The following is a 57,671-nucleotide window of genomic DNA, read 5'->3' as shown; positions in this document are numbered from 1 at the left end:
GGTCGTGGGCGTGATCGTGCAGCTCGGCGGCCAGACGCCGCTCGGCCTGGCGCAGGCGCTGAAGGACGCGGGCGTGCCCGTGGTCGGCACCTCGCCCGAGTCGATCCACCTGGCCGAGGAGCGCGGCGCGTTCGGGCGGGTGCTGGCCGAGGCCGGGCTGCCCGCGCCCAAGCACGGCACCGCGCTGACGGTGCCCGAGGCGCTGGAGATCGCCGGGGAGATCGGCTACCCGGTGCTCGTCCGGCCCTCGTACGTGCTCGGCGGGGCAGGCATGGCCATCGTCTACGACGACGAGACGCTGACGACGTACATGGCGGCCCAGGAGGGCGGCCACCCGGTCCTGGTGGACAAGTTCCTCGACGAGGCCATCGAGATCGACGTCGACGCGCTCTACGACGGCCAGGAGCTGTTCCTCGGCGGCGTCATGGAGCACATCGAGGAGGCCGGCATCCACTCCGGCGACTCGGCCTGCGCGCTGCCGCCGCTCACGCTCGGCAGCCACGACGTCAAGCGCATCCGCGCCGCCACCGAGGCCATCGCCGCCGGGGTGGGCGTGCGCGGGCTGCTGAACGTCCAGTACGCCATGTCGGCCGGCGTCCTGTACGTCCTGGAGGCCAACCCGCGGGCCAGCCGTACCGTGCCGTTCGTGTCCAAGGCGACGGCCACGCCGCTGGCCAAGGCGGCGGCCCGGGTGATGCTCGGCTCCTCGATCGCCTCGCTGCGCGCGGAGGGCATGCTGCCGGCCACCGGCGACGGCGGCACGCTGCCGCTGGAGGCGTCCATCGCGGTCAAGGAGGCCGTGCTGCCCTTCAACCGCTTCCGGGGCGTCGACACCGTGCTCGGGCCCGAGATGCGCTCCACGGGCGAGGTCATGGGCATCGACGCGTTCTTCGGCGTGGCGTTCGCCAAGTCCCAGGCCGGGGCCTACGGCGAACTTCCGACCAAGGGACGCGCGTTCGTGTCCGTGGCCAACAGGGACAAGCGTGCGATGATCTTCCCTGTGAAGGCACTGGCCGACCTCGGCTTCGAGATCCTCGCCACCGAGGGCACGGCCGAGGTGCTGCGCCGCAACGGTGTCCATGCCAAGATCGTGCGAAAGCACAGCGAGGGGACCGGGCCCGGAGGTGAGCCTACGAGCGTGCAGGCGATTCTCGACGGCGAGGTGGACCTGATCGTCAACACGCCGTTCGGCAGCCCCGGTCAGTCCGGGCCGCGCCTGGACGGCTACGAGATCCGCACCGCGGCGGTGCTGCGCGGCATCCCGTGCATCACCACCGTCGCGGGGCTGGCCGCGGCGGCGGCCGGGATCCAGGCGATCGTCCGCGGCGACGTCGGCGTGCGGTCACTCCAGGAGCACGCACAGGCACTACGCGGCTGACCCGCGCGGGAGGTGAAGACGACTGGCCGGCACACCTGTGCAGGTGACGGGCACGGTGCTGACGACGCGCCGGGTCGACGCCTACCATGCGCTGACGGTGGTGGCGCCCGGCATCGCCGAGCGTTACCGTCCCGGCCACTTCGTCTCCGTGGCGGTCGGCGGGGCCCACACGTCGATGGTGACGCGCCGCGCGCTGTCCATCCATGACGTCAAGTCCGACTACGGCGGCACGGTCGAGCTCGTCTTCACCGCCGCCGGGCCGGGCACGTCCTGGCTGGCCGAGCGGCGCGCCCGCGACACGCTCGACCTGGTCGGGCCGCTCGGCCGGCCCTTCCCGCTGCCGCGCGACCCGGTCAACTGCGTGCTGGTCGGCGCCGAGTACGGCTCTGCCGTGCTGTTCCCGCTGGCCGACGCGCTGCTGGCGCGCGGCTGCCGGGTCGACTTCGTGCTCGGCGGCGCCGGGGCCGACCGCGTCTTCGGCGCCATGCGGGCCCGCCGCATCGCCGAGACCACGACCCTGACCACCGAGGACGGCTCGCTCGGCCTGCGCGGCAAGGTCACCGACGCGCTGCCCTCGGTGATCGCCGACACCCGGGCCGACGCCGTCTACGCCTGCGCGCCCATGCCGGCGCTGCGGGCGGTGACGGCGGTGGCGATGGAGTTCGACATCCCGGTGCAGGTGGCCGTCGAGGAGCAGATGGCCTGCGGCATCGGGGTGTGCATGACGTGCGTCATCCCCGTCATCGGCGACGACGGCGCGACCAGGATGGTCCGCGCGTGCGCGGAGGGACCGGTGTTCCGGGGGGAGCGGGTGCGCTTCGAGGACGTGGGAACGATCCCGTTCGACGCGCTCGGCGCCCCCGGAGGCGGTGCACGACATGTCAGTTGATATGCGTACGTTTCTGGCGCACGTCGAGCTGGCGAACCCCGTCACCACGGCCGCCGGCTGCGCGGGCTCCGGACGCGAGCTCGCCCAGTTCTTCGACCTCCACCGGCTCGGCGCGCTGACCACCCGGTCCATCACCATGGCGCCCAGGGCGGGCCGGCCGACCCCGCGCATGGCCGAGACGCCCTCCGGCATGCTCAACGCCGTCGGGCTCCAGGGGCCGGGCATCGAGGCGTTCCTGGAGCGCGAGCTGCCCTGGCTGGCCCAGCGCGGCATCAAGACCATCGTCTCGATCGGCGGCGGCACCGTCGCCGAGTACTCCGAGCTGGCCCGCAGGCTCGCCGACGCGCCCGGGGTGACCGCGCTGGAGGTCAACCTTTCTTGCCCGAACATGGAGGACAGAGGGCGTGTCTTCGCGCGCGAGGGCAGCGCCGCGGCCGAGGTGATCGCCTCGGTGCGCTCCATCATGCGCTACGACGTCCCCGTGGTGGCCAAGCTCGCGCCCGACGTGGCCGACATCGTCTCGGTCGCCCGAGCCTGCGTGGACGCCGGCGCGGACGCCCTGTCCATGATCAACAATCCGCTCGGCATGGCCATCGACACCGAGGCGCTGCGCCCGTCGCTGGCCGCCGTCACCGGAGGGCTGTCGGGGCCCGCCATCCTGCCCCTGGCCGTCCGGTGCGTGTGGCAGGTGCACGCGGCCCTGCCCGGGGTGCCGCTGATCGGCATGGGCGGCGTGATGACCGGCAGGGACGCCTTCCAGCTCATCCTGGCGGGCGCCTGCCTGGTCGGGGTGGGCACCGCGCTGTTCCACGACCCCTACGCGTGCCTGCGCATCGAGCGCGAGCTGGAGGACCTGCTGCGGGCACGCGGCTTCCAACGCCTCGCCGACGCCGTCGGCCTGGCCCACCGGCCGCCGGGGAGCGCTCCCCGGCACCTTCCAGTCGACTCCGAGGAGATCTCCCCTTGACGCCCGCACCCATCGCCGTCGCCCTCGACGCCCCCGACCTGGAGACCGCCGCCAGGTGGGCGAGCCTGGTGACGCCGCACGTCAGCACCATCAAGGTGGGCCTGGAGCTGTACCTGCGCTACGGCCCCGACGTGATCGCCTCCGTGCGCGGCGCCAGCGGCGTCCAGATCTTCCTCGACCTCAAGCTGCACGACATCCCCAACACCGTCGCGGGCGCCGCCAAGGCCGTCGCCCGCCTGCGTCCGGCCATCCTGACCGTGCACGCGGCCGGCGGCGCGGCGATGATCCGGGCCGCGGTCGAGTCCGCCCCGCAGACCAAGATCGCCGCTGTGACGATCCTCACCTCGCTGGACGAGTCCGACCTTGACCGCATGGGCCTGGCCGGACCGGCCGACGAGGCCGTGCGCCGCCTGGCGGCCCTGTCGGTCGAGGCCGGGGCCACGGCGCTGGTGTGCTCGCCCAACGAGGTCGCGGCGGTGCGGGCCGAGGTGGGGCCCGGCATCACCCTCATCACGCCGGGCGTGCGCCCTCAGGGGGCCGACGTCCAGGACCAGGTGCGCGTGGCGACGCCCGAGCAGGCGCTGGCCGACGGCGCCGACCTGCTGGTCATCGGGCGTCCGATCACGGGCGCGGCGGACCCGGGAGCGGCCGCCGCCGCCATCGCCGCCTCACTGCGCCGCACGACCGCCTCCTGAACCCAGGCCCGGGGCCGCGGCCCCGGGCGCCCGCCCGCGGCCCGCCGCGCGCGGGTCTCCGTGCGGGCGGAGGCGCGCTTCCAGACGTGCCGCGAGGTGTGCTCGTCCCCGGGGCGGGGGCACGAGCTTCGCGTGCGCGGAGGGGGTCTTCTCCGTGCGGGCGCGGGGCATGGCGGCAGGTGTCGCCGGACCGTTCGCGCAGCCCCCGCTTCACAAGATCGTAATGCATCCGCGCGGCGTTCGCGCACCCTTCCCGATTCTGGTTTCGGTCCTGGTCCGGCCCTGGTTTCGGACATCGTCCGGTGCCGCGCGGGCGATCTTCGCCCAGTTCCGGGACGCCCTCCGGAGCGGACGCGCGAAGCGGGAAGTGAGGGCGATTTGATCAGCAGTGTGTAATTTTACGCTCACGGACAGTGATGAAGTGGATTTTGTGAGGAGAGAAACCGCTCTTGACGTTGCTTAGGGGGCGATGACCAGCTAGTTTCCCTTCCCGTCCGAGTACATCGACAGAAATTCGAGGTGACCCGGCGTGGCTCTTCCTCCCCTGACCCCTGAGCAGCGCGCCGCAGCCCTTGAGAAGGCTGCCAAGGCCCGTAAAGAGCGTGCCGAGGTCAAGAACCGGCTCAAGCATGGCGCGGTTTCTCTGGCTGAGGTGCTCAAGGATGGGCAGACCGACGACGTCATCGGCAAGATGAAGGTGTCGGCCCTGTTGGAATCGCTCCCCGGCGTGGGCAAGGTCCGCGCCAAGCAGCTCATGGAGCGGCTTGCCATCGCCGAGTCCCGCCGCGTGCGGGGTCTCGGCGCGAACCAGAGGGCTTCCCTCGAGCGCGAGTTCGGTGGCAACGAGAGCTAATCTCTGTTCCACAAGAAAGCGCAGGTTCAACGGGGGGTAGGAAGTGACCGACAGGTCCTGGTCCGGCGAAGCAAGGGCCCACGAGGCAGTCGGATCGGGAGCGAAGGTCGGCTTCCTCCCCCTGAGCAGGAGGCGTCTGACGGTCCTGTCAGGGCCGTCGGGCGTCGGCAAGTCCACGGTCGTCGCCGAGCTCCGGCGGGCACACCCCGAGGTGTGGCTGTCGGTCTCGGTGACCACCAGGAGGCCCCGTCCCGGCGAGGTCAACGGGGTCCACTACTTCTTCGTCGACGGCGCGGAGTTCGACCGGCTCGTCGAGGCCGGCGAGCTGCTGGAGTGGGCCGAGTTCGCGGGCAACCGCTACGGCACCCCGCGTGAGCCGGTGCTGGACAAGCTCGCCCAGGGCGTGCCGACCGTCCTGGAGATCGACCTGGAAGGCGCCAGGCAGGTGCGCACCACCATGCCCGACGCCCTGCTGGTCTTCCTGGCCCCCCCGACGTGGGAGGAGCTGGAGAAGCGGCTGCGCGGCCGCGGCACCGAGCCGGAGGACGTCATCGAGCGCCGGCTCCAGGCCGGGCGGGTCGAGATGGCGGCCGAGTCGGAGTTCGACCTCACGCTGGTGAACACGAGTGTCCAAGAAGTGTGCCACCGGCTGATAGCCTTGATGACTGACCCTCAGGGGGTCACCACCACCATCAACCGAGAGGTCTGACAATCGTGGCAGGCACCACCCCGGCCGCGGAGGGCATCACCAACCCGCCGATCGACGCGCTGCTCGACATCGTCGACAGCAAGTACTCCCTGGTGATCATGGGTGCCAAGCGCGCCCGCCAGATCAACGCCTACTACTCCCAGCTCGGCGAGGGCCTGCTGGAATACGTCGGGCCGCTGGTCGAGACGCATGCTCAGGAGAAGCCGCTGTCCATCGCGCTGCGCGAGGTCTCCGAAGGCCTGCTCAACGCCGAGCCCATCGAAGGCGCGGTCTGACCCCTTCGATGAAGGTCGTCCTCGGCGTCAGCGGCGGCATCGCCGCGTACAAGGCATGTGAGCTGCTGCGGCTGTTCACCGAGTCAGGTCACGAGGTGCGGGTCGTCCCGACCCGCGAGGTCCTGCGTTTCGTGGGCGAGCCCACGTGGGCCGCCCTGTCGGGCAACCCCGTGTCCGCCGACGTCTGGGACGACGTTCACGAGGTGCCCCACGTCCGCATCGGCCAGCGCGCCGATCTCGTCGTGGTGGCGCCGGCGACCGCCAACACCCTGGCCAAGGCGGCCCACGGGCTCGCCGACGACCTGCTGACCAACACGCTGCTGACGGCGCGCTGCCCGGTCGTGTTCGCCCCGGCCATGCACACCGAGATGTGGCAACATCCGGCCACTCGCGCCAACGTCGCGACCCTGCGCGAACGCGGGGCCGTCGTCATCGACCCGGCCGTGGGGCGCCTCACCGGCGCCGACACCGGCCCCGGCCGCCTGCCCGACCCCGCCGAGATCTTCCAGGTCTGCCTGCGCGTGCTGCGCGGCAGGCCGCGCGACCTGGCCGGGCGCAAGGTGGTGATCTCCGCCGGGGGCACCCGCGAGGCGATCGACCCGGTCCGCTACATCGGCAACCGTTCGTCCGGCCTGCAGGGGTACGCCCTGGCCCGCACGGCGGTCGCGCGCGGCGCCGAGGTGACCCTCGTGGCGGCCAACGTCGCCCTCCCCGATCCCGCGGGGGCCGCGGTGGTGCGGGTGGGGTCCACGGCCGAGCTACGTGAAGCGGTGCTGGCCGCCACCGAGAAGGCTGACGCCGTCGTCATGGCCGCCGCGGTGGCCGACTTCCGCCCGGCGTCCCGGCACGACACCAAGATCAAGAAGACCGACGGCGAGCCCGACCCCATCCACCTGACGAAGAACCCCGACATCCTGGCCGAGCTGGGCCGGCTGCGGCGCGAGGGCGCCGCCGCTCCCCGGGTGATCGTCGGGTTCGCGGCCGAGACCGACGACGTGCTCGCCAACGGGCAGGCCAAGCTGGCCAGGAAGGGCTGCGACCTGCTGGTCGTCAACCAGGTGGGGGAGGGGCTGGCGTTCGGCACGCCCGACAACGCCGCCACCGTCCTCGTCGCCGGCGGCGCGCCGGTCGAGGTGCCGCGCGGCCCCAAGGACGACGTCGCCGACGCCGTCTGGGACCTGGTCGCCCCCCGTCTGTCCTGACGCGCGTTCTTCGCGCAAGAACGATTACCTGATCGCCAGTTGCGGCACCCCGGACACCTACCGATACTTGGGGGCAAAGGGGGACGGAATGCCGGTGGGTTCCGCTGTCAGGGATCGTTGCAGGAGATTGCTGGAAGACCAGGGAGGTATCCGTTACGTCTTCCCCGCGTTGTCCGTGGGGCCGACGGGAACGGGCCACTTCCTCATCGTCGTCACCGATTCGTCCGTCTCGGTGCTCACCACCAGGACCCTCAGGAGCGACCGGCCGGTGGCGGTGTTCGCCACGTACCCGCGGCACACCAGGCTCGGCCCGATCCTGCCCGGCCCGTTCATCGAGCTCGGCAACACCGTGTTCGAGTTCGACGAGGAGTACGCGGCGGTGGTGTCCGCCGCCGACGCCGAGGTCTTCGCGCCGGAGACGCTGCCGCCGGATCCCCTTCCCGACCTGTGACCGGACACATGCCGGACCTGTGCGCCGACACGTGACCGGACACGGACACGGGACGGTTTCGCGACCGGACGCCGGGTGGGGCTAGACTTCGGCGAGGCCCTGGCGTGTTCTTCCGTCCCGGGCCCCACATCCGTCAGCAGCCGCTGCATGAGGAGCCACTGAGTTGTCACGTCGCCTGTTCACCTCCGAGTCGGTCACCGAAGGCCACCCGGACAAGATCGCCGACCAGATCAGTGACGCGATTCTCGACGCCATGCTCAAGGACGACCCCAAGAGCCGGGTCGCCGTCGAGACGCTGATCACTACCGGCCAGGTCCATGTCGCAGGCGAGGTCACGACCGAGACCTACGTCGACATCCCCGGCGTCATCCGGGAGAAGATCCTGGAGATCGGCTACGACGCTTCCCACAAGGGCTTCGACGGCGCCTCCTGCGGCGTGTCGGTGTCCATCGGCGCGCAGTCGCCCGACATCGCCCAGGGTGTCGACGACGCCTACGAGCACCGCGTGGGCGGCGACGCCGACGAGCTCGACCGTCAGGGCGCCGGCGACCAGGGCCTGATGTTCGGCTACGCCTGCCGCGAGACGCCGGAGCTGATGCCGCTGCCGATCACGCTCGCGCACCGGCTCGCCCAGCGCCTGTCCGAGGTCCGCAAGACCGGCAAGGTTCCCTACCTGCGCCCCGACGGCAAGACCCAGGTCACCATCGAGTACGACGGCGACAAGCCCGTCCGCCTCGACACCGTGGTCGTCTCCACCCAGCACGCGGCCGAGATCGACCTCAAGGAGATGCTCGCCCCCGACATCAAGGAGCACGTGGTCGACCCCGTGCTCGACGGCCTGGAGATCGAGACCGAGGGCTACCGGCTGCTGGTCAACCCGACCGGCCGCTTCGAGATCGGCGGCCCGATGGGCGACGCCGGCCTGACCGGCCGCAAGATCATCATCGACACCTACGGCGGCATGGCCCGCCACGGCGGCGGCGCGTTCTCGGGCAAGGACCCGTCCAAGGTCGACCGTTCGGCGGCCTACGCGATGCGCTGGGTGGCCAAGAACGTCGTCGCGGCCGGGCTGGCCGACCGGTGCGAGGTGCAGGTCGCGTACGCGATCGGCAAGGCGCAGCCGGTGGGCCTGTTCGTGGAGTGCTTCGGCACCGAGAAGCTGCCGGTGGAGCAGATCCAGGCCGCCGTGCTGCGCGTCTTCGACCTGCGTCCGGCCGCGATCATCCGCGACCTCGACCTGCTGCGCCCGATCTACTCCGAGACCGCCGCGTACGGGCACTTCGGCCGTGAGGGCTTCTCCTGGGAGTCCACCGACCGCGCCGAGGCGCTTCGGACGGCTGCCGGTCTCTGACCTACCCGGTCTCTGGTTTCTGCGCAGGTGCCGCATCCGGCCCTTTTGAGGGTGGGGTGCGGCACTTGTCGTCGGCCGGGGTGGTTCGGTGCGGGCGTTCGCTTGGTCTCTTGAGGGCGTCGGGCTCGCCGGTGACTGCTGATCTCTTGGGGCTGCCGGCCCGCTGGTGACTGCTGGACTGATGCTCTGCCGCGCCTGCGGCCCAGTGACGATCTCGGTTTGGTTGCTCGGGCGTCGGCGGTGGGCGTGGTTCTGCGTGCTTGTCGTGTCCTGTGTGCTTCTCTTGCGCTGTTCGGGCTGGTGGGGGAGCGGGTGGTCGGCGGGGGCGGTGCGGGGGGTGCGCCGGTGGTGTGGGGATGGCGGGGCGCGGGGTCTGGTAGACGTTAGTGCGTGACCCACTCCGACGACGCCCTCCTGCCGCTCGACGCCGTGCGGCCTCCTGCGTCGTCCAAGGACACCAAGGGGGCGGTGGTCGCGGCGCCCGAGCGGCCCGTGGCGCGGGTGGTCGTGGACAGCCCGCTGCCGCACCTCGACCGGCCCTTCGACTACCTGGTGCCCGCCGCCATGCACGAGGCGGCCCGGCCGGGGGTGCGGGTGCGGGTGCGGTTCGCGGGCAAGCTGATCGACGCGTTCCTGCTGGAGCGGGTCGACGAGAGCGACCATGAGGGCAGGCTGACGCCGCTCGAACGGGTGGTCTCGCCCGAGCAGGTGCTCACGCCGGAGATCGCCGGCCTGGCCCGCGCGGTGGCCGACCGTTACGCGGGCACCCTCACCGACGTTCTGCGCCTGGCCGTTCCGCCGCGCCACGCCAAGGCCGAGGCCGAGGTCCCGCCCCCCGCCACTTCGGCCCCCGCCAACCCAACCCCCGCCGCCCTGGCCCCGGTCGGCCCCGCCGAGCTGTCCGCCGCCGACTCGGGCCCGGTGCCCGCGCCCTCCGGCGAGGCGGTGCAGGGTGCTTCCCGTACCGTGACCCAGGCTGCCGGGAGCGCGTCTCTCGTCGCGGCACAGGCGGCCGGTAGCGGGGTTCCCGGCATCGTCCGAACCGCTGGGAGCGGAGCTGTCGCGGTCGAGCAGATCGCTTCGGGGGCGCCCGTCGCCTCCGGTGCGCCTGCGGAGGCCGGGCGAGCGCGAGGCGCGGAGGGCACGTCCTTCTCGGGACGGGGACTGGAACCGGCGGCCGGCACCCGGCGCGTGAACGGGACGGACGCCCCCGAGCGGCCGGCAGACGGTCGCAAGAGCGCCTGGGACGCCTACCCGACCGGCCCCTCCTTCCTGGACGCGCTGCGCCACGGCCGCGCCCCCCGGGCCGTGTGGTCGGCGCTGCCCGGCGCCACGGGATGGGCCGCGGCCATGGCGGAGGCGGTGCTCGCCACCCTCGACGGCGGCCGGGGAGCGGTCCTCGTGGTGCCCGACGGCAAGGACGTCGCGCTCGCGGACGCCGAGTTCGAGCGGCTGCTCGGCCCCGGCAGGCATGTGGCGCTCACGGCCGACCTCGGGCCCGCCGAGCGGTACAGGCGATGGCTGAAGGTCCTCAGAGGCCAGGTGCGCGCCGTCGTGGGCACCCGGGCCGCCATGTTCGCCCCCGTCGCCGAGCTCGGCCTGGTGGCCATCTGGGACGACGGCGACGACCTGCACGCCGAACGCCTGGCCCCCTACCCCCACGCCAGGGAGGTCCTCGGCCTGCGCGCCCACCGGACGGGCGCGGCCATGCTGATCGGCGGCTACGCGCGTACGGCCGAGGCCACCCAGCTCATCGCCGCGCGCTGGGCCAGGCCGATCGTGGCCGCCCGCACGACGATCAGGAGCCTGGCCCCGCGGGTGCGTCCCGCCGGCGAGGACGCCGAGCTGGCCAAGGACCAGGCGGCCCGGCAGGCGAGGCTGCCCAGCCTGGCCTGGCGGGCGCTGCGCCAGGGGCTGGAGAGCGGGCCGGTGCTGGTGCAGGTGCCCAGGCGCGGTTACCTGCCGGCGCTGGCCTGCCGCCACTGCCGCGCCCCGGCGCGCTGCGTCCTGCCGCCGACCAGGATCGCCCCGCACCTGGCCGCGCCGGTCGCCGGCGGCCGGCAGACCGCGGCTCTCGGCGAGGCCGAGCCGGACGCCGCAGTTCTGACCACCGCCACGGACGCGACGGGCGGGACGCCGGAAGGTCTCGGGAGCGGCGAGTCGCTGTGTCACGGGCCGCTCGCGCTCAGGGCCGGGCACGCCGCCCCCTACTGCCGCTGGTGCGGCCGGGTCGACGCGGACTGGCGGTGCCCGTCCTGCGGCAGCCCCCGGCTGCGGGCGGTCGTGACCGGCGCCCGCCGCACCGCCGAAGAGCTGGGGCGGGCCTTCCCGTCGGTGCCGGTGCGCACCTCGGGCCGCGACGGGGTGCTGGCCAGTGTGCCCGCCGCGCGCGCCCTGGTGGTCGCCACGCCCGGCGCCGAGCCGGTGGCCGAGGGCGGCTACGCGGCGGCCGTGCTGCTCGACGGGTGGGCGCTGCTCGGCCGGGCCGACCTGCGGGCGGGGGAGGAGACGCTGCGCCGGTGGATGAACGCCGCCGCGCTGCTGCGGCCGTCCGCCGAGCTGGTGGTGCTCGGGGACGCCGGGCTGCCGTCCGTGCAGGCGCTGCTGCGGTGGGATCCGATCACGCACGCCGAGCGCGAACTGGGTGACCGGGCCGAGCTGGGGTTCCCGCCCGCCGTGCGGATGGCGACGCTGACGGGTTCGGCGAGCGCGGTCCGGCAGATGCTCGACGAGGTGCGCCTCCCGCCGGACGCCGAGGTGCTCGGTCCCGTGCCGGTGGACGAGTCGGGGCTGGAACGGGCCATGATCCGGGTACGGCGCGGCGGCGGGGCGGCGTTGTCGGCCGCGCTCAAGGGGGCCAGTGGGGTGCGTGCGGCGCGTAAGACACCAGATGTCGTGAGGGTGAGTGTCGACCCACTCGACCTGATTTAGACCGTTTCCCCGATTCGCTCATCTGTTGGTCAGCCGTTAGCGTGCCCCTGTGTCGATCGAATGGGTGAACCAGGCCATCGACGACCTGCGCGCATGGGGGCGCGCGCGGGAAGTCGAGGTGGACGCGGACGAGGTCCGCCTGCTCTGCGACTACGCCAGCGACTATCTCAACGTCAACGAACTGCGCGACTTCACGCCGGAGACCTTCGACGAGCTGCTGCTGTCCATCTACCCGCGCAAGGTGATCGCGCCGCCCGAGAGCGCGCCCGAGACCGTGGCGGCCGCCCGCACGCTGGTGGACTACCTCGGCGAGGCCGGTCACGCCAGCCCGGCCACCGTGGCCGGCATGCGCGCGCGGCTCGACGACATCGGCCCCCGCATGCCCGAGGCGCTGGCCGACCCGGCCAACTTCGGCATGGCCAAGAGCCTGTTCAGCTCGATCGGGCCGGAATCGCTCGAACAGGCGGTGCCGATCCCGTCTGGGGAGCTGCCCGACCTGGGCGAGGCGCCGTGCGACTGTCCGGGCTGCACGCCGCTGCCCGCCGTCCGGCTGGCCTCGGAGGCGGAGCTGGTCGAGGCGCTGCGGACCGTTCCGAAGCTGGCCGGCGGCCCCCCGCCGGGCGACGGCGAGCCGCTGCGCGCCTGGGCCGACACCGTGGCCCGCCTGCTGGAGGACGACACCGGCGGCGAGATCACCGGCCACGCCGAGCTCGACGACGGCCTCTACGACCTGTTCGACATGCTCTACCGCCTCCAGGCGCCGGTGCCGCTCCAGGTCGTCGCCGACTACCTGGAGGAGGTCTCCGGCGAGGGCGGCATCGACGTGGCCGGGGCGCTCGACCGGCTGGCCGGATGGGGCATGGTCCGACTCGACGGCGAGGCGGCCCAGCTGACGCCCCTGGCGGTCTGGGGGCTGCGCGAACACTACCTCTCGCTCGGCCTCGACGCCCCGATCGCCCCCGACCTGGGCGAGGCCGACGCGCGCGGTCTCATCGAGGGGCTGCTCGAAGGGCTGCCCGCCGAGCTGGCCGAGCAGGACATCTCCCGCTGGTTGTCCGGCCGCGCGCCGGGCGAGGCCGCGGCCGAGCTGCTGAGCGCCGCCTCCGGCGCGCCCGCCGTGGCCCGCGGCATCGCGATCACCATCGTCGACCGGCTGGGCGCCGAGGCCGAGCCGCAGGTGCGCGACCACCTCGACGACCAGGAGTTGCGCCCGCACGTCATACACTGGCTGGCCGCACGTGGTCTCGGCGCGCCGCCGCTCACCCAGGACGAACTGCTCTGGGTCAGCGTCGACATGCTCGCCCTGGCGATGCCCGCCGCGCGGGAGGATCCGGAGATCTTCGCCGAGAACATGGCGGCGTCCGGTCCGCCGGCCCATCTGATCGAGGAGATGTGGCGGGTCGACCACCCCGACGTCGTCGAGGTTCTGGAGCTGCTCGGACGCTCCATCCCCGACGACACGGTGGCCAAGGCGGCGCGCAAGGCGGCGTTCAAGGCGCGCTCCCGGGCCATCCGTTGAGTACGCCCTTGTGACTGCTGTGCAGTAAGTTTCCTGGGTGGCAAACAATGTCTTCGACCTCGCCGAGCTGCGCAAGCTGATCGATGAGCAGGCCGCCGTGCCTCCACGGCCACCTGAGGAGACCTCCGTGGAGCACGAGGCGCTGACCTTCCCGCCCGTCCTGCTGGCGAGCGACGCCGAGCTGGCCCGCGCGGTGCCCGCGGTGCCGCTCGTCGCCGACGCCATCCGGCTGACCGCCTGGACGGGCAGCCGCGAGGTGGGCGCCGACGGCATGCTCAGCGAGTCCGACGCCAGGGCCGCCGCCGAAGAGCTGGGGCTTCAGGAGTCCCGGCTGCGGCTGATCTGGATCGTCGCGGTCAACACCGGCCTGCTGCGCATCCTGGGCGGCCGGGCCTCGCGCGGCCCGCTGTCGATGCAGCTCACGGTCGAGGCCACGCTGGAGTTCTGGGACGGCGTGGTGATGGACGTCCTCGACCGCGCCGACGAGGGCCTGACCGGCTCCTCCGTGGTCGACGACCACCTGGCCGAGATGCTGGCCACCATCTACTCGGTGCGCTCCGGCGTCGCCGTGGGCAACCTGGCCAGGGGCATCCTGCAGTCGCACGAGGTCGCCTGCGCGCCTGGTCCGGTCGAGATGCGCAGGCTGGCCGCCGCGCTGCCGGCCGAGCTGCTGGAGGCGCTCTCGCTGCTGACGTACTGCGGGCTGGTGGAGCAGACCGAGGCCGGGCGCACGGCGCTCACCCCGCTCGGGGTCTGGGCCGTCCGGCGCGACCTGCTGCGCGAGGGCCACGACGCGCCCACCGCCGCCGAGGTGCAGGTCTTCGCCGACCTGTCGGCCGCCGAGCTGGTCGAGGCGCTGGTGAAGGGCACCGCCACGCAGAGCGCCGTGGCGGGCTGGCTGGAGCGGCGGCCCCCCGAGGCGGCCGCCCGCGAGCTGATCGAGATCGCCGCCTCCGGCACCGCCGGGCAGCGCGGCGCGGTCGGCGCGATCCTGGAGGAGCTGGGCCCCGAGGCCGAGCAGCCCGTCCGGCAGGCGCTCGACCACCCGCTCATGCGCCGCTACGCCGCCTCCTGGCTGCACATCCGCGACCTGGAGGCCCCGCCGCTCAGCCCCGAGGACCACACCTGGATCGCGGTGGACAACCTCGCCGCGCTCATGCACCTGTCCGGCCCGGCCGCGGGCCGCCTCGACATGCCCGAGCCGGGCGAAGACCTGATCAAGCTCGTCGGCGAGATGCCCGCGGTCGGCCACCCCGACACGCTGGCCGTGCTCGACATGCTCGCCGGCTCCCACGACGACCGGGCGGTGGCCAAGGCGGCGCGCAAGGCCGCGATGAAGGCCCGCTCCCTGCGCCACGACCGGCCGCCGGCCCATCGCCGGTAAACTGGGCTGATCCACGTTCGAGAACAGGAGTGAGCCCCTTGGCGATCCAGTCGATCCGGCTGTTCGGAGATCCGGTGCTGCGCACCGCGGCGGCCCCGGTCGTCGACTTCGACAAGGAGCTCCGCAAGCTGGTCAAGGACCTCACCGACACGATGATGGACGCCCCGGGCGCGGGCCTGGCGGCTCCGCAGATCGGCGTCGGCCTGCGGGTGTTCACCTACTACGTCGACGACCAGCTCGGCCACCTCGTCAACCCCGACCTCGACCTGTCCGCCGACCTCGACGAGGACGGCGAGGAGGGCTGCCTGTCCTTCCCCGGCCTGTCCTACCCGACGCCGCGCGCCGTCCGCGCCGTGGCCAAGGGCTTCGACATGCACGGCGAGCCGGTCACGCTGGAGGGCACCGACCTGATGGCCCGCTGCTTCCAGCACGAGACCGACCACCTCGACGGCATCCTGTTCATCGACCGCATGGACCCCAAGCAGCGCAAGCTGGCCATGAAGGCGATCCGCGAGGCCGAGTGGAGCGGCCTGTCCGCCCCCGTGATCAAGATGTCGCCGCACGCCACCGGCGGAAGGGCGCTCTGACGATGCGGCTGGTCTTCGCGGGCACACCCCAGACGGCGCTGCCGTCGCTGCGCATGCTGATCGACTCGCCCCGGCACGAGGTCGTGGCCGTCATCACCCGTCCCGACGCCCAGTCAGGGCGGGGGCGCAAGGTCCACCCCTCGCCGGTGGCCGAGCTCGCGGAGGAGGCCGGCATCGAGGTGCTGCGCCCGGCCAAGGTCGGCGACCCCGCCTTCCTCGACACGCTGCGCGCGCTGGAGCCCGACTGCTGCCCGGTGGTGGCCTACGGCGCGCTGTTGCCGCAGTCGGCCCTCGACGTGCCCCGCCACGGCTGGATCAACCTGCACTTCTCGGTCCTGCCCGCCTGGCGCGGCGCGGCGCCCGTCCAGCACGCGGTGCTGCACGGCGACGAGATCACCGGCGCGACGACGTTCCAGATCGTCAAGGAGCTCGACGCGGGCCCGGTCTACGGGGTCGTCACCGAGGAGATCCTGACCCACGACACCAGCGGCTCCCTGCTCGAACGCCTGTCGGTCTCCGGCGCCGGCCTGCTGGCCGCCACGCTCGACGGCGTCGAGGACGGCGCGCTGGAGGCCCGTCCCCAGCCGCTCGACGGCGTGACGATGGCACCCAAGATCAACGTCGCCGACGCGCGGGTCGACTGGTCCAAGCCCGCCATGCGGGTCGACCGCCTGATCCGCGCCTGCACCCCCGGCCCGGGGGCGTGGAGCGAGTTCAGGGGCCAGCGGGTGAAGCTCGGGCCGGCCAAGGTCGCCGTCCAGGCCGACCGGCTCGCGCCCGGCCGGATCCTGGCCACGAAGAGCCACGTGCTCGTCGGCACCGCCACCGACCCGGTCGAGCTGGGCGAGGTGCAGCCGCAGGGCAAGCGGGCGATGGGCGCGGTCGAGTGGGCGCGCGGCGTCCGGCTTGCGGGTGACGATGCCTTCGCGTGAGCCCCGCCGGTCGGCGGGCGGCCCCACGGGCACCAAGCCCCGTCCGCGCCGCCCTGCCCGCGACCACGCCCGCAACGCCGCCTTCGACCTCCTGCGGGCCGTCGACGAGCGCGACGCCTACGCCAACCTGCTCCTGCCGCGGCTGCTGCGCGAGCGCGACATCCGGGGGCGCGACGCGGCGCTGGCCACCGAGCTGGCCTACGGCACGCTGCGCGGCCTCGGCACCTACGACGCGATCATCGAGATGTGCAGCGACCGCGCGCCCGACCCGGCCGTGCGCGACGCCCTGCGGCTGGGGGCCCACCAGCTCCTGCGCATGCGCGTCCCGCCGCACGCCGCCGTCGGCACCACCGTCGATCTCGTACGGCTGCGCGTCGGCCAGGGGGCGGCCAAGTTCGTCAACGCGGTGCTGCGCAAGATCGGCTCGCGCGAGCTGGAGGACTGGATCCCCATCGTCGCGCCCGACTCCGACCACGACCCGGTCGGCCATCTGGCCGTCGCCTACGGGCATCCCCGGTGGATCGTCTCGGCCTTCCGCGACGCGCTGGGCGGCGGCGGGGAGCTGGCCGACCTGCTCGACGCCGACAACGTCCGGCCGCTGGTGACGCTGGTCGCCCGGCCGGGGCGCAGTTCGGTGGCCGAGCTGGCCGAGTCCGGCGCCGCGCCCGGCCGCTACTCGCCGTACGCGGCCTACCTGCGCGAGGGCGACCCCGGGCAGATCGAAGCCGTGGCCGAGACCCGCGCGGCCGTCCAGGACGAAGCCAGCCAGCTCGTGGCGCTGGCCCTGACCCGCGTGCCGCTCGACGGCGAGGACGAGCTCTGGCTCGACATGTGCGCCGGGCCGGGCGGCAAGGCGGGCCTGCTCGACGCCGTCGCCACGTATGGCGACCTGGCGGGGCTCGACGGCGAGCGCCGTCCGGGCGACGGTGAGCGCCGTCCGGGCGACGGCGGTGCGGCGGCCGACGGCGCCGCGGTGAGCGTCGGCGGTGCGGCGGGCGGCGGTCCCGTGGCGTTCCCCGGTGGGGCGCGCGTGCTGGCCGCCGACGTGCAGTACCACCGGGCGCGGCTGGTCTGGCAGACCACCAGGACCGCCTCGGTCGTCACCGCCGACGGCACCGAACCCGCCTGGCGGCCCGGGGTGTTCGACCGGGTCATGCTCGACGCCCCCTGCACGGGGCTGGGCGCGCTGCGGCGGCGTCCGGAGGCCCGGTGGCGGCGCGACCCGGCCAGCATCGCCGAACTGGGCGCGTTGCAGCGGCGGCTGCTCGGCACGGCCCTCGACGCCGTGCGCCCGGGTGGGGTGGTGGCGTACGTGACCTGCTCGCCGCACCTGGCCGAGACGCGCGTCGTGGTCGGCGACGTCCTGGGGCGCAGGGGCGACGTGGAGCAGCTCGACGCGCGCGACTACCTGCCGGAGGTCGACGGGCTCGGCGACGGGCCGCACGCGCAGTTCTGGCCCCACCGCCACGGCACGGACGCCATGTTCCTGGCCCTCCTCCGCAAACGCCCCTGACCCCGCCCGCCCTCGCCCACGTGCCGGGCACACCCGCCCCTCGCCCGCGTGCCGGGCGCCTGCGTCCCGGGCGCACCCGGCCCTCATACGCGTGCGGGGCGTCCGTGTGCCGGGCGCCCGCCCGCTCTCGCCCGTGTGCCCGCGTGGTGGCGGGGTTGGGGTGGTGGGAGGGGGTGTCGAGGCGGGAGCGGGCGGTTCAATAGACTGGCGCATCATGGCCGTACAGATCTCGCCCAGCATCCTCGCCGCCGACTTCGCGCGGCTGGCCGACGAGGCCGCCGCCGTGCCGAACGCCGACTGGCTGCACGTGGATGTCATGGACTACCACTTCGTGCCCAATCTCACCCTTGGGCTGCCCGTGGTGGAGTCCCTGCGCAAAGCCACCCAGACACCCCTCGACTGCCACCTCATGATCGCCGACCCCGACCGCTGGGCCCCCCAGTACGCCGAGGCCGGGGCGGGCAGTGTGACCATCCACGCGGAGGCGTCCAAGGCGCCGGTGCGGACGTTGCGCGAGATCCGGTCGCTCGGCGCCAGGGCGGGGCTCGCGCTCAACCCGGCCACGGCGGTGGAGCCGTTCGAGGGGCTGTTCGGTGAGATCGACATGCTGCTGCTGATGACGGTCGAGCCCGGGTTCGGGGGGCAGAAGTTCCTGGACATGGTGCTGCCGAAGGTGCGGGCGGCGCGGGCTCTGATCGAGCGGCACGGCGGGTCGATCTGGCTGCAGGTCGACGGCGGTGTGACGGCCGAGACGATCGAGCGCTGCGCGGAGGCGGGCGCCGACGTGTTCGTGGCCGGCAGCGCCGTCTACGGGGCCGCCGACCCGGTGGCTGCCATCGACGCCCTCCGCGCCGCCGCCACCCGCTGACCCTTCCCCGTTCACCGCTGCCCTTGCCCGCCGCCACGGGCGTGCCCCGCGCGCTCCCGTGGCCCCTCCACCCCTCCGTGAGGCGTGCTCCGCGCAGGTCCGTGGCTCCTTCGCCTCTCCAGGAGGCGTACGCCGCCCCTGGGCCGGAACCCTCGCCAGGTGTCCCAGGCAATCCCACGGGCTTTCCGCAAGGAGCGCACCACACTCCTGCCGTCGCGCCTCGGGCCGCTGGGGTGCGGCCAACTCGGAGGCGTAGGCCCACTGGGAGGCGCGGGCTCACCGAAGGTGCGGGCCCAGAGGAGTCGCATGCCCCAGGGGCGTGCAAACCCGCTCGGGGTGCGGGCCCAGCCGCTGGCGGTGCGCGGGGGGCGCTGAGGGGGGCTGCAGGGAGTGTGAGGACCGCTGGGGCGCGGGGGCGGGGGCAGGGCCGGTCTTGAGCCGAGGGTCCGGCGGGGCTGGGGTGGTGAGCGGAGCGTGAGCGTGGGGGGAGCGTCCCGGGGACGTCTTCGGGGCGGGCGGCAGCGTGCCCGCGGACCGGCCCGTCCCGGCCACCCGCCTGAGATCAAAAGCCGCGACGTCGCAAAATACGAATCCTCAGTCTATTGATCAGTATGACCTGCGTCACTTAGAGATTGGGTTATTTTTTGTCAGGATTCTGTGACATACGCTGATCCGATAGCGCCGGTTACCGATCTTGGTAACGCACGTTTCCCCAGCTCAACCCCCCTGTAGAGCCATGATCGACGGCAGGCCGCCACCATGCTTAGTGACCTTACCGTTATGTCGAACTATTGCTGACTGTGATGTTTGGCTAGATATCCTGCGTTTTGATCGCCGTTCCGCGTCATGACTTTTCGCGGCGTAAGACGGTCTTTTTCCATTGCGGGGGTCTTCTCCTACCGGGGTTTCCGGGCCCTCGTTCAGTGCGAACGGAGGGTAATGGGCAAGTACCTGCTCCGCAGGTTGGCGATCAATCTGATCTTGGTCGCGATCGCGGCCAGCTTGGCTTACATGCTCGCCGCGACGACCATGAACCCTCGCGGCGCGTATGAAGGCCGCCAGCCTCCTGTCGCCGAGGAAGTCATCGACGCCACCCTCGACAGCTACAACCTCAACGACAAGACGCCCGTCCTGGAGCGCTACGCGACCTGGGCCAAGGGCGTCGTCACGGGTGACTTCGGCAAGACCTGGAACGGCGGTTCGGTCAACGACGAGATGGGCCGGCGGATCTTCGTCAGCCTCCGGCTGCTGCTGGTGGGCACGATCCTGGGGTTCGTCCTCGGAGTGGCGCTCGGCGCCCTGTCGGCGGTCAAGCAGTATCGGATATCCGACCGGGCGATCGGGGTCGGCTCGTTCGTGATCATGGCGGTGCCGGTGTTCGTGCTGGCCACGCTGCTCGCGATCGCCGCCTACAACCTCAACCGCGGGCTCGGCTTCTCGCTGATCGAGTTCACCGGCGAGTACAACCCCAAGCTGTCCGGCTGGGAGCAGTTCACCAACCGGCTGAACCACCTGATCCTGCCGACCATCTCGCTCAGCCTGGGCTCGATCGCCTTCTACAGCCGCATCCAGCGCAACATGATGCTGGACGTGCTCGGCCAGGACTTCGTCCGCACCGCGATGGCCAAGGGCCTGCGGCGCAGGACGGCCCTGGTCAAGCACGCGCTGCGCACCGCGCTGATCCCCGCGGCCACGTACTTCGCCTTCGCCTTCGGCACGATGCTCACCGGCGCCACCTTCACCGAGAAGATCTTCGCCTGGAACGGCATGGGCGCCTGGCTGGTCGACTCGATCAACCAGAACGACGTGAACTCGGTGGCCGCGGTCAGCATGTTCGCCTCCGTCTGCGTCCTGTTCGCCGGCTTCCTGTCGGACCTGCTGGTGGCGGCCCTCGACCCTCGAGTGCGGGTGAGCTAAGTGCGTTCCAAGGTTGTTCTCGGGCGGATGCTGCGCAACCGGCAGGCCCGCTACGGCTTCATCGCCCTCGTGCTGCTGGTGGCGCTGGCCTACCTCGGCCCCTACTTCGGGGCCTACGACTGGAAGGACAAGGACTTCCTCGCCTTCCTGTCGGCTCCCTCGTCCGACCACTGGTGGGGCACCACCTCGATCGGCCAGGACATGTACGCCGTCACCCTGCGCGGCATGCAGAAGTCGATCATCATCGGCCTGCTCGTGGCGCTCATCTCGACCGGCCTGGCCGCGATGGTCGGCGCCTTCGCCGGGTACTTCGGCGGCTGGGTGGACCGCGTCCTCATGTGGGGCGTGGACCTGCTCCTCGTCCTGCCCAGCTTCCTGATCATCGCGATCGCCTCGCCGCGCCTGCGCGGCGCCTCCTGGCTCTGGTTCGTGGTCCTGCTGGCGGCGTTCGCCTGGATGATCACCTCCAGGGTGGTGCGCAGCATGACGCTCTCGCTCCGTGAGCGCGAGTACGTGCAGGCGGCCGTCTACATGGGCATCCCCCGCTGGAAGATCATTTTCCGGCACATCGTGCCGAACCTGTCCTCCTTGCTGATCATCGACGCCACCCTCAACGTGAGTGGCGCGGTCATCGGCGAGGCCGCGCTGTCCTTCTTCGGCTTCGGCATCCAGCCGCCCGACGTCTCGCTCGGCACGCTGATCGCCGAGGGCTCCCGCAACGCCACCGGCTACCCCTGGCTGTTCGCCTTCCCCGCCGGGCTCCTGGTGCTGCTGGTCCTGAGCATCAACCTCATCGGAGACGGCCTGCGCGACGCACTCGACCCGGGGAGCAACTCATGAGCATCCTGGAGGTTCAAGACCTCACCGTGACGTTCCCCGGCGGCATCGAGGCCGTGCGCGGCGTCAGCTACGAGGTCGCCCGCGGCGAGGTCCTGGGCATCGTGGGCGAGTCCGGTTCGGGCAAGTCCGTGACGTCCCTGGCGATCATGGGCCTGCTGCCGCGCAACGCCCAGATCAGCGGCTCGGTCAAGCTCCACGGCCAGGAGCTGATCGGGATGAAGGAAGACGACCTGGTCAAGGTCCGCGGCAAGTCGATGAGCATGATCTTCCAGGATCCGCTGTCGGCCTTCACGCCCGTCTACACGATCGGCGACCAGATCTCCGAGGCGCTGCGCGTCCACCAGAAGCTGGGCAAGGACAAGGCCGCCAAGCGCGCCGTCGAACTGCTCGACCTGGTCGGCATCCCGCACCCGGACGTGCGGGCCAAGGCGTTCCCGCACGAGTTCTCCGGCGGCATGCGCCAGCGCGCGATGATCGCGATGGCCATCGCCAACGACCCCGACCTGCTGATCTGCGACGAGCCCACCACCGCGCTCGACGTGACCATCCAGGCCCAGGTGCTGGAGGTGCTCAAGACCGCCCAGCGCGAGACGGGCGCCGGCATCGTCATGATCACGCACGACCTGGGCGTCGTCGCGGGCATGGCCGACCGGGTGCTGGTCATGTACGCCGGCAAGCCGGTCGAGCAGGGCAACGTCGACGACATCTACTACCGGCCGCGGATGCCGTACACGATGGGACTGCTCGCCTCGATCCCCAGGATCGACGGCGAGGAGGGGCCGCTGGTGCCGATCGAGGGCAACCCGCCCTCCCCGGCGGCGCTGCCGCCGGGCTGCCCGTTCGCGCCGCGCTGCCCGATGAAGATCGACTCGTGCGACGACGAGGAGCCCCCGCTCACCGACGTCGGCGGCGGCAGGCACGTCGCCTGCATCCGCTCCCGCGAGATCGAGTACAAGGGCCTGACCGGCACGGACGTGTTCCCGGTCCCGGTCATCCCGGTCAGCGAGGTGGTCCGCGTGCCGCGCGAGCAGCGCGCGACCGTGCTGGAGCTGGACAACCTCATCCGGCACTACCCGCTGATGAAGGGCGCGGTGTTCAAGCGCCGCGTCGGCACCGTGCACGCCGTGGACGGCATCAGCTTCGACATCGCCGAGGGCGAGACGCTGGCCCTGGTCGGCGAGTCGGGCTGCGGCAAGACCACGACCCTGCAGCAGATCATGCAGCTCGCCCCGCCGCAGAGCGGCCGGATCGTCGTGCTCGGCCAGGACAGCGCCAAGCTCGGCCCGTCCGGGCGCAAGGCGCTCAGGGGCGACCTGCAGATCGTCTTCCAGGACCCGATGGCGGCGCTCGACCCGCGCATGCCGGTCGGCGACATCATCGCCGAGCCGCTGCGCGCCCACGGGCGCAAGAACGTCAAGCAGCGGGTCGCCGAGCTGCTCGAACTGGTGGGGCTGGCGCCCGAGTACGCCGAGCGCTACCCGCAGAGCTTCTCCGGCGGCCAGCGCCAGCGCATCGGCATCGCCCGCGCCCTGGCCCTGGAGCCCAAGCTGCTCGTCCTGGACGAGCCGGTCTCGGCACTGGACGTGTCCATCCAGGCCGGCGTGATCAACCTGCTGGACGAGCTGAAGAACACCCTGGGGCTGTCGTACCTGTTCGTGGCGCACGACCTGGCCGTGGTCCGGCATCTGGCCGACCGCGTCGCGGTCATGTACCTCGGCAGGATCGCCGAGATCGGCACGGTCGAGGAGGTCTACGACCGCCCCGCGCACCCCTACACGCAGGCGCTGCTGTCAGCGATCCCGCTGCCCGACCCCGAGATGGAGCGCACGCGCAAGCGGATCCTGCTCGAAGGCGACCTGCCCAGCCCGGCCGACCCGCCATCGGGTTGCCGGTTCCGCACGCGCTGCCCCAAGTTCGCCCTCCTCACCGAGGCCGAACGCCGGCGCTGCGTGGACGAAGAGCCCTCGGTTGCCCGGCTCGCGACCGCCGTGGACCACGGCGCCGCCTGCCACTACGCGGAGGAAGTCGAGGTCATCACGGCCTCGGACGATCAGGAGGAAAAGTGAAGGTTCGTTACCGGGCGGCGGCGGGAATCGCCGTCCTCGCCATGGCCGCGGCGGCTTGTGGCGGTGGTGGCGGCGAGGCCAAGAAGCCGAGCGCCGAGCAGTCGCAGCAGGCTCAGAAGCAGATGTCGGAGCTGCCGGGCATCTCGATCAACCCCGTCCCGTACGAGCAGGTCAAGGACGGCGGCACGCTCACCCTGGCGGTCGGCCAGTGGCCGAGCCAGTGGAACGGCAACCACGTCGACGGCAACCAGCTGGACACGGCGGACATGCTGGACTCCCTGATGCCGATGTTGATGGTCGCCGACTCCCAGGCCAACTTCAAGGCGAACCCCGACTACCTCACCGACGTCAAGATGGACCTGTCGTCGGGCAAGCAGGTCGTCACCTACACGCTGAACGAGAAGGCCCAGTGGTCGGACGGCACGCCGATCACCTGGAAGGACCTCGAGGCGGCGTGGAAGGCCAACAACGGCAAGAACAAGAAGTTCAAGCCGGCCTCCACCGACGGCTGGGACCGCATCGAGTCGATCACCAAGGGTGACTCCGACAAGGTCGCCATCGTGACCTACGGCAAGAACTACCCCGAGTGGCAGGGCCAGTTCTCCCGTTCGCCGCACCTCTACCCGGCCTCCCACATGGAGACCCCGGAGAAGTACGAGAAGGACTACCTGCAGAAGATCCCGGTCACCGCCGGGCCCTTCAAGGTCGAGAGCATCAACGAGGGCACCAAGACCCTCACCGTGGTGCGCGACGACAAGTGGTGGGGCCGTAAGCCCAAGCTCGACAAGGTCATCTACCGGACCATCGAGACGCCCGCCGCGCAGGTGAACGCCTTCGCCAACGACGAGCTGGACGCGGTGGAGATCCCGCCGGGCAGCCCGGCCGACCTCAAGCGGGCCAAGGAAGTCCCGAACGTGGACATCCGCAAGTCGCTCAGCCCGAACTGGCGGCACATCACCGTCAACAACCAGAGCGAGTTCCTGAAGGACAAGTCGGTCCGCCAGGCCGTCGCGTACGCGATCAACCGTGACGTGATCACGCAGTCCGACCTCAAGGACATGGACTGGCCGCTGCAGACGCTGGGCAACCACGTCTTCATGAACAACCACAAGGCGTACGTCGACAACTCCGGCGAGCTGGGCAAGTACAACCTGCCCAAGGCCAAGGAGCTGCTCGACGCGGCCGGCTGGAAGCAGGAGGGCGACGTCCGCAAGAAGGACGGCAAGGAGTTCTCGCTGAACTTCGTCGTCCCGGCGGGCGTGCCGTACGCCAAGACGGAGGGCGAGCTCACCCAGGCCATGCTCAAGGAGGCCGGGATCAAGCTGACGATCCGCCCGGTCCCCGATGACAAGTTCTTCACCGACTACATCATCAAGGGCGACTTCGACCTGGTGCCGTTCTCCTGGATCGGCACGCCGCTGCCCCTCGGCGGCCTGCCGCAGATCTACAAGACCGGCTCCGAGTCGAACTTCCCCAAGGGCAGCGACCCGGCGCTGGACGCCGCGATCGACGCCGCTGTCGGTGAGATGGACCAGACCAAGGCCTACCAGCTGGCCAACGCCGCCGACAAGCTGATCTGGGACCAGGTGCACACCATCCCGCTGTACCAGCGTCCGGCCATCCAGGCGACCAAGAAGACGCTGGCCAACTTCGGCACCTTCGGGTACCAGGCCCGTGACTACACGGCGATCGGCTTCACCGGCTGATCTCCGTAGCCTCGACGAAAGCCCCCGGCCGGTTCCCGGCCGGGGGTTTTCTGCATGCTTCACCACCTATCGGGGTAACTGTTCACTTATGGACGACGACTATGGGATCTTCGGCCCCGAGTCGGTGACCTGGCGGGTGATGGGGGAGCCGATCCAGCTCGTCGGCGGCTTCCGCGCGCTGCTGATGCAGGGGCTGCACCCCCGGGCGATGCGCGGCGTGCTGCAGAACTCGGCGCTGCTCGACCCGGCCGAGGCGTGGTCGCGCTTCCTGCGGACCAGCGAGTTCGTCCGGGTGCGCACGTACGGCACGCGCGCGGAGGTGGAGCGGGCCGGCCGCCGGGTGCGCAGGATCCACGCCACGCTGACCGCCCGCGACCCCGACACCGGCGAGACCTACCACCTCGACGACCCCGAGGCGCTGCGCTGGGTGCACGTCGGCGAGGTCGACTCCTACCTGACGGTGGCCCGCCGCGCCGGCGTGCGGCTGTCCGACGCCGACGCCGACCGGTTCGTCGCCGAGTGGCGGCGCGCCGCCGAGGTCGTGGGCCTGGACGGGGACGACGTGCCGGGCTCGGTGGCCGAGCTGCGCGCCTACATCGACGGCCGGCGTCCGGGGCTGCGGCTCGTGCCCGAGGCGGCCCACCCGCTGCGGCTGTCGCTGCACACGCCGCTGCCCGGCGCGCTGTCCGCGCTGCGGCCCGCCGTGCCCGCGCTGACCGTGCTGGCCCTGGCCACGCTGCCGCGCTGGGCCCGCCGCCTGTACGGCCTTCCCGCCACGCCCGTCGGCGACCTGTGGGCCTCGGCCACGCTGCGCGCCCTGCACACCGGCATCGGCCTGGTCCCCGAGCAGGTCCGCTACGCGCCCTCGGCCCGGCGGGCGCGCAAGTTGATGGCTGCCTGAGCGAGCGCTTGTTCAAATAGCACGGGGGCGGTCGCGCTTTCCGTAATCGGCATGGCAAACTGGTACAAGAAGAGAGCTAGCGTGCTCCGGGGTCGGTGAAAGTCCGAACCGGCGGTTACAGTCCGCGACCCGGCCGATGCCATCGGCCGGTTGACCCGGTGAAATTCCGGGACCGACGGTTAAAGTCCGGATGGGAGGAAGCGCGCGAGGTGTCCGGCGTCCCAGCCGGGCGCCTGACGTGGTGCCGTGCCGGCACCCGAAAACCCCCCGGGGCCCGCCGTGGCTTGAAGCTACTGGCGAGTAGGAGACCCGGGTGGACATCTCAGCCGCCGACGCCGCGCACATGGCGCGCGCCGTCGAGCTGGCCGCGCGCGGACACGGCGGCACCAGCCCCAACCCCGTCGTCGGCTGCGTCGTGCTGTCGGCCGCCGGGCAGGTCGTCGGCGAGGGCTTCCACGCCTACGCGGGCGGGCCGCACGCCGAGGTCGTGGCGCTGGCGCAGGCGGGCGAGCAGGCGCGGGGCGGCACGGCGTACGTGACGCTGGAGCCCTGCGACCACACCGGCCGCACCGGGCCGTGCAGCCGGGCGCTGCTGGCCGCGGGCGTGGCCCGCGTGGTCGTCGCCGTGGCCGACCCCAACCCGAAGGCCGCCGGCGGCGCGGCGCGGCTGCGCGCGGCCGGGGTGAGCGTGACGCAGGGCGTGCTGGCCGGGGCGGCCGAGCGGGTCAACGAGGAATGGCTCACCTACGCCCGGCTCGGCAGGCCGCACGTGACCTGGAAGTTCGCCGCGACCCTCGACGGCAGGTCGGCCGCCGCCGACGGCACCAGCCAGTGGATCACCTCGCCGCAGGCGCGGGCCGACGTGCACCGGCTGCGCGCCGCCTCCGACGCGATCGTGGCCGGGATCGGCACCGTGCTGGCCGACGACCCCCACCTCACCGTCCGCCTCCCGGAGAACGCCGGGGCGGACACGCGGGAGGGCGACGCGGGGGCGCTGCTGGCCGGCAGCCCGCCGCTGGCCGGCCGGCCCCTGGGCGCCCGCCCGCCGCTGCGGGTCGTCGTGGACACCGAGGGCAGGACGCCGCCCGCGGCCCGCGTCCTCGACGACGAGGCCCCCACGCTGGTCGCCGTCGCCGACGACGCCGTGACGGAACTCAAGGCCGGCCTGCTGCGCCTGCCCCGGCACCCGGAGGGCGGCCTCGACCTGCACGCCCTCCTGCGCGAGCTGGCCGCCCGCGAGGTGGTCGGCGTGTTCCTGGAAGGCGGCCCCACCCTCGCCGGCGCGTTCCTGCGGCAGGGCCTCATCGACCGAGTGATCGCCTACCTCGCCCCCGCCCTCCTCGGCGAGGGCAGGGCCGCGCTCGGCCCCGCGGGCGTCGGCACGATCAGCGGCGCCCACCGCCTCACCTTCGACGAGTTTTCCCCCATCGGGCCGGATCTGCGGCTGACCGCGCGGCCCGCTCCGCATCAAGGCAGGGAGAAGTGATGTTCACCGGAATCATCGAGGAGAAGGGCGAAGTCGTCGCCATCGAGCCGGCCGGCGGGGGCGCTCTGCTGTCCGTACGCGGCCCGCTCGTCACCTCCGACGCCGCCCACGGGGACTCGATCGCCGTCAACGGCGTCTGCCTGACGGTCGTCGAGGTCGAGGACGACGTGTTCACCGTCGACGTCATCAGGGAGTCGCTGGACCGCAGCTCGCTCGGCGGCCTCACGGCGGGCTCGGCGGTCAACCTCGAACGGTCCGTACGCGCCGACCAGCGCCTCGGCGGCCACATCGTCCAGGGCCACGTCGACGGCACCGCCCGCCTGCTGTCCCGCGCCCCCGGCGAGAACTGGGACGACCTGCGCTTCTCCCTGCCCGGCCCGCTCAGCCGGTACGTGGCCGAGAAGGGCTCGATCGCCATCGACGGAATCAGCCTGACCGTCACGACGGTTGACGACGACAGCTTCGGCGTGAGCCTCATCCCGACCACGCTGAAGCTGACCACCATGGGCGACCGCCAGGTCGGCGACGTGGTGAACCTTGAGGTCGACGTGATCGCCAAGTATGTGGAGAGGCTGGTGGGCGCCCGATGAGCTGGGTGGACGCATCGATTGACATCTTCGGTCTGCCGGTGAAGTGGACCGACCTGGCCGGCAACGTGTTCGCCCTGGCCACGGTGGCGTTCGCGATGCGCAAGTCCATGTGGACCTGGCCGGTGCAGTTCACCGGTTCGGTGCTGCTGTTCCTCGCCTCGATCAGCGCGCACGTCACCGGCAACGCGCTCAAGCAGGCCCTGTTCGCCGTGCTGGCGGTCTACGGGTGGTGGAAGTGGCGGCAGGGCACCCAGGAGCACGCCCTGTCCGTCCGGCCGGCCACGGGCGGCGAGCGGTGGCGGATGCTGGCGGCGCTGGCCGTGGGCACCGCGGTGGTGACGGTCCTGTTCAAGGCGTTCGACCTGTCGTGGTACCCGGGCGCGCCGGTGGCCGTCGTGGCCTCCGACGCCTACATCTTCGTCGGCGGCGCGGTCGCCACCTGGGCGCAGGGCCGGGCGCTGGTCGACTTCTGGATCGTCTGGGTGCTGGTCGACCTGGTGGGCGTGCCGGTGGCGTTCAACTCCGGCCTCTACGTCTCCGGCGCCGTCTACGCCGTGTTCTTCGTCATGGTCCTCACGGGCTTCGCCAAGTGGCTGCGCGAGTACCGCGCCGCCCGTCCGGAAGTGGTGGCAGTGGCATGAGCGAGTTCAAGCTCGACCCGATCGAACGGGCCATCGAGGACATCCGCAACGGCCGTCCCGTCGTGGTCGTCGACGACGAGAACCGCGAGAACGAGGGCGACCTGATCTTCGCCGCCCAGAAGGCCACGCCGGAGCTGTGCACGTTCCTGATCCGGCACACCAGCGGCATGATCTGCGTGGCCATGGACGGCAAGGAGCTCGACCGGCTCGGGCTGCCGCTCATGGTGTCCCAGAACCGCGAGCGCATGCGCACGGCGTACACGATCACCGTGGACGCCCGGGACGGCGTCACCACCGGCATCTCCGCCGCCGACCGCGCCAGGACCATCCGCACCCTCGCCGACTCGGCCACCGAGCCCAACGAGCTGGTCCGGCCCGGCCACATCTTCCCGCTGCGCTACCGCGAGGGCGGCGTGCTGGCCCGGCGCGGCCACACCGAGGCGGCCGTCGACCTGGCCAGGCTCGCCGGGCTGTCGGCCGCCGGCGCGCTGGCCGAGGTGGTCAACGACGACGGCACCATGGCCAGGCTGCCCGAGCTGCGCCGCTTCGCCGACGAGCACGACCTGGCGCTGGTCTCCATCGAGCAGCTCGTCGACCATCGCCGCCGCGCCGAGAGCATGGTCACCAGGGTCGCCGAGACCCGCCTGCCCAACGCGTACGGCATGTGGCGGGCCTACGGCTACTCCAGCGCCCTCGACGGCGGCGAGCACGTCGCGCTCGTCTACGGCGACCTCGGCGGCGGCGAGAACATCCTGGTCAGGGCCCATTCCGAGTGCCTGACCGGCGACGTGTTCGGCTCGCTGCGCTGCGACTGCGGCGTGCAGCTCGACCACGCCATGGGCGCCATCGCGCAGGAGGGCCGCGGCGTCGTCGTCTACCTGCGCGGCCACGAGGGCCGGGGCATCGGCCTGCTGGCCAAGCTCAAGGCCTACAGCCTCCAGGACAACGGCAGCGACACCGTCGACGCCAACGTCGAGCTGGGGCTGCCGGTGGACGCCCGCGAGTTCTCCAACGCCGGGCAGATCCTGGCCGACCTCGGCGTGCGCTCGGTGCGGCTGCTCACCAACAACCCGGCCAAGCTCAGGGGCATGGACGGCTACGGCATCAAGGTGCTCGGCCGCGAACCCATGCCCGTGGCCCTGAACCCGCACAACGAGCGGTACCTGGAGGCCAAGCGCGACCGGCTCGGCCACGACATCTCCTCCAGCGTCCCGCACGAGATCTCGGAGGCGTCATGAGTGGCGAAGGCCGTCCCGGAGTGGCCGTGGTGGACGCGGCGGGCCTGGTCGTGGGCGTGGTGGCGGCGAGCTGGCACGCCAAGATCACCGACCAGCTCGTGGCGCGGGCCGTGCAGGCGTGCGACGACAGCGGCGCCACCGCGACCGTGGTCCGCGTGCCCGGCTCGCTGGAGATCCCCGTCGTGGCCCAGGCCCTGGCCCGGCGTTGTGACGCGGTGGTCGCCCTCGGCGCGGTCATCAAGGGCGAGACCGCCCATTTCGATTACGTCTGCGACTCGGTCACCAGCGGGCTGACCCGCGTCTCGCTCGACGAGGAGACGCCCGTCGGCAACGGCGTGCTCACCTGCGAGACGATGGACCAGGCGCTCGACCGCTCCGGGCTGCCCGGCAGCAAGGAGGACAAGGGCTACGAGTCGGCCCTGGCCGCCCTGGAGACCGCCCTCCTCCTGAGGGACCTCCACTGACCTGCGGTAGGTTTCCCTCGTGCCCGAGCCCGTGACCCCGCCGCCCCTGCCCGTGACCTGGCGTCCCCGCCGGGGCCGGGTCGTGCCCTACGCCTTCGCCCTGGTGGTGGTGGCGGGGGCGGTCCTCATGGCGATCTTCATCGCCGACCCGTTCAAGCTGCCCGACCGGGTGGCGATCGTGGGCTTCGGCCTGGCGGTGGCGTACGTGCTCCACCTGCTGGGCCGGGTCCGGGTGGAGGCCGACGAGCAGGGCCTGACCGTCGTCAACGCCCTGCGCGTCCACCGCTACACCTGGCCCGAGGTCATCGACGTGACCCTCCTGGTGGGCGACCCGTGGCCGAAGATCGACTTCTCCGACGGCCGGACGATCGGCGCCATGGGCATCCAGGGCTCGGAGAAGGCCCGCGCCCGCCGGGCCACGGCCGAGCTGGCCGCGCTGATCCGCGAACGCGGCGAGGCGGCCGAGTCCGGCGACTGAAGCCCGAGGAAGTCCGGCGACTGAAACCCGATGATGAGGGCGAGCCGATATCGCCGGGCCGGGGTTGCGACGTAGCCTGAAGGCGTGCTGCGGCGGACAATCAGGGCAATGGACATCGAGTCGCCGGACAAGCTCACCGAGCTGCTCGACCGGCACGACTACCTGGCCGACCGGGGGCTGGCCACGGCCGCCTTCCTGGCGCTGCGGATGGGGCGGCCGCTGTTCCTGGAGGGGGAGGCAGGCGTCGGCAAGACCGAGCTGGCCAAGACCCTCGCGACGATGCTCAGGGCCCCGCTGATCCGGCTGCAGTGCTACGAGGGCCTCGACGCGTCCCAGGCCCTGTACGACTGGGACTTCGCCCGCCAGCTCCTCCACCTCAAGGCCGCCGAGGCCGCCGGGATCACCGACGCCGCCCGGCTGGAGGGGGAGATCTACGACCGCCGCTTCCTGATCGCCCGTCCCCTGCTGAAGGCCGTGGAGACCCAGCCGAGCGTGCTGCTGGTGGACGAGATCGACCGGGCCGACGACGAGTTCGAGGCGTTCCTGCTCGAAGTGCTCTCCGACTTCACCGTCTCCATCCCCGAGCTGGGCACGATCAGGGCCGCGACGCCGCCGGTCGTCGTGGTGACCTCCAACCGCACCCGCGAGGTGCACGACGCGCTCAAGCGGCGCTGCCTCTACCACTGGCTGGAGCACCCGAGCTTCGACCGCGAGGTCGCGATCCTGCTGCGCCGCCTGCCCGGCTGCACCGAGGAGCTGGCCCTGCAGGTGGCGCGGGCGGCCGGACGGCTGCGGCAGGCGGACCTGGTCAAGCCGCCGGGCGTGGCCGAGACGCTCGACTGGACCGAGGCGCTGCTGACGCTCGGGGCCAGGGAGCTGGACCCCGACCTGGCCGCGGCCACGCTGGGCGCCGCGCTGAAGTACCGCGAGGACGTCGCCGCCGTCCTGGCCGACGGGCTGCTGTCCGGTGGATGAGCTGGTCCGGACCGTGACGGGCTTCGTCAGGACGTTGCGCGCGGCGGGCGTGGACGCCGACCACGAGCGGACGCGGAGCCTGCTGCAGGCCCTCGGCCACCTCGACGCCGGGGACCGGGAGGCGTTCTACTGGGCCGGCCGGCTCACCCTGTGCGCCACCCCCGACGACCTGCCCCGCTACGACCGCTGCTTCGCCGCCTACTTCGGCGGACGGCGGGCGGCGGCGGCCCGTACCGCGACGACCAGCGTCACCCGGCACCTGGCGGCCGGCGACGGCGACGAGGCGGGCGCGGGCGAGGACGCCGCCGCCCCGGCCACGGCCAGCCGCGCCGAGGTGCTGCGGCACCGGGACGTCGCCCGGCTCACCGAGGCGGAACGCGCCGAGGTGCACCGCATGCTGGCCCTGCTCGGCCGCGGCCGGGCCGCGCGCCGCTCGCGCCGTTTCGAGCGGGCCCACCGGGGCAGGCTGGACCAGCGCCGCACCGTGCGCGAGGCGCTGCGCAACGGCGAGGTGGCCCGGCTCCGGCGCCGCCGGCACACGACCAGGCCCCGGCAGGTGGTGCTGTTCGTGGACGTCAGCGGGTCGATGGCCCCCTACGCCGAGACCCTGTTGCGCTTCGCCCACGCGCTGGTCAGGACCGAGCCGCGGGCCACGAGGGTCTACTCGGTCGGCACCCGGCTCACCGAGGTCACCGCCGAGCTGCGCCACCGCGACCCCGGCACGGCGCTGAACGCGGCGTCGGCGGTCATCCCCGACTGGAGCGGCGGCACCCGGCTCGGAGAGGAGTTCAAGGAGTACCTGATCCGTCACAGCGCCCGGGGGGCGATCGTGGTCATCGCCTCCGACGGCTGGGAACGCGGTGACCCCGCGCTCCTGGGCGCCCAGCTCGCCAGGCTGGCCCGGCAGGCGTACCGGCTCATCTGGGTCAATCCGCACAAGGGATATGAGGGTTACCAGCCGCTGACCGGAGGCATGCGGGCCGCCCTGCCGCATCTGGACGACCTGGTGGCCGGGCACAGCCTGGCCGCCTACGAGGAACTCAGCGAAAGGCTCGCCCATGCGTGACGTGCTCCCGGAGATCATGCGGTGGTGGAGGTCGGGGCTCAGGTTCGGGCTGGCGACCGTGGTGAGCACGTTCAGCAGCGCGCCACGCCCGCCGGGCGCGGCGATGGCGGTGCGCGGCGACGAGGTGGTGGGCAGCGTCTCGGGCGGGTGCGTCGAGGGGGCGGTCTTCGAGCTGGCCTCCGAGGCCGACGCCCCCGTCCTGCAGCGGTACGGCGTCAGCGACGACGACGCCTTCGCCGTCGGGCTGACCTGCGGCGGCATCATCGACATCCTGGTCGAGCCGGTCTCCATCGAGACCTTCCCCGAGCTGGGCGAGATCTTCGCCGCGGTCGAGGCGCACCAGCCGGTCGCGGTCGCCACCATCGTCGCCGGCCCCGGCCCGATCGGCGCCCGCCGGATCGTCTGGCCCGGCCGCTCGTCGGGCACCCTTGGCCTGGACCGCCTCGACGAGGCCGTGGACGACGACGCCCGCGGCATGCTCGCCCAGGGCCTGACCGGCATCAGGCACTACGGCGGGCACGGCGAGCGGCGCCTGGACGACCTGTCGGTGTTCGTCCAGTCGTTCGCGCCGCCGCCGCGCATGCTGGTCTTCGGCGCGATCGACTTCGCCGCGGCCGTCGCCAAGGTGGGCAAGTTCCTCGGCTACCACGTCACCGTCTGCGACGCCCGGCCGGTCTTCGCCACCGCCAAGCGGTTCCCCGAGGCCGACGAGGTGGTGGTCAAGTGGCCGCACGACTACCTGGCCTCGGTCCAGGTGGACGAGCGCACGGTGATCTGCGTGCTGACCCACGACCCCAAGTTCGACGTGCCGCTGCTGGAGGTGGCGCTGCGGACCGAGGCGGGCTACATCGGGGCCATGGGCTCGCGCCGTACGCACGAGGACCGGCTGGCCCGCCTGCGCGAGTCCGGGCTCACCGAGGCCGAGCTGGCCCGGCTGAGATCGCCCATCGGCCTCGACCTGGGCGCCCGCACGCCGGAGGAGACCGCCGTGTCGATCGCCGCCGAGCTGATCCAGCTCCGGTGGGGCGGCTCGGGCCGGCCCCTGTCGCAGACGGGCGGACGCATCCACGGGGAGCCGGCGTGATCGCCGGGCTGCTGCTCGCCGCGGGGGAGGGCGCCCGGCTGGGCACCCCCAAGGCGCTCGTGGAGTTCGGCGGCGAACGGCTGGTCGACCGCGGGGTGCGGCTGCTGGAGGAGGGCGGCTGCCATCCGGTGGTGGTCGTGCTCGGCGCGGCGACCGTGCAGGTGCGCGGGGCGGTCAGCGTGCGCAACCCGGACTGGCGCACCGGCATGGGCTCCTCGCTGCGTGCCGGGCTGGCCGCGCTGCCGCCGGAGGCGACGGCCGTGGTGGTCGCGCTGGTGGACCAGCCGCTCGTCCGGGCGGGCGCGGTGCGGGCGCTGGCCGGCTCGGGGGCCGGGCTGGCGGTGGCCACCTACGGCGGACGGCGGGCGAACCCGGTGCTGATCGCGCGCGAGCACTTCGCGGGGGTGGCGGAGCTGGCGGTGGGCGACGTGGGGGCGCGGGCGTTCATGAAGGCGCATCCCGGGCTGGTCACCGAGGTCGCCTGTGACGAGCACGGCGACCCGGCCGACATCGACACGCCGCAGGACCTGCAGCTGCTGGAAGGCCGCTAAACCCGCACCGGGAACTGCTGGAAGGCCGCTGGAAGGCGGTTGGAAGCGGTTAGAAGCGCAGGGAGGCGATCGCCGCGCGGTGGTCGCTGCCGGTCGCCGGGGCCACCCCCGCCTTGGTCGCCGTCATGCCCCTGAACAGGATGTGGTCGGGCCGGGTGATCGGGAACTCGGCCGGCCAGGTGAAGCCGAACCCGTCGCCGGCCACGCTCTGGGCGTCGGTCAGCGGCGGGGTCAGGCCGCGCATGCCGCGGTCGGTGGTGGCGGTGTTGAGGTCGCCGAGCAGCAGGACGCGCTTGCTGGGGTCGGCGTCGACGAGCCGGCGGGCGTGGGCCAGGGAGGCGTCGCGGGAGGCGGTGTGGCCGGGCCTGGCCGAGGCCAGGTGCATGACGTAGACGGTGACCTTGCCCTTGGGGGTGCTCACCACCGCGCGCAGCGCCCGCGGCCAGCCCATGCCGACGTCGAGCGGGCGGGTCTCGCTGATCGGGTAGCGGCTCCACAGGCCGACCGTGCTGACCGGGTAGTGGTAGCGGAACAGCTTGTTGAGCTGCTTGGCCGCGGGCCCGCCCGGGGTCAGCTCCTGGGCGGCCAGCAGGTCGAGCCCTTCGGCGATGGCCTTGACCGCCTCGCCGGAGGCGCTGTTGCGCACGCCGACGTTGACCGTGCCGACGGCCAGGTCGCTGGGGCCGCCGGGCGGCGCGGCCAGCAGCGTGGAGCCGAACATCGCCGCCCACACCAGGCCGGGCGCCAGCGCCGCGAGCGCGGCCGCCCTGGAGCGCGCCAGCAGGGCGAGGAGCAGCAGCAGCGGCACCGCCAGCCCCATCCAGGGCAGCAGGCTCTCCAGGACGGGCGTGAATCCGCCGAGCGACGGGATGAGCGAATGACCCGCCAGGGCCAGGGCGACCACTGCGGAGGCGATGACGACGACCCGGCTCAGCACCCGAACCAGGCTAGTGCTTCGCCGCGCGACACGCCGACACGCTAACCTGTTGACGTCGCAACGGAACAACATTCGGTTCATCGGGAGCCCGGCATGCGCATCGGTATGGCACTCAACTACTCGGGCGGTTTCAAGGAGACGGTCGCCGAGCTGGCCGACTACGAGAAGGCGGGCCTCGACATCGTCTTCGTGGCCGAGGCGTACAGCTTCGACGCCGTCAGCCAGATGGGGTACATCGCGGCGAAGACCGAGCGGGTGCAGATCGCCTCGGGCATCCTGCCGATCTACTCCCGTACGCCGACGTTGCTGGCCATGACCGCCGCGGGCATGGACTTCGTCTCCGACGGGCGCTTCACGCTGGGCATCGGGACGTCGGGGCCGCAGGTCATCGAGGGCTTCCACGGGGTGCCGTACACCGCGCCGATCGGGCGTACCCGGGAGGTCATCGAGATCTGCCGCAAGGTGTGGCGGCGCGAGCGGCTGGAGCACGCGGGCCGCAACTACCAGGTGCCGCTGCCCGCCGGTGAGGGCACCGGCCTGGGCAAGCCGCTGAAGATCATCAATCACCCGGTGCGCCCGCGCATCCCGATCGTGGTCGCCGCCATCGGCCCCAAGAACGTGGAGATGACCGCCGAGCTGGCCGAGGGCTGGGAGCCGATCTTCTACTACCCGGAGAAGGCCGCCGACGTGTGGGGCCCGGCGCTGGCCGCCGGCCGGGCGAAGCGCGACCCCGAGCTGGGGGAGCTCGACGTGATCGCCCAGGCGGCGCTGGCCATCGGCGACGACGTGGCCGGGCTGCGCGACTTCGGCCGGGCGATGGCCGCCCTGTACATCGGCGGCATGGGCGCCAAGGGCAAGAACTTCTACAACGACCTGGCCCGGCGCTACGGCTACGAGAAGGAGGCCGAGCAGATCCAGGACCTCTACCTGGAGGGCAAGAAGGACGAGGCCGCCGCGCTGGTGCCCGCCGAGCTGCTGGAGAACATGTCGCTGATCGGCAGCGAGGGCTTCGTCCGCGACCGGATCGCGGCGCTGAAGGAGTCGGGGGTCACGACGCTCAACGTCGCGCCGCTCGGCCGTACCCACGAGGAGCGCGTCCGCCTGCTGGAGAAGGTCAAGGAGCTGGCCGCCTGATCGGGCGGGCTTCGGAAGGGGTGTGACGCACGTCACAATGCCGAGCGGGAATATGCCCCGTTTGGGATGGTGTTGTACGTCCTCGTGAGGTTCTCTGTGGTCATCGTGCGGCTCGTCGAGCGTCTGCACGTGGATCTGTGCCGTCTGCACGGATCCCTCTGTCGCTGATCGGCGCGTCCCCCAGACTCCCCCCTTCCTCACCCGCATGCCCCCTTCGCCGCGGCATGCCTGACTTCCGGAGCCTTCCTCCCGTGAAGAGATTCACCTTCTCCCTTCAGCTGCTGCTCGGCCTGGCCGTCGGCGTCGCCCTGGGGTTCGTCGCCAAGATCTGGGACGTGGCCTGGCTGGCCGAGACGCTGACCCAGGTCGGCAAGATCTTCGTCCAGCTCCTCAAGCTCGCCGTGCCGCCGCTGGTGTTCACCGCCGTGCTGGTCAGCGTGGCCAACCTGCGCAACGTCAACGGCGCCGCCCGCCTGGCCTCCAAGACCCTGCTGTGGTTCCTGATCACCGCGTTCGTCTCGGTGGCCTTCGCGATCGCGCTCGGCCTGATCATCAACCCCGGCCAGGGCGTCACCCTCGACACCGGCGCGGCCAAGGCCGTCGACACCGAGGGCGCCGGCACCTGGCTCGACTTCGTCACCGGCATCCTGCCCACCAACATCGTCACGGCCTTCACCGAGGTGAACGTCCTCCAGATCGTCTTCCTGGGTGTCGTCCTCGGCGCGGCGGCCCTGGCGGTGGGCGAGAAGGCCGAGCCGTTCCTCAACCTCAGCCGTTCGGTGCTCGAACTGGTGCAGAAGGCCCTGTGGTGGGTCATCCGCCTGGCCCCGATCGGCACCGCCGGCCTCATCGGCAAGGCCGTCTCCACGTACGGCTGGGACCTGCTCGCCCCGCTGGCCAAGTTCAGCGTCGGCGTGTACGTCGGCTGCTTCATCGTCCTGCTGGCCGTCTACCCGACGCTGCTCGCGGTCTGGGGCAAGGTCAACCCGATCACGTTCTTCCGCAACGCCTGGCCCGCCATCGAGCTGGCCTTCGTCTCCCGTTCCTCGGTCGGCACGCTGCCCCTGACCCAGCGCGTCACCGTCGAGCGCAACGGCGTCGACCGTGACTACGCCTCCTTCGCGGTGCCCTTCGGCGCCACCACCAAGATGGACGGCTGCGCCTCGGTCTACCCGGCGCTGGCCGCGATCTTCGTGGCCCAGGTGTTCGGCGTGCACCTCGGGGTGGGGGACTACCTGCTGATCGCGTTCGTCTCGGTCGTGGGCTCGGCCGCCACCGCCGGTCTGACCGGCGCGATCGTCATGCTGACGCTCACGCTGAGCACGCTGGGCCTGCCGCTCGAAGGCGTCGGCCTGCTGCTGGCGATCGACCCGATCCTCGACATGATCCGCACCGCGACCAACGTGGCCGGCCAGATGGTCGTCCCGGTCCTGGTGGCCCGCTCGGAGGGCCGCCTGGACGAGGCGGTCTTCAACGCGCCGCCGCAGCCGCTCGACGACGCCCCGGCCTCGGCCGCCCGCACGCCGCGCGCGCCGGAGCCCGCGACGGCCTGACCGGAGTTCTCCTGAGGGCGGGTGGCCGTACGGCCACCCGCCCTCAGTCGTAGGTGAGCAGGTCGCCGGGCTGACAGCCCAGGGCCTCGCACAGCCGGGTCAGCGTGGAGAAGCGGATGGCCTTGGCGTGGCCGTTCTTGAGTATCGACAGGTTCACGACGGTGATCTCGACCTTGTGCGACAGCTCGGTGAGCGTCATGCCGCGCTGGGCGAGCAGTTCGTCCAGGCGTACCCGGATGGTGCCTGCGGGCATCAGATCGTGGCCTCGACCTCGTCGAGCAGGGCCACGCCCCGGCGGACGATCTCCGACACCCCGAGCGCGCACAGCCCCGCCACGAGGCCCGCGAGCGGCACGCCCGGCGCCGGGACGAACGCCGGACCGGTCGTCAGCAGCATGCCGGACAGTATGGCCTGCGCCGCCGTGCCGAGCGCGGCCGACACGAGCGAACCGGCGATCAGGATCCAGCCCAGCCGCCGCAGGTGCCCGGCCGTGACGGCGGAGAACAGCGCCCGGTCGCCCGACCGCGCCCTGCGCAACGCGCGGACCACGGTGTACAGCGCGAGCAGTCCGGTCGCCGTGGGCGGCGCCCACAGCAGGAGGTAGAGCAGCGCCGCCGCGGGCGAGGGCCCCACGGGGCGGAGTGTCACGTCGGCCGTGGCGCCGACGATCTCCACCCCCGGGGCGGGGGTCACGGGCGGCGTCACGCCGGAGACGTGCAGCGGCACGCCGATGCCGTTGGCCGTGCCGAACACGGCGATCAGGACGGTGGCGCCCAGGGCGGTGAGCGCGCCGAGGCAGCCGAGGACGAGGCCGATGCTCAACAGGACCTCGAGCCGGTTGATCCACTTCATGGGCATAACGATAATCGTAAATAACGAAAGTCGTTATGTCGAGGGGCGGCAGGCGCAGTGTGGCGGGGGGTGCGAAGTGTGGATCATGGGGCGGGGAGGGGCTGGAGGGCCCTATGGTGGGTCGGAAATAGCCCACTTTTCGAGTTTTTGGCGGGGATATGTCCGACGCTACGCCTTCGATGGTCGCCGACCGGTACCGGCTTGACGAGCTCATCGGCAGCGGTCCGATGGGTGAGGTGTGGCGGGCCTACGACACCCGCGCCGACTGGGTCGTGGCCGTGAAGATCCTGGGCGCGGGCGCGGCCGGCGAGGCCGCGCGGGAGGCGCTGAAGCAGCATGCGCAGGCGGTGGCCAGGGTGATCCACCCCAACGTGGCCATGGTCCTCGACGTGGGCGACCAGGAGGGCGCCCCCTTCCTGGTGACCGAGTTCCTCACCGGGACCAGCGTGGGGGAGGACCTGGCGGCCGAGGGGCCCATGCCGATCGTCGAGGTGTGCGACCTGGTCGGGCAGGCGGCCGCGGGGCTGGACGCCGCGCACCGCGCCGGGGTGTTCCACGGGCAGATCGACTCCGGCAGTTTCCGGCGGGCGGCCAGCGGCGTGCTGAAGGTCGTCGGGTTCGGGCTGCCGGACGAGGAGCCGTCCCAGGCCGAACGCCGCTACCTGGCCCCTGAGCGGGCCTCCGGCCGTCCTGCCACGGCCGCCGCCGACCTGTACGCCCTCGGCGCCGTCTGCTACGAGCTCCTGTGCGGCCGCCCGCCCGCCGCCACCCCTGACCTGCCGGTGACCGGCATGCGCGCCACCCCGCCGTCCCCGCCCGCCGCCCCCGGAACCGCGGCCCCCGGAACCGCGGCCCCCGGAACCGCGGCCCCCGGAACCGCGGCCCCCGGAACTCCGGCCCAGGGGAGTCCGGCCCAGGGAAGTCCGGCCCCCGGAACCCCGGCATCCGGAACCGAGGCCCCCGGGGGTGCCGGGCAGGGGATCGTCCCGCCCAGTGCGATCCGGCCCGAGATCCCCGCCGAGCTGGACCGGCTCGTCCTCGCGATGCTCGCGCCCGACCCCGCCAGGCGGCCCTCGGGCGGCGAGCCCGTCCGCCGGGCCCTGGCCGCCATCGCCCGGCCCGGCGCGGCCCCGGGAGCGGCCCCGAACACCGGCGCGAACAGTGGTGCGAACACCGGCGCGAACACCGCCCCGAACCTCGCCGGAGCCGCGGCGGGCCGGCCGGGCGACACCCGGGTCTACGACTTCAACGGCGTCCCGCGGGCCGGCGACACCGCCGTCTACGAGTCCGCCGGGCTGGACCAGGCGCCGCCGCGTACCGGCAACAAGCTGCTGGTCCAGATGGGGATCGCCGTCGCCGTCATCGCCGTGGTGGCCGTCGCCATGGTGGTGTGGGCGGGCTCGCGCAAGGAGACGCCGGTGGCCGAGCCGAGCGCGAGCGCGCCCCCCACGCCCGTCCTGTCGCCGGACGTCACGCTGACCGCCGGCCCGACCTCCGAGCCGCCCGAGGCCAGTCCCACCGACCTCACCCCGGGCGACACCGCCACCAGCCTGGTCCAGACCGTCGGCCCCAAGGCGACCCTCGGCCCCCGGCAGACCCCGGCGGGGGGCTGGGACCACTGGCTGGTGAAGTTCGACGAGGCGGTGACGGCCCAGGAGGACATCGGCGACATCAACCCCCACGTCGCCGAGAAGGTCCACGACAAGCTCAGGAAGGCCGCCAAGAAGCTCCAGGACGGCCACTTCGAGCCCGCCCGCGGCCAGATCGCCGGCGTCTACCGTGACCTGCGCAAGGCCCAGGTGAAGGGCGACGTCCCCCTGTCGGGCCCGCTCGCCTCCTTCCTGGACGACTTCGCCCTCTCCTGACCGTGACGGGACGGTTTCCCCTCTCCTGACCGTGACGGACGGGAGGCCAGTGCTTTCCCCCGATCCTGACCGGGTGGGGGAGGGCCGGGGCACGCGTACATTGGCGGGATGACCATCGACCACGCGGCGCGCCGGGCACGCCTGGCCGCGGCGCTGCCCGCCCACGAGGTCCCCGCGCTCCTCGTCACCTCCCCCGTCAACGTCCGCTACCTCACCGGGCTGGTCAGCTCGAACGCGGCCGTCCTGGTCAGGGCGGACGGCTCGGCGCTGCTGGCGACCGACAACCGCTACATCGACAAGACGCGCGCCCTCGACGTGCCCGCGGTCGAGGCGCCCGACGTGGCCGGCCGGCTGGCCGCGCCGGGCGTGGCCATCGAGGCCGCCGCCATGACCGTGGCGACCTTCCGCCGCCTGGAGGCGGGCCTGAAGGAGGGCGACGGCAAGGGCGGGGGCCTGGTGCCGCTCGGCCCGCTGGTCGAGGAGCTGCGCGCGGTCAAGGACGAGGCGGAGCTGGAGCTCATCCGCACCGCCTGCGCCCTGACCGACCAGGCCTTCGCCGACGTGCTCCCGATGATCGCGCCGGGCCTCACCGAGCGCGCCCTGGCCCGCCTTCTCGACAACCGCATGACCGAGCTGGGCGCCGACAAGCCGGCGTTCGACACGATCGTCGCCGCCGGCGAGCACGGCGCGATCCCGCACCACGCCCCCACCGACCGCGAGCTGCGCGCCGGCGACCTGGTCACGATGGACTTCGGCGCCCGCTACCACGGCTACCACGCCGACATGACCAGGACGGTCTGCCTGGGCGCGCCCGCCGCCTGGCAGCGCGAGCTGTACGACCTGGTCAGGCGCGCCCAGCGAGCCGGCCGGCACGCCCTGACCCCGGGAGCCCTGGCCAAGGACGTCGACGCGGCCGCCCGCGGCCTGATCGAGGCGGCGGGCCACGGCGAGCACTTCCGGCACGGCCTGGGCCACGGCGTCGGCCTGGAGATCCACGAGGACCCGTTCCTGGGCCCCTCCAGGACCGGTAGACTAGAGGATCGAGTTCCGATCACCGTCGAGCCTGGGATCTACCTCCCCGAGCGGGGCGGGGTTCGCATCGAGGACACCCTCGTGACCCGTGAGGGCGGGCCGGAACTTTTCACCAAGACCACCAAGGAGCTGCTCGTCCTTTAGAGCGGCCACACGCGGGAGAGAACGAGTGGCGACGACCAACGACCTCAAGAACGGCATGGTGCTGAAGCTCGAGGGCGGTGAGCTCTGGAGCGTTGTCGAGTTCCAGCACGTCAAGCCGGGCAAGGGCGGCGCGTTCGTGCGCACCAAGCTCAAGAACGTCCTCTCCGGCAAGGTCGTCGACAAGACCTTCAACGCCGGCGTGAAGGTCGACGTGGCCAACGTCGACAAGCGCGAGATGCAGTACTCCTACAAGGACGGCGACGACTTCGTCTTCATGGACACCGAGACCTACGACATGGTCAACGTGCCCGCACGCACCGTCGGCACCGCCGCCAACTACATGCTGGAGAACACCCTCGCCACGATCGCCTTCAACGAGGGTTCGGCGCTCTACGTCGACCTGCCCGCCGCCGTCGAGCTGCTGATCTCCAACACCGAGCCCGGCCTGCAGGGCGACCGCTCCACCGGCGGCACCAAGCCGGCCACGCTGGAGACCGGCGCCGAGATCAAGGTGCCGCTGTTCATCACCACCGGCGAGAAGGTCAAGGTCGACACCCGTAGCGGCGAATACCTCGGCCGGGCCTGAGGTGTCTGCACGCGGCAAAGCACGCAGGCGCGCCCTTGACATCCTCTTCGAGGCCGAGCTGCGCTCGGAGGATCCGCTGAAGATCCTCGCCGAGCGCGTCGAGCGGCAGGAGCCGCCGGTCAACGAGTACACCTCGGCCATCGTCGAGGGCGTCGCCCGCCACCATGCCCGCATCGACGACCTGATCACCACCTACTCCGAGGGCTGGACGCTCGACCGCATGCCCGCGGTCGACCGCAACCTGCTGCGCGGGGGCACGTACGAGCTGCTGTGGATGCCCGACGTGCCGGAGGGCGTGGTCATCAGCGAGTGGGTGCACCTGGCGGGCGAGCTGTCGACCGACGAGTCGCCCCAGTTCATCAACGGCCTGCTGGCCCGGTTCAAGCAACTCAAGCCAAGCCTCACCCTTTAGACAAAGGCCGCGAAGGCCGTTTCGGGGTACGTTCCACTCAGACGGTCCGTACGGCTCGCGAAGAGGCGGCGGAAGGCGCGCCGGCGCGCGGCCTTCCGGTGCGGTCCCCGGCCTGCCGCGGGGCCGTGAGCCGGTCCGGGGAAGTGGCGCGTCACCAGCCGCGACGCGCCCTTTTCCGGCCTTGTCCGGCTTTCCCGGGGTGAGCATCGGTCCCATCGTGACCGCAGCCCCCGAGACCGCTGAGAATCCCGCGTACGGCGCCCTCGCCTGCCACCGTGCGCGGCAGGTGGTTCGCCCGGCTCACGCACAAGGACGGCGTGCCGGCCGACGCCTGGCAGCTGCGAGCGCCCAAGAGGATCGCGGCGGCCTTCGACGGTCAGGGTCCGGCCTGCGGGCGACGGCGCGTACCGCGTAGGCTGGGCCCGTCCGCACAGGGCGAGGGCCGCCCGCGGAGGAGAGAGAGGCGAGCCGACGTTGCGAGCAGAAGGCGTCACCACGAAGACCCCGGCGGTGCGCACCGCCGTCGTGTGGGGCGCGTTGCGGTCGGTGCTGGCCGAGCGTGCCGAGGCCGTCGGCCGGGCCAGGCTCGACATCGTCGACGCCGGCGGGGGCACCGGCGGGTTCGCCGTGCCGCTGGCCGAGCTCGGCCACACCGTCACCGTCGTCGACCCCAGCCCCGACTCGCTGGCCGCGCTGGAGCGCCGGGCCAAGGAGAAGGGCGTGAGCGTGCGCGGCCTGCAGGGCGACACCGCCGACCTCGGCGACCTGCTCGACCGCGACAGCGCCGACCTGGTCCTGTGCCACAGCGTCCTGGAGTACGTCGACGACCCCACCGGCGCGCTGGCCGCCGTCGCCGGGCTGCTGCGCCCGGGTGGCGCCGTCAGCGTGCTGGCCGCCAACCCCGTGGCCAGCGCGATCCACCGGGCGCTGGCCGGGCAGTTCGACGAGGCCAGGGCCGTGCTGGCCGACCCGCGCGGCACGTGGGGCGACCGCGACCCCACGCCGCGGCGGTTCACCGCCGAGACCCTGGCGCAGCTGCTGACCGCCACGGGCTTCACCGTCGGCGCGGTCCACGGCGTGCGCGTCTTCGCCGACCTGGTGCCCAGCCGGCTCGTCGACGGCGAGCCCGGCGCGGCCGAGGCGCTGGCGGCGCTGGAGCAGGCCGCCGCCGTCCATCCCGTGCTGCGGGACGTCGCCACCCAGGTGCACGTGCTCGGCCACCGCCCCTAGTCTGGAACGTCTGTTCGGATAGACTCGCAGGCGTGTCCCGCAAGCAGATCACAGGCATCGGCCCCGCGCCGCGGACCGGGGTCGATGACAGCGGCTGCCCGATTCTCCACGTCGACATGGACGCCTTCTTCGCCAGCGTCGAGCTGCTGGAGCGGCCGGAGCTGCGGGGCCGCCCGGTGATCGTCGGCTCGCCGGCCGGGCGCGGCGTCGTGCTCAGCGCCACCTACGAGGCCAGGGCGTTCGGCGTGCACTCGGCGATGCCGATGAGCAGGGCGCGCCGGTTGTGCCCGCAGGCCACGATCATCCCGCCCAGCCACGGCAAGTACTCCGAGGTCTCCAGGGGCGTCATGGAGATCTTCCACTCGATCACCCCGCTGGTCGAGCCGATCGCCTCCGACGAGGCGTTCCTCGATGTCGGCGGCGCCCGGCGGCGGCTCGGCCCGCCCGCGGCGATCGCCGCCATGATCAGGGAGCAGGTGCTCGACCGCTACGGCATCACCTGCTCGGTGGGGGTGGCCTCCAGCAAATTCGTGGCAAAGCTGGCCTCCAAGCAGTGCAAGCCCGACGGGCTGCTGGTGGTGCCCGAAGGGCAGGTGGTCGACTTCCTGCACCCGCTGCCGGTCTCGGCGTTGTGGGGCGTGGGGGAGCGCACCGAGCAGTCCCTCGTCCGGCTCGGCATCCGCACCGTCGGCGACCTGGCCAGGGTGCCCCTGGGCACGCTCCAGCGCGAGCTCGGGCAGGCCGTCGGCGGCCACCTGGCGACGCTGGCCTGGGGGCGCGACGAGCGTCCGGTGACCGCGCACGTGCCCGACAAGAGCATCGGCAACGAGGAGACCTTCGCCACCGACGTCGAGGATCCCGAGGTGATCCGGCGCGAGCTGCTGCGCCTGGCCGAGCGCGTGGCGGCCCGGATGCGTAAGGGCGGACACGTGGGCAGAACGGTAAGTGTGAAGCTGCGCCGGGCCGATTTCACCACGATCACCCGCTCGCGCACCCTGCGGGAGCCGACCGACGTCGCCCAGGTGATCTACGCCACCGCCTGCGAGCTGTTCGAGGCCGCCGGTCTCCAACGGGTGCGCCTGCGCCTGGTCGGGGTCCGGATGGAGAACCTCCGCCCGGCCGGCGAGGCCACCCACCAGCTCGGTCTGGGCGAGCGGGAGACCGGCTGGCGCGAGGCCGAACAGGCGATGGACAAGGCGATCCGGAGATTTGGCCCCGATGCGGTGCTCCCAGCGTCGCTGGTACGTGGCAAGCTTGATGAAATAGAGACATGACGCCCATGTCCTACTTGATCGGTCAGTCGGGTAGGAGAAGGATGTCGCGATTTTGGGGGAAGGGGTGCGAGATGGTCCACAATGGAGCCATGACGTCACCTCCGGTTTGGTCTGCGTTGGACGTTTGCTTTCGCCTACGTCTACAGCCTCGTATTCTGGGGATAACCGACCGCGAGGTTCGGACACCCCGTGTCGTCCGTTGCCGTCTTCCCCGTCCTGGGGCTGTCCTTGGGAGGCGCCGTGCCGCTCTCTGAGCACGAGCAGCGCTTGCTCGACCAGATCGAGCAGGCCCTCTACGCCGAGGACCCGAAGTGGGCCAACACCGTAAGGATCAGTGACCCGCGCAGCCATTACAAGCGTCGCCTGATCAAAGCCTCCATCGGCTTTGCGCTCGGCGTCGTGATCATGATGGTCGGCGTGGTCATGAGTCAGATCCCGCTCGGCGTCGGCGGTTTCGTGGTCATGCTCGCCGCGTGTCTGTGGGGTCTGTCCAGCTGGAAGCGCATGAACGGGTTCGGCGACTCGCCGCCGGCCCCGGGCGCGGGCGGCGCGGGCAGGCAGCCCCGGCGCGCCGGCCGGGGCACCTTCATGGAGCGCATGGAGGAGCGCTGGCGCCGTCGTCACGACGAGCGCTGACCTCCTCGCCGCTGCTCACCGGCTCCGAACCTCCGCCATACGCGAACGTGCGGCCGTTCCCCTTCCGGGGAGCGACCGCACGCTCGGTCCTGGACCGGCGGTTCAGGCGCCCTTGTGGGCCGCCGTCCGCCGCAGCCTGATGTTCTCCAGCAGGTCGAAGCCGTCCAGCAGGCGCTCGCCCAGCGCCCGCAGCCGCCGCAGCGTCGAGGGCGGCAGCAGCACCGCCCGCATCCGCCTTCCCCGCGACACCGTCGCCGCCAGGGCCTGCCGCACCTTGCGCAGGTCCTTTCTCATGGGCCCGATCGTGCCCGGGTCCCTGGCGAACAGCACCCGCTCGACCGTCGTCGCGATGGCCGTCATGGCGGCCGCCGACTCGGCGTCGAACTCGTACTGCTGGCTCAGCCGCCGGGCCAGCGCCCGCGGGGTCTCGCTGGCGCCGCGGGTCATGCCGTAGTCGCACAGCACGTCGTCCAGCTCGGCCCACACGGCCGCGATCGACGGGTGGTGGGCGGTCGCGATCCTGGCCGTCAGGTCGTCGGCCGGTTGCGAGACCTTCCAGCCCAGCGCGCGCACCCGCCGGTTCCTGGTGAGCAGCCGCAGCGCCGCCGGGACCAGCAGGAGCAGCAGCAGAGCGCCCGCGCCGATGCCGATCTTGCCGATCAGCGGCATCGAGTCGTCCGGCGGCAGGCCGCCCGTGGCGATCAGGCCCTCACGGTCGAGCTCGCGCGGGTTGCGCCGGGTGGAGGGGTTGATCGGGTCGTCGGCGCCGGACTCGGTCGCGCCGCTGCTCGGGGAGGTGGACGGCGTCGTCGAAGGCGCCGGCGGGACCGTGTAGTCCGGCACCCGCGCGCTGCCCTGCCCCAGCGACCCGGACGGCGTCGGCTCGAACGGCAGCCAGCCCACGCCCTCGAAGTACAGCTCGGGCCAGGAGTGCGAGTCGCCGGTCGTGACCGTCCAGTTGTCGCCGGCCTTCGTGCCGCCGGTGTAGCCGATCGCCACCCGCGACGGGATGCCGACGATCCTGGCCAGCACCGCCATCGAGGCCGCGAACTGCTCGCAGTAGCCCGTGCGGTCACGCAGCAGGAAGTCCCGCAGCGCGGAGTTGCCGTGGCCCTGCGTGCGCAGGTCGTAGCGGAAGTCGCCGTCCTTGGTGAAGAACTGCTGGAGCTTCACCGCCGCCTCGTAGTTGGAGTTGGTCTGCGCCGTCAGCGAACGCGCCAGCCGGACGATCTCCGGCGGCAGGTTGTCCGGCAGCTTCAGGTACCGCCGGTCCACGCTCGGCTGGACGCCCTCCAGCGACTCCAGCAGCTCCGGCGTGGCGGCCGGCTCACTGGTGGCCACCTCGTACTCCAGGCCGGCCGCCTCGTCGGGGATGGAGAAGACCATCAGCGTGCCCACGTCGGCGCGCCAGTCGCCGTCCACCCGGATCTGCCGCGGCGGGTACGGCAGCGGCAGGAACTGCAGCCGCTCGATCTCGTCGCTCATCCGGATCCTGGTGACGACGTTGCTGACCTTCGTGCTCGCGCTCAGGCCGGGAGGCGGCGGCAGCGGGCCGTTGTCCGTCCTGTTGTCCGGCGAGCCCTTCGGCTCGGTCATGCCGAACTGCTGGCCGTCGAAGGTGTCCAGTGCGTAGATCCGCAGGTACCTGGGCTTGTTGTCGTTGTTGTTGTAGGTGAGCACCACGCGCCGCTCGGGCAGTTCGAGCTGCCCCCGCAGGCTGGCGATCGGGCTCGCGATGCTGATCGAGTTGCCCTTGCCGCCGCCCCGGCCGCCGACGCCGAACTGGAAGAAGGAGACCGGCTCCATCACCGGCAGCGCGGCCGGCAGCAGCACGGCCAGCGCGATGGCGGCGAACCCGATGCGCTTGCCCGACAGCCGCAGGCCGCTGGTGTCGGCCCTGGCCCCGCCGGTGTCCGGACGCGGCCCGGTCGCCGCCCTGGTCCGGCGGACGAGCACCGCCCGTCCCCAGTGGCCCACCCGCTCGCGCCCGTCGGCGATCAGCAGGCTGACGAAGCCGAGCGCGGCGATGATGAAGGCGGGCCAGCTGATCGGCTCGGCCAGGATCGTCGCCGGGACGGTGGCCAGCGCCAGCAGCGGCAGCCCGGCCAGCGCCGCCCGCCGCAGCCGCGCGGCGAGCAGGTCCACGGCGATCGCGATGACGCCCACGCCGCCCGCGGTCAGCAGCGTGATGCCGTCCGTGGGCGGCACGGGCGCGGCGTAGCGCTGGATGTCGGCCCAGCCGGCCCCGAGCAGCCGGCCCAGCTCCCACACCGACTCCTTGGTCGGGATCACCAGCGCCCACGCCTTGCCGGAGGCGAAGACCACGGTCAGGAAGATCCATAACGCGGCCAGCCCGGCCGGCGGCGCGGCCCAGGCGGGCAGCGACAGGCGCGAGCTGATCAGCCCGGCGGCCATCACGGCCAGCACCGCGCCGAGCGACGTCCAGAACCAGGCGCCGCCCTGGAAGAGCGGATAGAGCAGGATCGCCGCGGCGAACGCGGCCACACCCGAGGCGGCCGTCAGCCTCATGCCGCACCTCCCGTGGGGTTGAGCGCGTACCTGCCGCGGTTGGCGGCGTCCGGCCAGACCGAGGCGATGGAGGTGCCGGCGGGCAGGCGGACGATCCGCCAGCCGTAACCGGCCAGGACGCCCTGCACGGCGTCGAAGTTCTCGTGCGAGCCCCGGCCGGCGCCCTCCCAGGTGCCGGCGTCGAGCAGGACCGCGACACCGGTGACGCCGCTGTGCCGCAGCCTGGCCAGCTCCCTGGCCTCCTCGGGGTCGAGCGCGCCGAGCACGGCCACGATCAGGCCGTCGCCGCCGCCCTGGCGCAGGGCGGAGATGCCCATCTCCAGGGAGCGGGCCGAGCTGTGCCGCACCACGGCCAGCGTGTCCAGCAGCGAGTAGCTGAGCCCCTGGTCGGTCAGGTGCTCGGCGCCCTGGTCGGTGACCAGCCGCAGGCCCAGGCCCTCGTGGGCGAGGTGCACGCCGATCGAGGCCGCAGCCGAGACCGCCACCTCGAAGGAGGAGCGCGGACCCTCGCCGCGGTGGGCGTGCCTGCGGGTGTCCAGCAGGAGCGCGCCGCGGCTCTGCCACTGCTGCTCCTCGCGGCGCACCATCAGCTCGCCGTGCCGGGCGGTCGAGCGCCAGTGCACCCGGCGCAGGTCGTCGCCCTGCCGGTACTCGCGCGGCGCCACGTCGTCGTCGCCGGCCGCGGCCACGCTCCGGGTGCGGCTGTCGCCGCCGCCCGTCCACTCGCCCGACAGCCGTACGTGCGGCAACGCCACCACCTGCGGCGTCACCACGAGCGTGTCGCTGATCGTGAACGCCCGCGTCAGCTCCACCAGCCCGAACGGGTCGGCGATGCGCACCGACAGCGGCCCGATCGTGTACCTGCCCCGCAGGTCGGACCGGACCCGGTAGTCGATCTCCCGCACCCCCTTGGACTCCACCCGGTCGAGCACGAACCGCGGCCGCACGCCCAGCGCGTACGGCACGGTGTCCTCGATCAGCAGCAGCCCGGTCGGCAGCCTGGTCACATTCTCCAGGCGCAACGTCACCGTGGCCTCCCCGCCCACCTCCGCCCTGGGCGGGTCCAGCCTCCGCGCGCAGCTCAGCCGGTACCTGGTGCGCGCCACCACCAGCGCGGCCAGCAGTGGCAGCGCCGTGACCAGCACGCCGATCCTGAACAGGTCGTTCTCGCCCAGGATCAGCGCCATCAGCAGCGCCGCGATCCCCGAGGCCAGGAACGACCTGCCGCGGGAGGTCAGCGCCCGCAGTCCGGCCCTCACGACGCTCGCGTCTCCGGCACCGGCACCCGCCTGACGAGGTCGGTCACCACCTGCTCGGGCAGACGGCGCTGGCCCTGGGCCTCGACGCTGGGCAGCAGCCGGTGCGCCAGCACGGGCACGGCTAGGTCCTGCAGGTCGTCGGGGATGACGTAGTCGCGCCCGGCCAGCGCCGCGTGCGCCCTGGCCGCGCGGACGAGCTGGAGCGTGGACCGGGGGGAGGCGCCCAGCCGCAGGTCGGGGGAGTGGCGGGTGGCCACGACGAGGTCGATGGCGTACTTCTTGACCGGCTGCGAGACGTACACGCCGCGCACGGCCTCGATCAGGGCGCGCACCTCGGCGGTCGTGGCGACCGGCTCCAGCTTGTCCAGCGGCGAGGTGCTGCCGTGCACGTCGAGCATCTCCAGCTCGGCGGTCGGCTCGGGGTAGCCCATGGCGACCCGGGCGGTGAACCGGTCGCGCTGGGCCTCGGGGAGGGGATAGGTGCCCTCCATCTCGATGGGGTTCTGGGTGGCGATCACCATGAAGGGGGCGTCCAGCGGGTACGTCACGCCGTCCACGGTGACCTGGTGCTCCTCCATGCACTCCAGCAACGCCGACTGCGTCTTGGGGGAGGCGCGGTTGATCTCGTCGCCCACGACGATGTTGGCGAACACCGGCCCGGGCTTGAACTCGAACTCACGCGTCTGCTGGTTGTAGGCGCTGACCCCGGTGATGTCACTGGGCAACAGGTCGGGCGTGAACTGCACGCGGCGCACCGGGCAGTCGATGGACCGCGCCAGCGCCTTGGCGAGCATCGTCTTGCCGACGCCCGGCACGTCCTCGATCAAAAGGTGGCCCTCGGCGAGCAGGACGGTCAGCGTGAGACGGACGGCGTCGCTCTTTCCCTCGATCACCGACTCGATGGCCTGCCGGATTCGGTGGGCGGTGGAGACCAGCTCGTCAAGCTGGGGAGGGACGTCATGGGTTAGTGCCACCAGGCCTCCATAGTGCGACGGCTGTCCCGCACGGTGCCATTACGGGAGCCATGCCATTCCTTTTCCATTGTCTGTACGACCCTACGACGCTGCGGGTTCTTGAGCGACATTTGTGGATATTCCAGGGAACCCCGCTGATGTTCCTGTTCTTGTCGCATAGCAGTGCGAATCCCGTGACACTGACCCCCTTGGCCGCCCCACTTTCCTCCACCCCCGCCTTCGCGCCCGCCGCGAGCCCCTATACCGCCGGTCTTTCGAACCCTCGACACGCCCATGAGGGTTGGCCCGCCCCCCGGCGCCCCCCACCCCCGCTCCACCGCCCTGACCTGCGGTAACGCAACGGAAACTGATGATGAAGACGGTTCGAATCAGTTGACGGTGGGGAGAAGTGGAGTATGGTGGTGCGCAGTGGAGGGCCCGGTGCACCAGTGCTGAGCGCTTCACTGAGGCACGGGAGGTGGCGCCGATGTTCCTCGGCACCCATCAACCGCGTCTTGACGACAAGGGACGGCTGTTCCTGCCGGCTAAGTACCGTGAGGAGCTGGCGGAGGGTCTTGTGATCACCAAAGGCCAGGAGCGATGCCTCTACGTCTTTCCAGTAGAGGAGTTCCAGCGCATAACCGAGGCTCTCAGCACCGCCCCGGTCACCGCCAAGGCGGTGCGTGACTACAGCCGCGTCTTCTTCGCCAGCGCGTCCGACGAGAAACCAGACAAGCAGGGACGCGTCACGATCCCGCAGAGCCTGCGCCAGTACGCCGGCCTGGAACGTGACTGCGTCGTCATCGGGGCCAACACCCGGCTGGAGATCTGGGACTCCCAGGCTTGGGACACCTATCTCAACGCGCAGGAGCAGGCGTTCGCCGATCTGTCGGAGGAGGTGCTGCCAGGGATCTTGTAGTGACCACGGTCGATCCGTCGGTGATGTCGTTCGGCGAGGTCTCCACCCGCAACCACTGCCTGCCAACTGATGCACCTTCCCCGGTGTCAGAGGGCGGGCGTCCACGAAGAGGGTGCGGATGGGGACCTGGCCGGGCGGCGCCGGGTGGGGACCCAGGAATGACTGACGATTGACCGATACGCGTTCATCCGCGAGCAGGACGCGAGAGGGGGGGTTGGAGATGGACGACAACGCAGGCACGGGCGGTCACGTTCCGGTGATGCTCGAGCGCGTACTGGAGCTGCTGGGCCCGGCGCTGTCGGGGCCGGAGCCTGTCGTCGTCGACGCCAATCTCGGGCTCGGCGGCCACTCCGAGGCCCTGCTCGCCGCCTTCCCCTCCCTTCGTCTCATCGGGATCGACCGCGACCCGTTCGCGATCGACTTCTCCACCCTCAGGCTCGCCCCCTACGCCGGCCGCACCACCCTGGTCCACGCCTCCTCGGGCGACCTGGCCCAGGTCATCGCCGAGGCCGGGCATCCCACGGTCAACGGCGTGCTGTTCGACCTCGGCGTCTCCTCGCCGCAGCTCGACGAGGCCGAACGCGGCTTCGCCTACTCCTACGACGCCCCGCTCGACATGCGCATGGACACCGAGCAGGAGCTGACGGCCGAGCGGGTGGTCAACACCTATCCGGCCGCCGACCTGGCACGAATCCTGCGCGACTACGGCGAGGAACGTTTCGCGCCGAGGGTCGCGGGGCTTATCGTCAAGGAACGCGCCAAGGAGCCCATCACCTCCACCAAGAGACTCGCCGACATCGTGCGCGACGCGATCCCCGCGGCGACCAGGCGCACCGGCGGCAACCCCGCCAAGAGGACTTTCCAGGCGCTGCGCATCGAGGTCAACGCGGAGCTGTCCGCCCTGGAGGCGGCGCTGCCCGCGGCGCTCGACGCGCTGGCGCTAGGTGGGCGGGTCGTCGTGCTCGCCTACCACTCCCTTGAGGACCGGCTCACCAAGCAGGCCCTCACGGCGCGAACCAAGGACACCAGCCCGCCAGGGCTGCCCGTCCCGCTACCGGCACACCAGCCGAGGTTCCGCCTGCTGACGAGGGGAGCCGAGCTCCCCAGCGATGAAGAGCTCGCCCGTAACCCGCGGGCGGCCTCGGCCCGGCTACGGGCGGCAGAGAGGATCCGCGTTGACGATTGAGCAGGAGACCGGCCGGGTCGCGCCCGTCCGCCGCGCCATGCCCAAGCCGGGCACGCGCAGGCCGGGCGTCTCGCACCAGACCAAGCCGCGGCCCCGTCCTGACACCGCCGGCCGGCGGCCGGCGGCCGCGCGTCCCGGCGAGAGCGCCGCGCCCGCGCGCCGTCCCGCCGCGCGGCGAACCTCGACCAAGCGGCAGCGGGCGCCGTTCGTGCTGCTCGTCGTCGGGTTGATGTGCGGTGGGCTGGTGAGCCTGCTGCTGCTCAACATCATGCTCAACCGCGACGCCATCACCGACGCCAAGCTGCGCGAGGAGATCGCGGTGGCCCAGCAGGAGAAGGAAGCGCTCCGGCTGGAGTACGAGCGCAAGATGCAGCCCCAGAACATCGCCGACCGCGCCGAGGCGCAGGGCTACCACCTGGACAAGAACCTGCGGCCCTGGGACAAGGGCGAGCCGAGTACCCAGGCGGTCCCGGAGCGGTGAGGGATTCAGGCGGCAGGGGACAGGGTCCCGGCCGCGGCGCTGGCGGCGCCGGCTCTCCCGGAGGGCCCGGCGCCGCTCGTCGTACGCCGGGGGGTCCGGGGCGGTCAGGGCGAGGGGGCTCTGCCCGTTCCGACGGGGCCGGCCGCCCGGCGGCGCCGGACGATTCGCCGCGCAAGCGTCCTCCCGACCCGTTCGACCTGCCGTTCGACGACGACCTGAGGGGCCGCCGGCCCCACGACCCCGGCGACGACGCGCGCGGCAGCGCCCGCCGCGACTCCGCGGGCGGCTCCCGCGGCCGGCAGCGCCGCGACGACGGCGACCGCGCCCGGCCTCGCGACGACGACGAGGGCGCCCGCTCGCGCCGCGACCCGGGCGACGGCCCACGCCGCCGCCCGCGCGACGACTCCCGCGACGACTCCCGCAACCGCGCCGCCCAGGGGCGCGACGACGACCGCCCGCGCGGGCGGTCCCCGCAGAGCCGCGACGGCGAAGACCGTTCGCGTGGCCGTGCCGCCCGGGACGAGGGCGACCGGGCGCGCGGGCGCGCCGCCCAGGGGCGCGACGACGGCGCCCGGGACCGGGCGCCGCAGGAGGGGCCGCGCCGCCGCGGCGACGGTCCCGGCCCCGACCAGGCCCGCGGCTCGAGATCCGACCAGTCCCGTGGCTCCCGGCCCGACCCGGCGCGCGGCTCGCGATCCGACCAGGGGCGCGGCTCGCGGTCCGACCCGGCGCGCGGCTCGCGGTCCGAATCGGCGCGGCCGGGCTCGGGGCCGGCCCAGAGCCGCGGATCCCGGCCCGAGCAGGGGCGCGGCGGCAGGCCCGACCAGACCCGCGGTCCCAGGGCCGGTCAGGCGCGCGGCCCGGCGTCCGGCCAGGTGCGCGCCTCAGGGCTGGACCAGGCACGCGGGCGTGAGCGCGGCCTGCTGCGCCGCGGCGCGGACGTGCCGCCCCCCAGGGGCCCGCGCCGCCCGCCCGCCCCGCCGCGCCCGCCCAGGCCCCCGCTGGTGCTGCGCCTGGGCAGCCCGCGCCGGCGCATCAACATCGGCCTGATCGGCATGACCTTCATCCTGTCGATCTTCGCCGGCCGGCTGATCCAGATGCAGGGCCTCGACTCCAAGGTCTACGAGGCCGCCGCCGTCGGCCAGCGCCAGCACGTCGAGGAGATCCCCGCCAAGCGCGGCACGATCACCGACGTCAACGGCAACGCCCTGGCCCGTACGTCGGAGGCCCGCGAGGTGTCCATCGACCCCTCCAAGGTCCCCGCGGCCGCCCGCGCGAACGTGGCCGCGATCCTGGCCAGGCAGCTCGGCAAGACCGTGGAGGAGATGACCGCCAAGCTGTCCAGGACCGGCAGCCGCTACCAGCTCCTGGCCCGGGACGTCGACCCGGTCGTGGCCACCCGCCTGCTGCAGGCCCGCGTGCCCGCGCTCAGCGCGAAGAAGACCTACCGCCGCGACTACCCGGCCGGCGACCTGGCCGGCAGCCTCATCGGCTTCGTCGGCGACGAGGGCAACGGCCTGGGCGGCATGGAGCAGGCCAAGAACACGATCCTGGCCGGCCGCGACGGCAAGCAGCGGGTCGAGACCGGCCGCGACGGCCTGCGCATCCCCATGACCAGCAGCGAGCGCACCGCGCCCGTCAACGGCCAGGACGTCCGGCTCACCATCGACCGCGACATCCAGTGGGCCGCCCAGAAGGCGGTCGCCGAGCAGGTGCGCGAGTCGGGCGCGAGCAGCGGCGCGGTCATCGTCATGGACGTGAGGACCGCCCAGATCATCGCCATGGCCAACGCGCCCGAGCTCGACCTGGGCAACTGGCGCCGGGCCCCCGCCTCCTCCTACGTCAACAAGGCCGCCGCGGACGTGTTCGAGCCCGGCAGCACCAACAAGGTGATCACCGCCGCCGCCGCGCTGGAGGCCAAGGAGGTCACCCCCGACACGGTGTTCCAGGTGCCCGACAACATCAGGTGCGCCGACCGGGTGCTGCGCGACGCCCACGCCCACAAGCCCGAGGCGATGACCTTCCGGCAGGCCATGGCCCAGTCCAGCAACGTCGCCACGATCATGGCCGCCCGCAAGGTCGGCAGCGAGCGCCTGTACGCGATGCTCAGGGCGTTCGGGTTCGGCACCACCCCGGCGGGCGGCGTGCCCAACGCAGAGGCGGGCCTGCTGCCCAACTACAAGAACTGGTCGGGCAGCCAGAGCTGCACGGTCGCCTACGGCCAGGGCGTGTCGGTGACCGCCCTGCAGACGGCCAGCGTCTACCAGACCATCGCCAACGGCGGCGTCCGCGTCGATCCGCAGATCGTGGCGGGCACCACCGACGCGTCCGGCAGGTTCGTCCCGGCTCCCGCGGGCAGGCAGACCAGAGTGGTGAGCGAGACGACGGCCAAGGAGATCACGACGATGCTGGAGACCGCGGTGAGCGCCGAGGGCACCGGCGCGCTGGCCGCCATCCCCGGCTACCGGGTGGCGGGCAAGACCGGCACGGCCGACCGCTACGACGCCGAGCTGGGCCGCTACGACGGCTACACGGCCTCCTTCGTCGGGTTCGCGCCCGCCGACGCGCCCCGGCTGGTGGTGCTCTCGGTGCTCCAGAACCCCAAGAACGGCCATTTCGGCGGCCAGCTCGCGGCCCCCGTGTTCAAGGATGTGATGACGTTCGCCATCAAGAGCAGGAAGATTCCTCCCACAGGCTCGGACGCGCCGCCGGTGCGTACGCGCGCGGGACAGTGAGCAGGGAAGGTACGCTCTCGCCGTGCGTCCCCCGTCGTCTATGCGTCCCAAGACCAGCCCGCCCCGTCCGCTGACCGGGCTCGCGACCATGCTCGACGCCGATTCCGGCACGTCGAGGTCGCCTCATGCCGCCCTGACCGGCGTCACCATCGATTCCCGCGCCGTGCAGCGCGGCGATCTCTACGTGGCGCTGCCGGGCAACCGCGTGCACGGCGCGACCTTCGCCGCCGAGGCGATGGCGCGCGGAGCCGTGGCCGTCCTCACCGACCCGGCCGGGCGGGAGGCCGCCGTGGCCACCGGCCTGCCGGTGCTGATCGTGCCCGACCCGCGCGCGCTGCTCGGGCAGGTCTCCTCCTGGGTCTACGGCCAGCCGGCCCACGACGTCCAGGTCATCGGGGTGACAGGCACCAGCGGCAAGTCCACCACCACCTTCATGGTGGAGGCCGGCCTGCGGGCGGCCGGCCACACGACGGGCCTGGTCGGCGGCGTCGAGATCGCCGCCGGAGACCTCCGCTTCGAGCCCACGCTGACCACGCCGGAGGCCCCGCAGCTGCACGCCCTGTTCGCGCTGATGCGCGAGCAGGGGGTCACCGCGGCCACCATGGAGGTCTCCAGTCACGCGCTGGCGCTCGGCCGGGTCGACGGCATCTTCTACGACGTCGCGCTGTTCACCAACCTCTCCCAGGACCACCTCGACTTCCACAAGGACTTCGAGGACTACTTCGCCACCAAGGCCAGGCTGTTCCAGCCCGAGCTGAGCCGCGTCGGCGTGACCAACATCGACGACCCGCACGGCCGGGAGCTGCTGCACCGGGCCAAGGTGCCGATGACGACGTTCTCGGCGCTCGGCGACCCGGAGGCGGAGTGGCGGGCCCTGGAGGTCCGGCTCGGCGCCGACGGCAGCGCGTTCCGGGTGGCCGGTCCTGGCGGGGTCGAGGCCGACGCGCAGATCTCGCTGCCCGGCCCCTTCAACGTCGCCAACGCGCTCGGCGCGATCGTCTGCCTGGTGGAGTCGGGGGTGCCGCTCCAGACCGCCGTGCACGGCGTGGGCAGCCTCACCGGGGTGCCTGGGCGCATGCAGCGCATCACCTCCGCCGAGGAGGAGTTCCAGGCGCTCGTGGACTACTCCCACAAGCCGGGCGCCGTGGAGTCGGTGCTGCGCTCGCTGCGGGAGGTGACCGCGGGCACGCTGACGATCGTGCTGGGCTGCGGCGGCGACCGCGACACCGGCAAACGCCCGCTCATGGGCGAGATCGCCGCCCGGCTGGCCGATGTGGCGATTTTCACCAACGACAACCCGCGCTCGGAGGATCCGCTCGCCATCCTGGCCGCGATGATGGAGGGAGCGCTCGGCGTTCCGCCCCGCGACCGCGCCCATGTGATCATTGAGCCCGACCGTGCGGCCGCGATCGACCTGGCCGTCGGCCGGGCCGGCCGCGGTGACGTG

The 57,671-nt window shown here is 72.4% G+C and carries 52 protein-coding genes and 1 riboswitch (2 of these 53 only partly in view); of the genes, 46 read left to right on the top strand and 6 right to left on the bottom strand.

The features are described 5' to 3' along the window. The 32 genes from carB to AB0J76_RS25795 all read left to right on the top strand — a co-directional run. Positions 1 to 1,378, top strand: the 3' end of a protein-coding gene (gene carB, locus AB0J76_RS25950) for a carbamoyl-phosphate synthase large subunit (RefSeq protein WP_352322597.1). It extends 1,910 nt beyond the left edge of the window; 1,378 of the gene's 3,288 nt are visible here — the last part of the coding sequence; its start codon lies beyond the left edge, outside the window; it ends in the stop codon at positions 1,376 to 1,378. A gap of 37 nt (positions 1,379 to 1,415) precedes the next feature. Further along, on the top strand, positions 1,416 to 2,267 hold the full coding sequence (locus AB0J76_RS25945; RefSeq protein ID WP_352322596.1) for a dihydroorotate dehydrogenase electron transfer subunit: 852 nt from the start codon (positions 1,416 to 1,418) through the stop codon (positions 2,265 to 2,267). Beyond that, positions 2,257 to 3,234 carry a dihydroorotate dehydrogenase gene (locus AB0J76_RS25940; protein WP_352322595.1) on the top strand — a complete coding sequence of 326 codons (978 nt, stop codon included), beginning with the start codon at positions 2,257 to 2,259 and terminating at the stop codon, positions 3,232 to 3,234. Before AB0J76_RS25945 ends, AB0J76_RS25940 begins: the two co-directional genes overlap by 11 nt. Then, entirely contained in the window at positions 3,231 to 3,929 is a 699-nt protein-coding gene (pyrF, locus tag AB0J76_RS25935; protein ID WP_352322594.1) for an orotidine-5'-phosphate decarboxylase, read from the top strand. The genes AB0J76_RS25940 and pyrF overlap by 4 nt, the downstream gene beginning before the upstream one ends. A 529-nt stretch (positions 3,930 to 4,458) precedes the next feature. Beyond that, complete coding sequence (gene mihF, locus AB0J76_RS25930; RefSeq protein WP_020541698.1) at positions 4,459 to 4,782, top strand: integration host factor, actinobacterial type; 324 nt, start codon at positions 4,459 to 4,461, stop codon at positions 4,780 to 4,782. A 121-nt stretch (positions 4,783 to 4,903) separates the two neighbouring features. Further along, complete coding sequence (gene gmk / locus AB0J76_RS25925) at positions 4,904 to 5,491, top strand: guanylate kinase (RefSeq protein WP_352322610.1); 588 nt, start codon at positions 4,904 to 4,906, stop codon at positions 5,489 to 5,491. A gap of 5 nt (positions 5,492 to 5,496) precedes the next feature. Then, the gene (rpoZ, locus tag AB0J76_RS25920) at positions 5,497 to 5,766 is read left to right on the top strand and encodes a DNA-directed RNA polymerase subunit omega (protein ID WP_043638590.1); all 270 of its coding nucleotides are present in this window, start codon (positions 5,497 to 5,499) and stop codon (positions 5,764 to 5,766) included. Between the two features lie 8 nt (positions 5,767 to 5,774). Beyond that, complete coding sequence (gene coaBC / locus AB0J76_RS25915) at positions 5,775 to 6,968, top strand: bifunctional phosphopantothenoylcysteine decarboxylase/phosphopantothenate--cysteine ligase CoaBC (RefSeq protein ID WP_352322593.1); 1,194 nt, start codon at positions 5,775 to 5,777, stop codon at positions 6,966 to 6,968. Between the two features lie 127 nt (positions 6,969 to 7,095). After that, positions 7,096 to 7,419, top strand: a complete 324-nt coding sequence (locus AB0J76_RS25910) for a hypothetical protein (protein ID WP_352322592.1) — start codon at positions 7,096 to 7,098, stop codon at positions 7,417 to 7,419. 163 nt (positions 7,420 to 7,582) lie between these two features. After that, the gene (metK, locus tag AB0J76_RS25905; RefSeq protein WP_352322591.1) at positions 7,583 to 8,770 is read left to right on the top strand and encodes a methionine adenosyltransferase; all 1,188 of its coding nucleotides are present in this window, start codon (positions 7,583 to 7,585) and stop codon (positions 8,768 to 8,770) included. Positions 8,771 to 9,160: 390 nt separating this feature from the next. After that, the gene (locus AB0J76_RS25900) at positions 9,161 to 11,701 is read left to right on the top strand and encodes a primosomal protein N' (protein WP_352322590.1); all 2,541 of its coding nucleotides are present in this window, start codon (positions 9,161 to 9,163) and stop codon (positions 11,699 to 11,701) included. Between the two features lie 49 nt (positions 11,702 to 11,750). Next, positions 11,751 to 13,220 (top strand): hypothetical protein, encoded by a 1,470-nt coding sequence (locus AB0J76_RS25895; RefSeq protein WP_352322589.1) that lies wholly within the window; start codon positions 11,751 to 11,753, stop codon positions 13,218 to 13,220. 37 nt (positions 13,221 to 13,257) lie between these two features. Continuing rightward, entirely contained in the window at positions 13,258 to 14,604 is a 1,347-nt protein-coding gene (locus AB0J76_RS25890; protein WP_352322588.1) for a hypothetical protein, read from the top strand. Positions 14,605 to 14,642: 38 nt separating this feature from the next. Continuing rightward, on the top strand, positions 14,643 to 15,191 hold the full coding sequence (gene def / locus AB0J76_RS25885) for a peptide deformylase (RefSeq protein WP_352322587.1): 549 nt from the start codon (positions 14,643 to 14,645) through the stop codon (positions 15,189 to 15,191). A 2-nt stretch (positions 15,192 to 15,193) separates the two neighbouring features. Beyond that, positions 15,194 to 16,123, top strand: a complete 930-nt coding sequence (gene fmt, locus AB0J76_RS25880; protein ID WP_352322586.1) for a methionyl-tRNA formyltransferase — start codon at positions 15,194 to 15,196, stop codon at positions 16,121 to 16,123. After that, positions 16,110 to 17,636 (top strand): transcription antitermination factor NusB, encoded by a 1,527-nt coding sequence (locus tag AB0J76_RS25875; RefSeq protein ID WP_352322585.1) that lies wholly within the window; start codon positions 16,110 to 16,112, stop codon positions 17,634 to 17,636. The genes fmt and AB0J76_RS25875 overlap by 14 nt, the downstream gene beginning before the upstream one ends. Positions 17,637 to 17,850: 214 nt before the next feature. Continuing rightward, complete coding sequence (gene rpe, locus AB0J76_RS25870) at positions 17,851 to 18,504, top strand: ribulose-phosphate 3-epimerase (protein ID WP_352322584.1); 654 nt, start codon at positions 17,851 to 17,853, stop codon at positions 18,502 to 18,504. Positions 18,505 to 19,443: 939 nt separating this feature from the next. Continuing rightward, a complete protein-coding gene (locus tag AB0J76_RS25865; RefSeq protein WP_352322583.1) occupies positions 19,444 to 20,421 on the top strand; it encodes an ABC transporter permease in 978 nt (325 codons plus the stop codon). Further along, on the top strand, positions 20,422 to 21,261 hold the full coding sequence (locus AB0J76_RS25860) for an ABC transporter permease (RefSeq protein WP_352322582.1): 840 nt from the start codon (positions 20,422 to 20,424) through the stop codon (positions 21,259 to 21,261). After that, positions 21,258 to 23,327 (top strand): ABC transporter ATP-binding protein, encoded by a 2,070-nt coding sequence (locus tag AB0J76_RS25855; RefSeq protein WP_352322581.1) that lies wholly within the window; start codon positions 21,258 to 21,260, stop codon positions 23,325 to 23,327. The genes AB0J76_RS25860 and AB0J76_RS25855 overlap by 4 nt, the downstream gene beginning before the upstream one ends. Continuing rightward, entirely contained in the window at positions 23,324 to 25,033 is a 1,710-nt protein-coding gene (locus tag AB0J76_RS25850; protein WP_352322580.1) for an ABC transporter family substrate-binding protein, read from the top strand. Before AB0J76_RS25855 ends, AB0J76_RS25850 begins: the two co-directional genes overlap by 4 nt. An 88-nt stretch (positions 25,034 to 25,121) precedes the next feature. Next, a complete protein-coding gene (locus tag AB0J76_RS25845) occupies positions 25,122 to 25,934 on the top strand; it encodes an oxygenase MpaB family protein (protein ID WP_352327118.1) in 813 nt (270 codons plus the stop codon). Positions 25,935 to 26,011: 77 nt separating this feature from the next. Next, positions 26,012 to 26,142, top strand: a riboswitch (FMN riboswitch). 105 nt (positions 26,143 to 26,247) lie between these two features. Next, the gene (ribD, locus tag AB0J76_RS25840; RefSeq protein ID WP_352327119.1) at positions 26,248 to 27,420 is read left to right on the top strand and encodes a bifunctional diaminohydroxyphosphoribosylaminopyrimidine deaminase/5-amino-6-(5-phosphoribosylamino)uracil reductase RibD; all 1,173 of its coding nucleotides are present in this window, start codon (positions 26,248 to 26,250) and stop codon (positions 27,418 to 27,420) included. Continuing rightward, the gene (locus AB0J76_RS25835; protein ID WP_352327120.1) at positions 27,420 to 28,010 is read left to right on the top strand and encodes a riboflavin synthase; all 591 of its coding nucleotides are present in this window, start codon (positions 27,420 to 27,422) and stop codon (positions 28,008 to 28,010) included. The genes ribD and AB0J76_RS25835 overlap by 1 nt, the downstream gene beginning before the upstream one ends. Further along, on the top strand, positions 28,007 to 28,651 hold the full coding sequence (locus AB0J76_RS25830) for a nicotinamide mononucleotide transporter family protein (RefSeq protein WP_352327121.1): 645 nt from the start codon (positions 28,007 to 28,009) through the stop codon (positions 28,649 to 28,651). The genes AB0J76_RS25835 and AB0J76_RS25830 overlap by 4 nt, the downstream gene beginning before the upstream one ends. Further along, the gene (locus AB0J76_RS25825) at positions 28,648 to 29,889 is read left to right on the top strand and encodes a bifunctional 3,4-dihydroxy-2-butanone-4-phosphate synthase/GTP cyclohydrolase II (RefSeq protein ID WP_352327122.1); all 1,242 of its coding nucleotides are present in this window, start codon (positions 28,648 to 28,650) and stop codon (positions 29,887 to 29,889) included. The genes AB0J76_RS25830 and AB0J76_RS25825 overlap by 4 nt, the downstream gene beginning before the upstream one ends. Continuing rightward, the gene (ribH, locus tag AB0J76_RS25820; protein ID WP_352327123.1) at positions 29,886 to 30,353 is read left to right on the top strand and encodes a 6,7-dimethyl-8-ribityllumazine synthase; all 468 of its coding nucleotides are present in this window, start codon (positions 29,886 to 29,888) and stop codon (positions 30,351 to 30,353) included. The genes AB0J76_RS25825 and ribH overlap by 4 nt, the downstream gene beginning before the upstream one ends. A 19-nt stretch (positions 30,354 to 30,372) precedes the next feature. Further along, the gene (locus AB0J76_RS25815) at positions 30,373 to 30,831 is read left to right on the top strand and encodes a PH domain-containing protein (protein WP_352327124.1); all 459 of its coding nucleotides are present in this window, start codon (positions 30,373 to 30,375) and stop codon (positions 30,829 to 30,831) included. 108 nt (positions 30,832 to 30,939) lie between these two features. Further along, the gene (locus AB0J76_RS25810) at positions 30,940 to 31,806 is read left to right on the top strand and encodes a MoxR family ATPase (RefSeq protein WP_352327125.1); all 867 of its coding nucleotides are present in this window, start codon (positions 30,940 to 30,942) and stop codon (positions 31,804 to 31,806) included. Next, positions 31,799 to 32,872 (top strand): VWA domain-containing protein, encoded by a 1,074-nt coding sequence (locus AB0J76_RS25805; protein ID WP_352327126.1) that lies wholly within the window; start codon positions 31,799 to 31,801, stop codon positions 32,870 to 32,872. Before AB0J76_RS25810 ends, AB0J76_RS25805 begins: the two co-directional genes overlap by 8 nt. Next, positions 32,865 to 33,956: an XdhC/CoxI family protein gene (locus AB0J76_RS25800; protein ID WP_352327127.1), complete on the top strand. Its 1,092-nt coding sequence runs from the start codon at positions 32,865 to 32,867 to the stop codon at positions 33,954 to 33,956. The genes AB0J76_RS25805 and AB0J76_RS25800 overlap by 8 nt, the downstream gene beginning before the upstream one ends. Beyond that, a complete protein-coding gene (locus tag AB0J76_RS25795) occupies positions 33,956 to 34,507 on the top strand; it encodes a nucleotidyltransferase family protein (RefSeq protein WP_352327131.1) in 552 nt (183 codons plus the stop codon). The genes AB0J76_RS25800 and AB0J76_RS25795 overlap by 1 nt, the downstream gene beginning before the upstream one ends. Positions 34,508 to 34,556: 49 nt before the next feature. On the opposite strand, the gene AB0J76_RS25790 is transcribed toward AB0J76_RS25795, so the two are convergent. Then, on the bottom strand, positions 34,557 to 35,444 hold the full coding sequence (locus AB0J76_RS25790; protein ID WP_352327128.1) for an endonuclease/exonuclease/phosphatase family protein: 888 nt from the start codon (positions 35,442 to 35,444) through the stop codon (positions 34,557 to 34,559). Between the two features lie 93 nt (positions 35,445 to 35,537). Here AB0J76_RS25790 and AB0J76_RS25785 point away from each other — a divergent pair, with 93 nt between their 5' ends. Beyond that, positions 35,538 to 36,578, top strand: coding sequence for an LLM class F420-dependent oxidoreductase (locus AB0J76_RS25785; RefSeq protein ID WP_352327129.1), 1,041 nt, complete (start codon positions 35,538 to 35,540; stop codon positions 36,576 to 36,578). Positions 36,579 to 36,829: 251 nt separating this feature from the next. After that, positions 36,830 to 38,131, top strand: coding sequence for a dicarboxylate/amino acid:cation symporter (locus tag AB0J76_RS25780; protein ID WP_352327130.1), 1,302 nt, complete (start codon positions 36,830 to 36,832; stop codon positions 38,129 to 38,131). 43 nt (positions 38,132 to 38,174) lie between these two features. Here AB0J76_RS25780 and AB0J76_RS25775 read toward each other — a convergent pair whose 3' ends face one another. Beyond that, entirely contained in the window at positions 38,175 to 38,384 is a 210-nt protein-coding gene (locus AB0J76_RS25775; RefSeq protein ID WP_352331315.1) for a helix-turn-helix transcriptional regulator, read from the bottom strand. After that, positions 38,384 to 38,983, bottom strand: coding sequence for a DUF2975 domain-containing protein (locus AB0J76_RS25770; protein WP_352331316.1), 600 nt, complete (start codon positions 38,981 to 38,983; stop codon positions 38,384 to 38,386). The genes AB0J76_RS25775 and AB0J76_RS25770 overlap by 1 nt, the downstream gene beginning before the upstream one ends. Positions 38,984 to 39,141: 158 nt before the next feature. On the opposite strand from AB0J76_RS25770, the gene AB0J76_RS25765 reads away from it, so the two are divergent. The 7 genes from AB0J76_RS25765 to AB0J76_RS25735 all read left to right on the top strand — a co-directional run bounded on the left by AB0J76_RS25765 (position 39,142) and on the right by AB0J76_RS25735 (position 46,162). Next, complete coding sequence (locus AB0J76_RS25765; RefSeq protein ID WP_364390667.1) at positions 39,142 to 40,848, top strand: serine/threonine-protein kinase; 1,707 nt, start codon at positions 39,142 to 39,144, stop codon at positions 40,846 to 40,848. A gap of 108 nt (positions 40,849 to 40,956) precedes the next feature. Beyond that, a complete protein-coding gene (locus tag AB0J76_RS25760; RefSeq protein WP_352326967.1) occupies positions 40,957 to 42,024 on the top strand; it encodes an aminopeptidase P family protein in 1,068 nt (355 codons plus the stop codon). A gap of 25 nt (positions 42,025 to 42,049) precedes the next feature. Further along, a complete protein-coding gene (gene efp, locus AB0J76_RS25755; protein WP_352326968.1) occupies positions 42,050 to 42,610 on the top strand; it encodes an elongation factor P in 561 nt (186 codons plus the stop codon). 1 nt (position 42,611) lies between these two features. Beyond that, positions 42,612 to 43,022, top strand: a complete 411-nt coding sequence (nusB, locus tag AB0J76_RS25750) for a transcription antitermination factor NusB (RefSeq protein ID WP_352326969.1) — start codon at positions 42,612 to 42,614, stop codon at positions 43,020 to 43,022. A gap of 474 nt (positions 43,023 to 43,496) precedes the next feature. Further along, on the top strand, positions 43,497 to 44,252 hold the full coding sequence (locus tag AB0J76_RS25745; RefSeq protein WP_352326970.1) for a methyltransferase domain-containing protein: 756 nt from the start codon (positions 43,497 to 43,499) through the stop codon (positions 44,250 to 44,252). Between the two features lie 32 nt (positions 44,253 to 44,284). Beyond that, positions 44,285 to 45,526, top strand: a complete 1,242-nt coding sequence (gene dinB, locus AB0J76_RS25740) for a DNA polymerase IV (protein WP_352326971.1) — start codon at positions 44,285 to 44,287, stop codon at positions 45,524 to 45,526. Between the two features lie 240 nt (positions 45,527 to 45,766). After that, on the top strand, positions 45,767 to 46,162 hold the full coding sequence (locus AB0J76_RS25735; protein WP_352326972.1) for a DUF3040 domain-containing protein: 396 nt from the start codon (positions 45,767 to 45,769) through the stop codon (positions 46,160 to 46,162). 102 nt (positions 46,163 to 46,264) lie between these two features. Here the strand turns inward: AB0J76_RS25735 and AB0J76_RS25730 are convergent, their stop codons facing one another. The 3 genes from AB0J76_RS25730 to AB0J76_RS25720 are packed head-to-tail and all read right to left on the bottom strand — an operon-like array spanning position 46,265 to position 50,924. Then, entirely contained in the window at positions 46,265 to 48,691 is a 2,427-nt protein-coding gene (locus AB0J76_RS25730) for a DUF3488 and transglutaminase-like domain-containing protein (RefSeq protein ID WP_352326973.1), read from the bottom strand. Next, entirely contained in the window at positions 48,688 to 49,950 is a 1,263-nt protein-coding gene (locus tag AB0J76_RS25725) for a DUF58 domain-containing protein (protein WP_352326974.1), read from the bottom strand. Before AB0J76_RS25725 ends, AB0J76_RS25730 begins: the two co-directional genes overlap by 4 nt. Continuing rightward, positions 49,947 to 50,924 carry a MoxR family ATPase gene (locus AB0J76_RS25720; protein ID WP_352326975.1) on the bottom strand — a complete coding sequence of 326 codons (978 nt, stop codon included), beginning with the start codon at positions 50,922 to 50,924 and terminating at the stop codon, positions 49,947 to 49,949. Before AB0J76_RS25720 ends, AB0J76_RS25725 begins: the two co-directional genes overlap by 4 nt. 466 nt (positions 50,925 to 51,390) lie before the next feature. On the opposite strand from AB0J76_RS25720, the gene mraZ reads away from it, so the two are divergent. The 5 genes from mraZ to AB0J76_RS25695 form a co-directional block, all read left to right on the top strand. Then, the gene (mraZ, locus tag AB0J76_RS25715) at positions 51,391 to 51,822 is read left to right on the top strand and encodes a division/cell wall cluster transcriptional repressor MraZ (protein ID WP_352326976.1); all 432 of its coding nucleotides are present in this window, start codon (positions 51,391 to 51,393) and stop codon (positions 51,820 to 51,822) included. Between the two features lie 220 nt (positions 51,823 to 52,042). Further along, positions 52,043 to 53,008, top strand: coding sequence for a 16S rRNA (cytosine(1402)-N(4))-methyltransferase RsmH (gene rsmH / locus AB0J76_RS25710; protein ID WP_352326977.1), 966 nt, complete (start codon positions 52,043 to 52,045; stop codon positions 53,006 to 53,008). Further along, complete coding sequence (locus tag AB0J76_RS25705; protein WP_352326978.1) at positions 52,998 to 53,489, top strand: hypothetical protein; 492 nt, start codon at positions 52,998 to 53,000, stop codon at positions 53,487 to 53,489. Before rsmH ends, AB0J76_RS25705 begins: the two co-directional genes overlap by 11 nt. Further along, a complete protein-coding gene (locus AB0J76_RS25700) occupies positions 53,486 to 56,224 on the top strand; it encodes a penicillin-binding transpeptidase domain-containing protein (protein ID WP_364390662.1) in 2,739 nt (912 codons plus the stop codon). The genes AB0J76_RS25705 and AB0J76_RS25700 overlap by 4 nt, the downstream gene beginning before the upstream one ends. A 40-nt stretch (positions 56,225 to 56,264) precedes the next feature. After that, positions 56,265 to 57,671 carry the 5' portion of a UDP-N-acetylmuramoyl-L-alanyl-D-glutamate--2,6-diaminopimelate ligase gene (locus tag AB0J76_RS25695; protein WP_352325066.1) on the top strand. It continues 126 nt past the right edge of the window, so only the first 1,407 of its 1,533 coding nucleotides appear in the window; the start codon lies at positions 56,265 to 56,267; its stop codon lies off the right edge, out of view.

It is taken from the genome of Nonomuraea sp. NPDC049624 (genome assembly GCF_040675255.1).
Lineage (GTDB): Bacteria > Actinomycetota > Actinomycetes > Streptosporangiales > Streptosporangiaceae > Nonomuraea.
The sequence above is the reverse complement of the archived record's forward strand: the minus strand, read 5'-3'. Positions and strand labels throughout refer to the sequence as shown.

Coding starts and splice junctions, on each gene's coding strand:
- AB0J76_RS25940 (WP_352322595.1), top strand. CDS start 2,257: ATGTCAGTTGATATGCGTACGTTTCTGGCGCACGTCGAGCTGGCGAAC.
- coaBC (WP_352322593.1), top strand. CDS start 5,775: ATGAAGGTCGTCCTCGGCGTCAGCGGCGGCATCGCCGCGTACAAGGCA.
- fmt (WP_352322586.1), top strand. CDS start 15,194: ATGCGGCTGGTCTTCGCGGGCACACCCCAGACGGCGCTGCCGTCGCTG.
- AB0J76_RS25875 (WP_352322585.1), top strand. CDS start 16,110: ATGCCTTCGCGTGAGCCCCGCCGGTCGGCGGGCGGCCCCACGGGCACC.
- rpe (WP_352322584.1), top strand. CDS start 17,851: ATGGCCGTACAGATCTCGCCCAGCATCCTCGCCGCCGACTTCGCGCGG.
- AB0J76_RS25865 (WP_352322583.1), top strand. CDS start 19,444: ATGGGCAAGTACCTGCTCCGCAGGTTGGCGATCAATCTGATCTTGGTC.
- AB0J76_RS25855 (WP_352322581.1), top strand. CDS start 21,258: ATGAGCATCCTGGAGGTTCAAGACCTCACCGTGACGTTCCCCGGCGGC.
- AB0J76_RS25845 (WP_352327118.1), top strand. CDS start 25,122: ATGGACGACGACTATGGGATCTTCGGCCCCGAGTCGGTGACCTGGCGG.
- AB0J76_RS25835 (WP_352327120.1), top strand. CDS start 27,420: ATGTTCACCGGAATCATCGAGGAGAAGGGCGAAGTCGTCGCCATCGAG.
- AB0J76_RS25830 (WP_352327121.1), top strand. CDS start 28,007: ATGAGCTGGGTGGACGCATCGATTGACATCTTCGGTCTGCCGGTGAAG.
- AB0J76_RS25825 (WP_352327122.1), top strand. CDS start 28,648: ATGAGCGAGTTCAAGCTCGACCCGATCGAACGGGCCATCGAGGACATC.
- ribH (WP_352327123.1), top strand. CDS start 29,886: ATGAGTGGCGAAGGCCGTCCCGGAGTGGCCGTGGTGGACGCGGCGGGC.
- AB0J76_RS25810 (WP_352327125.1), top strand. CDS start 30,940: ATGGACATCGAGTCGCCGGACAAGCTCACCGAGCTGCTCGACCGGCAC.
- AB0J76_RS25800 (WP_352327127.1), top strand. CDS start 32,865: ATGCGTGACGTGCTCCCGGAGATCATGCGGTGGTGGAGGTCGGGGCTC.
- AB0J76_RS25785 (WP_352327129.1), top strand. CDS start 35,538: ATGCGCATCGGTATGGCACTCAACTACTCGGGCGGTTTCAAGGAGACG.
- AB0J76_RS25775 (WP_352331315.1), bottom strand. CDS start 38,384: ATGCCCGCAGGCACCATCCGGGTACGCCTGGACGAACTGCTCGCCCAG.
- AB0J76_RS25770 (WP_352331316.1), bottom strand. CDS start 38,983: ATGAAGTGGATCAACCGGCTCGAGGTCCTGTTGAGCATCGGCCTCGTC.
- AB0J76_RS25765 (WP_364390667.1), top strand. CDS start 39,142: ATGTCCGACGCTACGCCTTCGATGGTCGCCGACCGGTACCGGCTTGAC.
- AB0J76_RS25760 (WP_352326967.1), top strand. CDS start 40,957: ATGACCATCGACCACGCGGCGCGCCGGGCACGCCTGGCCGCGGCGCTG.
- AB0J76_RS25730 (WP_352326973.1), bottom strand. CDS start 48,691: ATGAGGCTGACGGCCGCCTCGGGTGTGGCCGCGTTCGCCGCGGCGATC.
- mraZ (WP_352326976.1), top strand. CDS start 51,391: ATGTTCCTCGGCACCCATCAACCGCGTCTTGACGACAAGGGACGGCTG.
- rsmH (WP_352326977.1), top strand. CDS start 52,043: ATGGACGACAACGCAGGCACGGGCGGTCACGTTCCGGTGATGCTCGAG.